Raw genomic sequence first — 57,671 nt, 5'->3', positions numbered from 1 at the left:
GCCCCGGTGACCAACTCTTGGTGGAGCTCCATGAGTTGGGGCCCGGGATTGAGGCCCAGCTCCTCGGCCAGCAGCTCACGCACTCGTTCGAACGAAGCGAGCGCTTCGGCCGTCCGCCCGCCTCGGTGGTGAGCGAGCGTCAGCAAGTAGTGGAAGCGCTCCCGCAGCGGATGCTCCGCGATCAGCGCTTCGGCCTCCGCCGCGACCTGTCGCCAGCCGCCGAGCCTGAGGTCGAGTTCCATCCGCAGCTCGATGGCGGCGAGTCGGCGCTCGGCGAGCTCACGGCGGGCCCGCTCGGCGAGCGGCCCCGGGACCCGGTCCAGGGCCGACCCCACCCACAGGCCCAATGCCTCGGTCAGGCACGCCCTGGCAGCCGACGGGTCGTCATGCCGGAGCGCGAAGCCGGCGGCGATCGCGTCGTCGAAGCGGTGGGCGTCGATCCGCTCCCGGGGCAAGTCGAGGCGGTAGCCGCCGGTGACCGATGCGACGGCCTGCGCGGCCGCCCCCGACGCCTGCCCCAGCGCCCGGCGCAGCCTGCTGACGTGCGTGCGCAGCACGCCGGTGGCGTTGCAGGGCCAGCGCTGCTCGTCCTCACCCCAGACCGCCTCGATCAGCCGCCGGTCGGTGACGGCCTGCTGCGGGGTCAGCAGCAGCGCTGCCAGCACGGCCTGCTGCTGCGGCCGCCCGAGATCGAGCGGCAGCCGGTCGTGCCAGCCCCGCAGCGGCCCCAACAAGCTGAAGTCCAGCACAGCGCACCCCCCACCCACATATTCGTCGACAATCTCCTGATTATCGTTGATGGTGAGACTGGCCCCTTCCTGGAGCCTTGAGAGGGAGCCCCCGTCATGCCAGTGGCCAAGCCCGGCCGCACCACCACGACCGCCGCCGCCGGTGCGCAGGACCGGTCCGAGCATGCTGCCCAGCAGCTCACGCCCGACCTGCGGTTCAGCCTGCTCGGACCGTTGCGCGGCTGGGCGGGCACGGCCGAACTCGACCTCGGCAGGCCGCAGCAGCGTGAGCTCCTGGCCGTCCTGCTGACCGCCGCCGGCCGGCCGGTCTCCACCGACCTGCTGATCGACGGCCTCTGGGACCAGGCGGCCCGGCCGGCCGAGCCGCTGCGGGCGGTCCGCACCCACGTCTACCGGCTGCGCACCGAGCTGCGGAAGCACGGTGCGCAGGACGTGCTGGCCACTGTCGGGGACGGGTACGCCCTGCGGATCGAGCCGGACGCCCTGGACACCGACCAGTTCGAGCGCGCCTCGGCGCAGGCCGCGGCCGACCGGGCGGCCGGCCGACCGGCCGCCGCGACACGCGCCCTGCTCGACGCGGCCCTGGAGCTGTGGGCCGGCGAGCCGCTGACCGGCATGACCGGTCCGCACGCCGAAGCGGTACGGGTCCGACTCACCGAAGTCCACGCCCAGTTGCGGGAGGCGAAGCTTGAGCTCGACCTGGAGATCGGCGACCGGGCCGACGTGGCGGCCGAGCTCGGCGCCCTGGTGGTGGAACACCCCGGACGCCAGCGGCTGCGCGAGCTGCAGATGCTCGCGCTGCACCGTGCCGGGCGCACCGGAGAAGCGCTCGCGGTGTACGAGGACACCCGCCGCTACCTCGCCGGGCACGCCGGTGACCTCACGCGGGGCCGGCCACTGCCGGACCGGCGCCTGACCGACCTTCAGGCCCGGATCCTGCGTGCCGACCCGGAGCTCCTGCCGCAGCTGCCCGCCGGCGCTCCACCGGACCACCCGGCACCGGAGCAACTGCCGCGAGCAGCAGGTGACTTCACCGGCCGTGCCGAGCTGCTGGAGCAGCTCACCGGCTTGCTCGCGAGCCCGTCCCGGCCTTGCGTCACGATCACCGCCCTCGACGGGATCGGCGGAGTCGGCAAGACGGCGCTGGCCGTGCACGCCGCCGAGCGGCTGCGCGAGCACTTCCCCGACGGCCGCCTCTACGCCGACCTGCGCGGCGCCGGCCCCGAGAGCGCCGACCCCGCGGCCGTCCTGGTCCGCTTCCTGCAGGCGCTCGGCGCGGACGACAACGCGATCCCGCTGGACCTCGACGAACGCGTTGCGCTCTACCGCTCCCACCTCGCCGACCGCCGGGTGCTGGTGCTGCTGGACAACGCCGCCGACGCGGCACAGGTGACCGCCCTGCTGCCGGGAGCGGTCGGGTGCGCCGTCCTGGTCACCAGCCGGGCCCGGTTGACCGGGCTCGCCGGCGCCCGCCACCTCACGGTGGGCGCGCTGACCGAAGCGGAGGCCGTCGAACTCCTCGGCCGGGTCATCGGTCCGGAGCGGACCGCTGCCGAACCCGAGGAGTGCGCGACCGTGGTGGCCGCCTGCGACCGCCTGCCGCTGGCGATCCGGATCGCCGGCGCCAGGCTCGCCGCCCGGCCGGACTGGACCGTCGCCGAGCTCGCCGGCCGACTGGCCGACGAGCACCGCCGCCTGGCCGAACTGGCGGTCGGGGACACGGCGGTGGCGGCCACCTTCGCGCTCTCCTACGCCGGACTGACGCCGGCCCAGGCCGGCGCCTTCCGGCTCCTCTCCCTGCCGAACGTCCCCGAGATCGGCCTCGACAGTGCGGCGGCGCTGCTCGGCGTCGGTACCACCGAGGCCGATGTGCTGCTCGAGGACCTCACCGACCTCAACCTCCTGGACCCACGAGCCGTCGGCCGGTACGGCAGCCACGATCTGATCAGGCTCTACGCCTCCGAGTGCTGCACCCGCGAGGAGGCGCCGGAGACCAAACGGCAGGCCCTCGCAAGGCTGCTGGACTTCTGCCTCGCCAGCGCCCGCCAGGCCGAGGCCGCCGCCCACTCCGTCCCAGTCGGGCAGCGCGACCTGACCGGGACGCCGACCGCCGCACCGGGCCTGGAGTTCGACTCCGCCGAGCAGGCGGTCGGCTGGATGCGAACAGAGGCGCAACTCCAGCAGGCGATGGTCGCAGCTGCTCTGACGGATCATCATCTTCCACTGGTCCAAGCCGCTGACCTGATCGACAAGTTGGGCTCGGTCCTGTTCACCAGGACCCACTCCTGGTCGGTGGCGGACCTGGCCTCCCGGACCGCGGCCGTCGCCGCCACCCGGGGAGACCGGCGGTGCGAGGCGCTCGCGCGGTACGTACGCGGCAACATGCTCTACCACGTCAACGACTTCCAGCAGGCCGAGCAGGAGCTCACCCGTACGATCGCGCTCTGCGTCGATGACGCGACCCGGCGGGTGCGCGCCTGCGCGCTGCTCGCGCTCGGCTACAACGCACGCGTCTACGGACGGTTCGAGGAGGCCCGCGGCTACTGCGAGGAGTCGATCGCCCTGTTCGAGAGCCTGGGTGACCACCACTCGGCCGGCGGCGCCCTCGGGGAACTCGCCTTCAACTACGCCAAGCTCGACCGGTTCTCCGAGGCACGGGCGGCCGCCGAGCGGGGCGTCCAGCTCACCGGGTCCGCCACCTCGATCACGCAGGCGACCAGCCGCTACTCACTGGCCCGAGTGCTGCGCCTGTGCGGCGCTCCGGCCGCCGCGCTGAGCTGCGCCGAAGAACTGCTCCCGGTGCTGCGCGCCCTCCACCTCTCGGCGTTCGAGGCCGCCACGGGCAACCTGATCGCGCAGATCCACCTGGAAGCGGGCGACGACCGGCAGGTGATCGAGGTCGCCGAGGCGATGCTGCCACTGGCGCACCAGACCAGCGGCATGCTGGAGGCGGGCCTGCTCCGTTCGCTCGGCGTCAGCCTCGCCAGGCTCGGCCACCCGGCCCGGGGTCGTGCCTGCCTGGACGAAGCCGTGGAGATCTACCAGACGCTCGGGGTGCCCTCGGAGGCGGCGGACACCCTGGCTCTCCTCGCGAAGCCGCCGTTCGGCTGACGCACTGTCGGAGCACCGGGTCCGGCGCGCGCCACCGCGCGCCGGCCCGCTCCGGTCCGGGCCCGGGAGGTCTCAGCCAGGGCCTCTCAGCACCGGCCGACTCCCGTTCCGGCTCCCGCTCCCGCCCCGGCCCTGACCCGGGCGTAGGCGACCACCAGTTCGTGACAGGAGTAGCGGGCGGGCCGGGGGGAGGTCAGCAGCGCGGCATCGACCAGCGCCTCCAGGATCCGCTCGGCCTGCGCCTCGGGCAGGCCCATCGTCGCCGCGGCGGCCGTCAGGCTCCAGTCCTGCGACGGCGTCGCCACCAGGGCCAGGAGGGCCCGGGCCTGCGCGCCGGTGAGTCGGCCGAAGGCCAGGTCGCACGCATTCTCGAAGCCCGCGTCGGCGGCCTCCAACTCGCCCAGCAGGCGGCTGTCGTCCGACACCCGGGCAGCCATCGACGCCACCGTCCAGGCCGGTCGTCGAGCCAGCCGAGTGGCCAGCACGCGGACGGCGAGCGGCAGTTCGCCACAGGCGGCGGTGAGCGCGGCCACGGCCTCCGGTTCCGTGCCGGCCCGATCGGCGCCGAGGATCGCGCAGACCAGCCGGGCGGACTCGGCCGGCCGCAGGCAGTCGAGCCGAACGGCCGCGGTCACCCCGATCGCCGGACGCGATCGCGCACTGATCAGCACCGCGCAGCCCGCCGCGCCGGGCAGCAGCGGGGTGAGCTGCGCGGCATCGCGCGCGTCGTCCAGCACCACCAGGACGGACCGGCCGGCCAGCACCGACCGGTACAGGGCCGCGCGTTCGGAGAGGCCGTCGGGGATCCGGTCAGCGGGCACACCGAGCGCGGTCAGGAATCCGGCCAGGACCTCGTCGGCGCCCGCCGGCTCCTCGGTCGAGCCGCGCAGGCAGGCCCACAACTGCCCGTCACGGAAGTCGGCGGCCACCGCTTGCGCGACCGAGACGACCACGGAGGTCTTGCCCGCCCCGCCCATCCCCGTGACCAGGCCCACGGCATGACCGCCGGCGCGGACCGCGGCGGTCAGCAGCGCGATCTCCTCCTCCCGCCCGACCAGGTCCGCGGGCGGGGAGGGCAACTGGCGTGGCGGAGCGGCGGATTCGGTCCCGCCGAACGGCTCGATGCCGGCCGGTGCGCTCCGGGGTCCCGGGTCGCACCCGCGCAGGATGGCCTGCTGGACCGTGGCGAGCTCGGCGCTCGGATCGATCCCGAGCTCGTCCAGCAGGCGCTCGCGCACCTGGTGGTACACGTCCAGCGCCTCGGCCTGCCTGCCGCACCGGAACAGCGCCGTCATCCGCAGCGCCTGCAGGCGCTCGGCGAACGGGGTGAGCTCAGAGGCCACCGCCAGGTCGGCCAGGATCTCCGCGTGGCGGCCGAGCACCAGTTGACACTCGAACCACTGGAGCCGGGCCCGCTCCCGGTGCTGGGCGAGCACCTCGCGCTGGCGCTCGCAGAGCGGTCCGATCGCGCCGACCAGTGCCGTGGCGCCGTTCCAGAGGTTGAGCGCCGCTTGCAGGCGGGCCGCGTCGGCCCGGGCGTCGCCCAGCAGCGGTGCGTTGGCGAGCCGCGCGAACTCCAGGGCGTCCACCGCCGATCGGGGCACCTTCAGGGCGTATCCCCTCCCGACCCGGACGATCAGTTCCGGGCCGAGGGCCTTCCGCAGCCGCAGCACATAGGTGGTGATCGTGGAGCCCGCGCTGCGCGGCGGCCGTTCCCCGTACAGGCCGTCGATGAGTTCGTCCACCCCGACCGGCCGCCCCGCCTGCAGCGCCAGCGCGGCGAGCAGGGAGGTCTGGGTCGGCGACATCGGCCGCAGGCGCTCCTGACCCGCCATCACCTCCGGTACGCCGAGCAGCGCGAAGCGCCACGGGGCCTCGGTCGCGGCCGCGCCCCCCGTGGGCGGGCTCGACCGCCGCTGCGCCGGCAGCAGAAGCCGGAGCGCTCCGTCTTGGCCCGCGCGCTGGACCCCCTCCCCCGCCTGGGGGAACGCGCTGACCTCCGCTGTCCTCCGGGCGAGTCCAGTGCCTGCCGCCAGCGGCATCCCGCTCCACCTTCCCTCTGCGTCCGCGCCCGGTGCGCATCGCACCGGGCGGTCCCTGACGCCGGCGATGCTGCCAGGGGCCGATCGACAGAACATTGACGGCGCAGCTGGAGCCCGGGGGCGGCGTCTACTGGGGTGTCCGGCTGTCCGGAATCCTGGCCAGAGTCGATCCAGAGCCGTTGAAAGCCGTCTGAACGGGCTGTCCCCCGACCGACAGGGCTGCGCCCGGGACGGGCTACCCCCGGCCGGGCGAATCAGTGATCCGGTGATGCCTCCTCACCCACCTGGTGGGAACGCTCGCAGTAGCCCACCGACGAATCGAAGGAGAGAGATCATGCCCAAGGCGGTCAGGTACGACGAGTTCGGCGGAATCGACGTGTTGCGCGTCGAGGAGGTGGCACGCCCGGTGCCCGGGGACGGGCAGGTCCTGGTACGCGTGAAGGCGGCCGGCATCAACCCCGGTGAGGCGCTGATCCGCACGGGGGCGTTGGCGCGGATCTTCCCGTCGACGTTCCCCTCCGGGCAGGGCAGCGACCTCGCCGGGGTCGTCGAGGAGGCCGGCGCCGGGGCCGACGGGTTCTCGCCCGGCGACGAGGTGATCGGGTTCAGCGACAAGCGGGCCTCCCAGGCCGAGCTGGTCCTGGTGGAGTCCGGTGACCTCACGCGCAAGCCGGAGCAGGTCTCATGGGAGGTGGCAGGCAGCCTGTACGTCGTCGGCACGACCGCGTGGGCGGCGGTACGCGCCGTCCACCCCGAGAAGGGCGAGACCGTCGTCGTCTCCGGGGCCGCGGGGGGAGTCGGCTCACTCGCCGTCCAGCTCGCGCGCCGCACCGGGGCCACCGTCATCGGCCTGGCGGGCAAGGGCAACCACGAGTGGCTGACCAGCCGCGGCGTGATCCCGGTCGCGTACGGCGAGGGCGTCGCGGACCGGATCAGGGCCGCCGCGCCCAACGGCGTGGACGCCTTCATCGACACCTTCGGCAGCGGGTACGTCGAGCTGGCCCTGGCCCTCGGCGTCCCGGCGGAGCGCATCGACACCATCGCCGATTTCGCGGCGGCCGAGAAGTACGGGGTGAAGGCCGATGGGAGCATCGCGGCCGGGCCGGGCGCCAAGGTGCTCGCCGAGCTTGCCGGCCTGATCGCCGACGGACACCTCGACGTGCCGATCGCGAAGGTCTACCCGCTGGCGCAAGTCCGCGAGGCCTACACCGAGCTCGAACGCCGCCACACCCGCGGCAAGATCGTCCTCAGGCCCTAGCGGGGGTCCACCGCGCGTCAAACGCTGCGGGCGGGTACAGACTGGAGAGGTCCGTCCAGCCGCGAGTCCGGGCGCGGCCGCCGCCAGGAGTCGGCGTCGCCGCCCAGGGAGGCGTTCGACATGGATGCGAGTCTGCCGGAACTGCGCCTCGCCGACTGGCGCGCGACCAAGGACACGCTGCACCTGTACTGCCAGATCCTGGGAAAGATCCGGCTCGCGACCACACCGCCACGCAACCACTGGTGGAACGCCCCGCTCTACGTCGACGTGCGCGGCCTCACCACCCGGCGGCTGCACCACCAGGGCACGACGTTCGAGATCACGATCGACCTCGTCGACCACGCCCTGGTCGTACGGACCTCCGACGGCCGCACGACCTCGTTCGAACTCGGCGACGGGCTGCCCGTCGCCGAGTTCGACGCCCGTCTCCACCAGGCCCTGAAGGAGCTGGGAGTCGACGTCGTCATCAGGGAGCAGCCGTTCGGCGTCCCGATGACGACACCGTTCCCCAAGGACCGGGAACACGCCGCCTGGGACCGGGACGCCCTCGAACGCCTCTACCGGATCCTGGACTGGTCGGACACGGTGTTCGAGGAGTTCAGCGGCTGGTTCAACGGCAAGACCAGCCCGGTGCACCTCTTCTGGCACAGCTTCGATCTCGCGGTCACCAGGTTCTCCGGCCGCCCGGCGCCACCGCTGGACACCGACCGCGTCACCCGGGAGGCGTACACCCACGAGGTCATCTCGTTCGGTTTCTGGCCCGGCGACGACAACCTCGGCGACGCCGCCTACTACTCCTACACCGCCCCGGCACCTGCCGGACTCCGCGACCAGCCGCTCGCCGCCGGCAGCTGGGTCGAGTCCGGCACGGGCCTGCTGGCGATCCTGCCCTATGAGACCGTCCGCACCTCACCGGAGCCGGCCACGACCCTCCTCGCGTTCATGCAGAGCGCCTACGAAGCCGGTGCCCGCCTCGCCGACTGGGACACCGGCAGCCTGGAGTCGACCTGGTGCCCCAGCCCCGACCAGCTGCGGCAACTGCGTGCCGAAGCGACGGCCGAGCTCGGCCGCCCGGCCACGGGAAGCTCCTGAGCGGGCGGTGCGGCAGCGAGGCGTTTGCCGACCGCAGGTAGCAGGTAGCCTGCGGCGACGTCCGGGCGCTCAGCGGGACCGCACCGGTCACATCGCTCGTTCAACGCTCCACAGCGGCAGCCGCTCGAAGAAGGTGACCGCCTCTTCACGCCATCGCGGCCGCCAGCCGGCGGCCACCAGACAGGCCTGTTCGGCATGGCGCCGCATGTCCGCCCGCATCCTGTCCGCCACACCGCGGCGTTCGCCGATCTCGCGGACGGCGGCGATGGTCTCCGGCGTGCAGGCGGGATCGCCGAGCGCGGCCTCCAGCACGGCGCGCTCGGCGTCACCGAGGGGTGCGGACAGCAGGGCGCTGACGGTGTAACTGTGCTTCCCGTCGCGGATGTCGGTGCCGGTCGGCTTGCCCATGGTGGCCGCGTCCCCGAACAGGTCCAGGTAGTCGTCGCGCAGCTGTCCGCAGATCCCGACCAGCCGCGCGTAGCGGCGCAGGTCGTGCTCGAAGAGTGCCGGCTGCTCACCTGCCGCCAGCAGGCCCAACTGCAGGGGCGCCAGGATCGAGTAGCGGGCGGACTTGTAGTCGGCCACCCGGTGCAGGAGGTCCTCGTCCGGGGCGGTGGGGGTGAAGTCGCGTTCCAGGTCGATGATTTGGCCCATGAACGTGTCGGCTGCCGCCCGGGTCTGCACCTCGGTCATGGCCTGCCGCACCGCGCCGGGGACCTTCGCGTCCAGGAGCACCCGCAGGGACAGGGCCAGGGCGAGATCACCGGCGAGCACGGTGAGGCCGAGCGCCGCGTGCGGGTGGTGGGGGAACTGCTCGCGGTAGGCGTAGTAGGTGGAAGGTGCGCCCCGGCGGGTGGGGCTGTCGTCGATGAGGTCGTCGTGCACCAGGCCGTGCGTCTGCAGCAGTTCGATGCTCAGCGCCGCGTCGTCCAGCCCGTCGACCGGCTCGGCAGTCACCAGCCGAGCCGCCTCATGCAGCAGGACGACCCGCATCCGCTTGCCACCGCGCAACGACAGGTCCCGCAGCAACTCCAGGCAGGCCGGGGTGAAACGGCTGAACGACGGCGCGTCGAGCCTGGTGCCCAGCGTGTCGAAGTACTCCTCGAAGAGCGTGTTGAACCGGCGCGCGTATCCGGCAGCACGGTGCAGCAGCTGCTCGTCGAGGCCGACGGCATCGGTCATGACAAGGTCCTCCTGGTCAGGGCATGGATCGCACGCTCGTAGACGCAGAACGGTAGTGGCTGGTGCCACGGGCAACGTGCGCGCGGTGGTGTCAGGGGGTGTACCGGGCCGCCTGAGGGGGCGGGTGCGACCGAACCGTCTCCTCGACCCGTCCCTTCTGGCTGAGCGACCGTGCTGCGCCGGCTGTGCCCGGTGAGCCGGCCGCCGGTCCGTCCGTCTCCGGGCGGTCCGTTGACTACTGACGGAGTGTGAGACCTTGCCCCAGCAGTCCTCTTTCCCCGCCGCCCGGCGGCTTCGGGCCGGTCGGCTGGCCGCCGTCGCGGCCACCGCCGCCCTGGTCGCCGCAGGTGTGGCGGCACCGGCCGCCGAGGCCGCGAGCCAGGGCCGCACCGAGCTGCCGTCCGGGATTCCCCAGGGGGGCTCGGGCACCCTGGCCGACACCGGTGCGGCCCCGGGCAACTGGGGGATGTCGCTGCGGGTCTACCTGGCCGGAAAGGACCCGGTCGGCATGGTCAAGGCCGCGCAGCGGGTCGCCGATCCGTCCGGGCACGACTACGCCCACTACCTGACGCCCGCCCAGTTCGACCAGCGCTACGGCACCACCGCGGCCCAGACGGCGAAGGTCAGCGACTGGCTCAGCGGCTTCGGCATGCACGTCACCGGCGCCAACGCCCACTACCTGACGGTCACCGCGACCGTGGACCAGGTGCAGCAGGCGTTCGCCACCTCGATGCACGCCTACGCCTGGCGGTCGGGGCAGCCTCCGCAGCTGCTCCGTCCGGCGAGCGCGGTCTCGGTGCCGGCCGCACTCGGCCACGACATCAGCACGGTGCTCGGCCTGGACGACGACAAGCCCGTCATTCCGTACACCCCTGGTACGGCGGCGCCGGCCGGGGCCGCGGCGCCCCAGGCCCCGGCACCCCGCACCACGGCACCCCGAGCCGCAGCACGTCAGAGTGCCGCGGCCACCCCGCCCTGCTCGCAGTGGTGGGGCCAGAGCAGCTCGCCGATCCCGGCGGTCAACGGCCGCACCAGTGCCATCGACGCGGTCTGCGGCTACACCCCGCAGCAGCTGCGCGACGCCTACGGGGTGACCAACAGCCAGTACACCGGCAAGGGCCGCACGGTGGCCGTGGTACTGGACGGGGCGCTGCCCACCATGGAGGCCGACGCCGACAAGTTCTTCGCCGCGCACGGCGTGCCAGGCTTCGCCCCCGGCCAGTACAGCGAGAACTTCGGCCCGAACTTCGCCGCCTCCTGCCGCGGGAACTCCGACGCACCGGAGGAGCCGCTGGACGTGGAGACGCTCCACATCGCCGCGCCGGACGCCAAGGTGGTCTACGTCGGCGCCGACTGCGACATGACCGGCGGCTACGGCGGCGGCAGCCTCGCCTTCCTGGACGCACACACCCGGATCGTGGACCAGCACCTCGCGGACGTGGTGACCGACTCGTTCCCCACCCGGGAGGACGGCGACTCGCCCGCCACCGTGGCGGCCTGGGACCAGGTGTTCCAGCAGGGCGCGCTGGAGGGCATCGGCTTCGACTACTCCTCCGGCGACTACGGTGACGGCGCGTCCGGGGAGGACGCGGGCTCCCCGCGCAACGTGGCCTTCCCGGCTTCCGACCAGTGGGCGACCTCCGTCGGCGGCACCACGCTGGAGATCGGCAAGAACGGCCAGGTGACCGGCGAACTCGGCTGGGGCAACAACGCGGCGCAGATCGACCCGCAGGGCACCGGGTACCTGACCCCGCCGCCCGGGCAGTTCTTCATGGGCTCCGGCGGCGGTCGCAGCAACCTGGTCAACGAGCCCTGGTACCAGAAGAACGTGGTCCCCCCGGCCCTGGCGACCGATGGAGGAACCGGGCCGGCCCGCCGGGTGCAGCCGGACATCGCCGCCGACGGCGACCGCGCCACCGGTTGGCTGATCGGTTTCACCACTCCGGGCGGCGCCTACCACGAGGAGGTGGGGGCCGGCACCAGCGGCTCCTCCCCGCTGATCGCCGCGCTCGAAGCCGATGCGGCCCAGGCCGCCGGCCACGCGCTCGGCTTCGCCAACCCGCTGATCTACAAGCTGCACCACACCCCGGCGATCCGCGACATCGTGCCGGCCCCGGCCGGTCAGGAGCCCTGGGCGGTGACCTTCCTGCCGAAGTGGGACGACCCGACCGCCTTCAACAGCTACCTGACCCAGTTCGACCAGGACGGCTCGCTGAAGACCGCCCCCGGCTACGACGAGGTCACCGGCGTCGGCTCGGCGACCGCGGACTTCGTGCGTTCCTTCGCCCGGCACTGACCGCCGCAGCGCATCGAAGCCGTTCGCTCCACCGTCACGGTGGCGGTGGAACGAACGGCGGCTCGGGTGGTGACTCCGGGGTCGGGCCCGGACAATCGGGTCATGGCAGGCCTTGAAGCGAACCCCGGAACAGTGCATCTCGCCCATGGGGCGGGCTACGTCAGCCCTGGCGTCGCGCTCGGTGAGTCGGTCTCGGGCATCATCCGCATCGACGAGTGCGGTTGGGTGCACGTCACGCAGAAGGACGGAGCCCGGGTGTCGTTCCCGCCGCATGCCGTGGAGCGCATCACCTGGGGCGAGCCCACCGCCTAGACCCGGGCCCGCCGCGTCCTCCCTTGCCGGCACCGCCTCGGATCGGCCCGCAGCGTCCCGCGAGGTTCGCGACCCGATAGCCATGGGTAGGCAAGGGTGCACTGAACGTAGGCGGCAGGAGGGAACCGGAATGAGCGGTCAACCGGCAGGGGCGACGGACGCTGGCGATGGCCAGGCTGCGGCACCGTACGAGGAGGCCGATGTCATCTTCCACGGCGGTGAGATCGTGACCGTCGCCGCCGACGCGGACGAGTCCGCTCCCGGTCCCGAGGCGGTGGCCGTCAAGGACGGTGTCATCGTCCACGTCGGCGACTACCGGGAGGCCGTCGGCCGCTGGCAGGGGCCGCGAACGCAGGTGCGCGACCTCGCCGGTCGCGCACTGCTGCCCGGGTTCATCGACGCCCACGGCCACCTGGGCGGCATCGGGCTGCAGGCCACCCTCGCCAACCTGCTGGCCGCCCCCGACGGGGACGTCACCGACATCGCCTCGCTCCAGGAGAAGCTGCGCGCGTGGGCGAAGACCCCGGTGGGCGCCTTCTCCAAGTGGATCATCGGGTTCGGCTACGACGACGCCATGCTCGCCGAACGCCGCCACCCCACCCGTGAGGAGCTGGACGCGGTGTCCACCACGCGGCCGGTGCTGGCCATCCACCAGTCCTTCCACCTCGGGGCGGTGAACAGCCGCGGTCTGCGGGAGTTGGGCTACACCAAAGCCACTCCTGACCCGGACGGCGGCGTGATTCGCCGTCAGGTCGATCCGCTGGAACGGCCGTTCGGCGAGCCCAACGGCGTGCTGGAGGAGACCGCTTTCAGCCCTGCCTCCGAACTGGCCACCAAGGGCCTGCCGTTGACCGCCCTGGCCGCCCTCTTCAGCAAGGGCGTGGCGTCGGCCGCGAGCTTCGGCTTCACGACCGTCCAGGAGGGCGGCGCCACGCTGGAGAACCTCCAGGCACTGCGGGATGCCGCGGCCGTCGTGCCGTTCAAGATCGACGTCGTCGCCTACGCGCGGGCCGACGAGGCGACGGCATCACTGGAGGAGGACCCGGTCCGTGCGAGCCAGGAGTACCACCGGGGCGTGCGGGCGGCCGGGGTGAAGATGTACCTGGACGGGTCCCCGCAGGGCCGCACCGCCTGGCTCACCGAGCCCTACAAGGAGCGGCCGGAGGGCACGCCCGAGGGCTACTGCGGCTACCCCACCATCGAGGACCCCAAGGTCGTGCTCGACCAGGTGCGCACCGCGTACGCCAAGGGCTGGCAGGTGCTGGCACACGTCAACGGGGACGCCGCGATCGACCAGTTCATCGAGGCGGTCGAGACCGCCGCCGATGGGGTCGACCCCGGCGACCGGCGGACGGTGGCGATCCACGCCCAGACCGCCCGCGAGGACCAGATCGAGGACTTCGCCCGCCTGGGCATCATCCCGTCCTTCTTCTCCATGCACACCTTCTACTGGGGCGACTGGTACCGCAAGACCGTCCTCGGGCGGAAGCGGGCCGCGACCATCTCCCCGGCCCGCTGGGCCGTCGACCGGCAGATGGTCTACACCTCGCACCACGACGCCCCGGTGGCCCTGCCCAACTCGATCGCCATCCTGTCCAGCCAGGTCACCCGCCGCACCCGCACCGACCAGGTCGTCCTCGGGCCCGAGCAGTGCGTGTCGGCCCTGGACGCGGTCAAGTCCATCACCATCAACGCCGCCCACCAGTACTTCGAGCAGGACCGCAAGGGCAGCATCGAGGTCGGCAAGCTCGCCGACCTGGTGATCCTCTCCGCGAACCCGCTGACGATCCCGCCGGACGAGATCAAGGACATCACGGTCGCCGAGACCATCAAGGAGGGGACCACCATCCACTCCGCCGCCGCCGTGAGCAGCGACGACCCCGAGCCCGGGCTCGAAGTCCCGACCGACTACCAGTGGCACGGCTGCTGCTGACGGTCCATCAGTCGGCATCAGTCCCGAAACCCTGATCGGCAGGACGATTCCCGTGCGGTGCAGTGGAGTTGGCGGCCGACGCGGCGATCCGACCGAGAGGCGCGTGACGACGGGCACGGGAACGGCTCGCCAGGTGGAGCAAAAAGGCCGGCCCGGCACACCAAGTGTGCCGGGCCGGCCTTTGCTACTGAGTAGCGGGGACAGGATTTGAACCTGCGACCTCTGGGTTATGAGCCCAGCGAGCTACCGAGCTGCTCCACCCCGCGTCGGTGAACATCACTCTACGGCACTGCGGTCGGTATGCGAAATCCGGTCGCGGCGGGGCTTCGGTCCCGGCGGTGAAGACCCTCCCCCGCAGCCTCGACAAGCTCGGGCCGGCTCAGGCGGGTCAGCCGGCGAACCCCGGCACCACCAGGCCGGACTCGTACGCGATCACCACCGCGTGGGTCCGGTTCTGCGCGCCGAGCTTGGTCAGCACGTTCCCGACGTGCGTCTTCACCGTCTCCAGGCTCACCCTGAGCGCCTCCGCGATCTCCGGGTTGGACAGGCCGGTGGCCATCAGCCGCAGCACCTCCTCCTCCCTGCCGGTCAGCGCCGCCTTCGGCAGCGCCTCGGCGGAGGCCAGCGGGCGGGCGGCGACCATGCGGCGCAGTGCCGCCGGGAAGAGGATCGCCTCCCCCGCCGCCACCACCCGCACCGCCTCCGCGATCTGCCGGACCGGCAGCCGCTTGAGGACGAACCCGCTGGCCCCCGCGCTGAGCGCGGCGGTGACGTAGTCGTCGTTCTCGAAGGTGGTGATCACCACGACCTTCGGCGGTCCGCCAGGTCCGCCAGGTCCGCCAGGTGCGGCCGGTGCGGCCAGCAACTGCCGGGTGGCCTCGATCCCGTTGCGGCGCGGCATCCGCACGTCCATCAGGACCACGTCCGGCCGCAGTCGCCGCGCCTGCTCGACCGCCTCGACACCGTCGGCGGCCTCGCCGACCACCGTGATGCCCGGCTGGGCCGCGAGCAGCATGCGCAGACCGCTGCGGGTCACCTCGTCGTCGTCCGCGATCAGGAGGGTGACGGGGGCGGTGGTAGAAGCGGCGTCGGGGCCGGCCTCGGGGCCCGTCACGCCGAAAGCCGGACCGGCAGCCGGACCGCCAACCGCCAGTGCTGCGGTCCGTCCGGGCCGGCGTCGAGGTCACCGTGCAGCAGCCGCACCCGCTCGGCCAGCCCGGGCAGACCGTGCCCGGAGGTCGGGAAGGCACCCCGGCCTGCCCCCGCGCCCGTGCCCGTCCCGGTCCGGTTGACCACGGTGAGCTCCAGTCCGTCCGGCGCGGCCACCACCCGGACCTCGATCGGACCACCCGCCCCGTGCCGCAACGCGTTCGTCAGCCCCTCCTGCAGGATCCGGTACGCCGCCCGGGAGAGCGTCCCCTGCACCTGGTCCAACTGGCCCGACAGCTCCGGCTCCACCACCGCACCCGCGTGCCGCAGCCGCTCCAGCAGCTCGGGCAGGTCGGCCAGGGTTCGGGTCGGCGCCGTCCCCGCCTCCTCCTCGCGCAGCACGCCCAGCACGTAGTCCAGGTCCTCCAGCGCGGCCCGGGTCGACTCCTCGATGCTGCGCAGGGCGGCCCGCGCCGCCACCGGGTCGGCGGAGAGCACCTCGCCCGCCACCGCCGCCTGGATCGTGGCCGCCGTCAGCGTGTGCCCGATCGAGTCGTGCAACTCGTGGGCCAGCCGGTTGCGTTCGGCCAGCTGCTGCTCCCGCTCGGCCGCCAGCGCGAGCCGCTCGGCCGACGACGGCCCCAGCAGCCTCGGCGCCAACCACCGCAGAGCGCCCGTCAGCACCGCGCACAGCGCCGGCACCAGGAGCAGGCAGGCGAGCGCCAGCACCCAGCTCCAGACGCCCGTCACCCGCACCTGCCAGTTGAACAGGCTCAGCCCCGCGTTGCCGCCGGTCCACCCGTCGGGCAGGGCCATGCCCGCGCCGAGCAGCACCAGGCTCGCCAAGCCTCCCGTCCACCCCAGTGCCACGTGCAGCAGCAGCCAGAGCGGAGTGCGCCAGCGGTCGGCAGCGGACGGCACGGCGCGGGCCGGCGCGGCAAGGCTCGGCCCGGCGCCGGTTGAGCGCGCCGGCTGACGACTCGCCACCAAGTCCGGCAGCGGCACCCTCAGCAGTCGACGGGCGCAGGCGATCAGCACCCGCCGCGTGGTGCGGGCCAGCCCGAGCACGGCAACCAGCGCCGCCCAGACCAGCAGGGCCAGCCCGGCCTGGACTCCGTAGGGAGCCGAGCGCCAGAGCAGCGCCGGCACCATGGCGAAGGGCAGCAGTGGCAGGCTCAGCAACGCGCCGCAGTAGGCGAACAGCGCACCCGCATACGTGGAGCCGCGCAGCAGCGGCCGGATTCCCCTGATCATGATCGCCAGTATGGCCGGGCAGCTCACCTGCGGCCTCCCCCGATCGAGGGAGCGTTTTCTCCCGCCTTCCCGCGATGCGCGCCCCGCGGTCCGGCAACCAGGATCGTGCCCTGCCACGTTGACGGATGGGGACGGCCGATGAACACGCAAGAGCTGGAGACGTCACCGAAGCCCCCGGCGCCGACCTCGACTCAGGCCCAGGGCACTGGAGCGGACCGGCACACCACCCCCTGCTCCCGGGGGCGCGGCCGAAGCGGACAGCCTGCGACCGACGCGAACGGCCTGGCCGCGACGGCCGTCGAACTGGGTGTCAACGCCTTGATCAGCTCGCTCTTCCTCATCGGCGGCCTGCTCGGCCTCGTCGGCCTGGTCCTGGGCACCGCCGCCCTGACGAGAGCCATGAGCACTGGCACCAGCACCGGCCGGCGCCAGTCCGTCACCGCCATGGTGACGTCGTTCATCGCGATCGCGGTCTCCGCCCTGGTTGTGCTCCTCGCCCTCTGGTGCGCCCACCTCGCCCAGGGCTCCTACCAGTTCAACCACGTCCACCAGTACGGCAGAAGGCTGATGCAGCTCATGCTGGGGCGCGCTTGAGCGGTGGGCCGATCGCCCTGCCCCCGTTCCCCGCCGGCCCTGCCGTTCTGCCTGACGCGCTCGCGGCCGACGCCACCCACCACCGCCGGTCTCCCCGGGGCAGGGAAACGGGACGGGCGCGGCCGGTGTCAGCCGAAGTGCCGGACAGTCGCCGGATTGGCGGGTTCGTACGGATGCCACTGGGCCGCGGCGGGCCCGCCGGTGGCGACGAAGGCCGCGGCCGCTCGGGAGAACGTGTCGCCGAGCGAGCGGACGGCGGCGGTGGCCTCGCCGAGCATGGGGCTGTCGGGGTAGGCGTCGAAGTTGTCGAAGAAGAAGGGGAGTTCGACGCAGTGCGCGGCGCCCAGAGCTGCGGGGTCGGGTGCCGGGGCGTAGTCGAAGCGGTAGACGTAGGTCGGGTTGCCGTGCGCGGCGTGGCGGTCGGCGATGGCGAGGGTGTCTTCGTGGAAGACGAGCCCGGTCTCAAGCTCGGTCAGGATGTCGGCCGGGGTCGCGTTCGGCAGCCGGGCGGCGGTGCGGTCGTACCGCTCGTCGCCGCCGTCGATCTGTCCGGCCGCGATCGAGCGGGCCCGGTCGGAGCTGATCGCCCGGATGCGCGGGTCGAACGCGAAGAAGGAGGTCATCTCGTTCCTGGTGGTGCCGGTCAGCAGGTCCTTGCCGTCGAGGCGCCCGTCGACCAGCGCCTGCTGCCACGTCGCGGGGATCCCGGAGGCGCCGAGGACGGGGTACATCGGCGGGGCGACGTTGCCGGGGCGGGCGAGGTCCTGGGAGAGCCGCTGATAGCCGGCCAGGATCCGGTCGACCGGGACGGCGCGCAGCGCGGTGCGCGGGTCCCGGGTGCCGTCCAGGCCGAGGATGCCGAGGAAGCGTCGGGCGTGCTCGCTCGCCTCCTCGGGGTTCTGCGGGGCGAGCCCGAACGGACCGCTCTGGGTGACGACCCGGTTGACGTGCGGGCCGGTGATCGGGGAGACGGCGAGGTAGAGGGCGGAGAACGCCCCGGCGGACTGGCCGCCGACGGTGAGCTTGCCGGGGTCTCCTCCAAAGGCCGCGATGTCGCGCCGCACCCAGGCGAGGACGGCGGCCTGGTCCTGCACGCCGAGGTTCTCGATGCCGAGGTCCGGCAGGTAGAGGTAGCCGAGCGGGCCGAGGCGGTAGTTGGCGGTGACGACAACGATCCCGCCGGCGGCGGCCAGGTGCCGGCCGTCGTACCAGTCCCAGCCGCCGGACCCGCTGGTGAACCCGCCGCCGTGGAACCACACCAGCACCGGCAGGGCGCGCGGGGCGGACCCGTCAGCCGGTGGACGGGGGGTCCACACGTTGAGGGTGAGGCAGCCGTCCTCGTTCCAGTCGGGGGTGCGTGGTCCCATGACCGCTTCGAGCCGGGAGGGGCTCTGCGGGACGGACGGGCCGGGGCGGTCGGCGTCACGCACGTCCGGCCACGCGGGGTGGCGCACGGGGGCGGCGAAGCGCCGGTCCCCCACTGGCGAAGCGGCGTAGGGGATGCCGCGGAACGCCGCGACGCCGCCCTCGGCAGTGCCTCGGACACTGCCGGACTCGGTGTTCACAACGGGACGCTCGATCAGGGTCATCGGTGCCGCCTTCCGTGCAGAAGTGGGATGGCTCTGGTCTATCGCCATGAGACGGGAAGATGCGATGATTCGGCTATCCCTGCGCGATCTACGCCAGGGATCATGGAATCTGGCCGGATATGAGACACCCGAGGCAGGAACTGGACGAGACGGACCGGCGGATCGCCGCCGTCCTGATGGCATCGCCGCGAGCGTCCTGGCGGACGGTCGCCGAAACCCTCCGCCTCTCCGAGCGCACGATCGTGCGCCGTGCAACGCCGCTGCTGCACGACGGCACGCTGCGGCCCACGGCGGTCCGCAATCCCAGCCGCTTTCCCGGGCTGATCCCGATGGCCCTGCGGATCCGGTGCCGCCCCAGCCGCATCACGGCGATCGCCGCCGGACTGGCACGACGGCCCGACACCGTGTGGGTCGACATCCTCGGCGGCGGGGACGAGATCAGCGCCGTACTGTTCCTCGACGGTCCCCAGACCCGCACCGCGCTGCTCCTGCGCGACCTGCCCGCCACGACCGGCGCCCAGGCCTGGGACGCCTATGACCTGATGAAGGTGTTCCCCGCAGGTTTCGCCTGGAGCGCGGGACTGCTGACCACCGGTCAGTTCAGCTCCCTCGCCCCCATCCTGACCGAGCCAGGGGACACGCCGGAGCTCCACCCTCTTGACGATGCACTCATCGACCAGCTCACCGCGAACTCGCGCGCCGGCTACGAGGAACTGGCCACCCGACTGGGCACCTCGGCCTCAACCGTCCGCCGCCGCCTCGACGTGCTGGTGTCCGCGCACATGGTGCGGCTGGCGTGCGAAGTGGACCTGGGGCTGCTCGGCATGGACACCGAGGCGCTGCTGTGGATCGCCACCGGCCCCGGCAGCCTGGAGGCGATCGGACTCGAACTGAGCCGGCACCCGCAGGTACGGTTCACCGCAGCAACGACCGGAGCGGCGAACCTGCTGGTGGCCGTCGCAACCGAGGACCTCGGCGGGCTCTACACCTTCCTCACCAGGACCGTCGGATCGATCGACGACATCCGCAGCCTGGAGGTGACCCGGATCCTCGGCTCGGTCAAACGAACCGGCCGGATCCGCCCCTCCGTGATCTCGTGACCGGGAGTTGGGGTCAGCGCTCCATCATTCGCATCTGAGCCTCGTTGTGGGTGTCTCCGGCGGCCGGGGGCAGGCTGGCGAGCCTGGCGAGCTGCTCGTGGGGCCGACAGCGAAGCAGCCCACCCGACCGGACCGCTGACGCTGGTTGGTGGCGCAACCGAGCAGCGACCGGACGGACGACCTGACGCGATGACCACCCGGACACCCCGAGATCTCGCCCTTCTCGCCAGGTCGCCGGGTCGCCGAAGCAGCCGCCTGCACCGGCCGGAGATGGCAGACTGCCTGCCACAACCCGGCTGATTCACAACCTTGTTGGCGTTGTGGCCGGTACGTTGAAGATCGTTCGCCTCGCTTGGGGAGACCATGTCCGCATCCACCCGCACGCCCGCCGATCCGACGTCGAGCGACCGGGCCATCGAGAACCTGATCGCACGCTACGCCGAGCTCGTGGACGACGGCGATTTCGCTGGACTCGGCGCCCTTCTCGCTGACGCCACCTTCACAGGCAGCGGCGAGCCGGTGAGCGGGCGCGACGCGATCGAGAAGATGTTTCGGGACACCCTGATCGTCTATGCCGACGGCACACCGCGAACCCAGCACGTCACCACCAATGTTGCCGTCGAGGTCGACGAACAGGCGGGCACAGCGGTCGCGCGTTCGTACGTCACCGTGTTGCAGGCTCTACCGGACCTGCCGCTGCAACCCATCGCCGGTGGTCGGTATCACGACCGCTTCGAGCGCCGTGATGGGCAATGGCGCTTCGTGGAACGACGGGTCCGCATCAATCTGGTCGGCGATGTGAGTCGTCATCTGCGCCAGGCTGCCGCGCAGCGGTAGTCCTCCCCCGGGACCGGCCCCCGCGCGTTACGGGCGGGACGGCTGGTTGCGGGCCTCGACCGCCTTGACCGTCTTCTTCAACGCCTTCTCCAGTACGCCCTTGCCGACGCTGCCCAGCAGCAGCCCGGTGACGCGGCCCTTGAGGTTCTTGCCTTCGCGGACCACCACGACGTCCAGCTGCGTCAACCCGTCGGGCAGCCGCGTGAAGGTGTAGGTGTGTCCCGAGGCGCCGCCCCAGATGTTGGAGTCGACCGTGGTCATCACCACGCGGTTCGGGTCGGACCAGTCGTATCGCAGCCGTTCCCATACGCCGCCCGAACCCTCGGTGACGTCGGCGTGGTCGACCCCCTCCGCATGAACCTGCAAGTACTCGTCGGCACTGTTGGGGAACAGTTCCCGACGCCCCGGCCCGAAGTCGGTGAGGCTCGCCACGAATTGCTCCGGGGTGGCCGGCGTCCGCTCGGTGAAGTGGATGGTTGCCATGGGGTTCTCCCTGCGCTCCGTACGTCGGTGTCCTGAACGGCTGTCCTCAGGCTCCCTGGCGCAGGCACCCCGTCGAGCCGGTGCCGGACACTGGTCACCGCCGGCCCGGGTACTGGCCAGGGTTCGGCACTGGCTCGACGGGCCCGCAGTCCCGGCATCGTGATCGGTGGTTGCCGACCGGCATCCATGGCGGCGCAGGAGCTGACGATGGTGGAATTCAAGATCGAGGTCGTGGTCGTCCCGGTTTCGGACGTGGACCGGGCCAAGGACTTCTACATGCGGATCGGGTTCCGCGAGGACGTCGACTTCTCCGGCCCCGGCGGCTTCCGGGTCGTGCACCTGACCCCGCCCGGTTCGGCCGCGTCGCTCATCATCGGCAGTGGCGTGACCGACGCGGCGCCGGGCTCCGAGCGCGGCGTGCACCTGATCGTGGAAGACGTCGTCGCGGCCCGCGCCGAGTTGGCGGCCGCCGGGGTCGAGGTCAGCGAGGTCTTCCACGACGCCGGCGGAGTCTTCCACCATGCCGGCACCGCCGAGCGGGTCACCGGCCCGCACCCGGCGCGGCAGTCGTACGGCTCGTTCGCGTCGTTCGCCGACCCGGACGGCAACACCTTCGTCCTGCAGGAGGTCATCACGCGGCGCCCCGGACGGATCAGCCACGCGGTCTACCGCTCCGCCGCCGAGCTCGAGTCGGCACTGCGAGACGCGGCGCTCGCCCACGGCACGTACGAAGGCGAGCTCGGCCACCCGGATCCGGACTGGCCCGCGTGGTACGCCGCTCACATGGCCCATGCGGCCGGGCTCGGCAGCTGAGCGGCGCTGTCGGAGCTGCCGCGCGGTGAGAGTGATATCAGGAAGGGGCAGGGCGGCATGAAGTCCATCACCATGACGATGGTGGGCCGCGAGGACGAGCAGGCGGAGCTCGTGGCGTTCGTGAAGTCCGCCACGGGTCAGGCCCTCGTCCTGCGCGGGGAGGCGGGGGTCGGCAAGAGTTCGCTGTTGAGCCACGCCGCCGCGTTGGCGGAGCAGGAGGGACACGTCGTCATCCGGGCCGCCGGCGTCGAGGCGGAGTCCGCGCTGCCCTATGCCGGGCTGCATCAGTTCCTTCATCCGCTGCTCGCCGACGTCGCACGGTTGGATGACGGGACCCGGGCGGTGTTCGACGCCGTGTTCGGCGGAGTGCAGGGTGATCCGCCATCGGTCATGACGCTCGGCATCGCCGTTCTCAGTCTGCTGGCGCGCTCCGCCGAACAGCGGTCGCTGCTGCTGCTCCTCGACGACGGGCAGTGGCTGGACGACTCCAGTGCCGACGTCTGCGGCTTCGTGGGCCGACGCCTGGCCGGCAGCCCGGTGAAGCTGCTGGTCTCGGTCCGCACCGACATCACGTCGCGTTTCGACACCGCCGCACTGCCCGAACTGCCGATCGCCGCCCTAGCCGGCGAAGACGCGGCCCGCCTGCTGGACCATCGTTACCCGGATCTGGGCCGGCAGGTCCGCCGACTCGTCCTGAAGCAGGCCCAGGGCAACCCGCTGGCCTTGCTGGAGCTGCCCGCCCACTTCGCCGACCGGTCAAGCGACCTCCCGGCCGAAGACCTCGTCGGTCAGCGTGGTGTGCCGTTGCCCCGGCGGCTGCAACGGCTGTTCGGCACCCGCATCGCAGCCCTCGACGAGCGGGTGCGGGCCGAGCTGCTGATGGGCGCACTCGACGGCGCCGGGAGCCCGACCGGCGCCGACACCGTCCCCGGCACGCGCTACGGCATGCGCGACGCCGACTCGGCGGTGGCTGCCGGGCTGCTGGACGTCGAATCGGCCACCGGCGCTTTCGTCTTCCGCCACCCGCTTGTGCGGTCCGCCGTCGTGCAGATGGCCACTCCCAACCAGCGCCGCGCCGCGCATCTGACGCTGGCGCAGGTTCATCGGGAGAACCTCGAACGCCGGGCGACGCACCTGGCGGCAGCGACAGTCGATCCCGACGAGGACGTCGCCGACATCCTGGAGGCGGCGGCCGCGTCGGCGACCCGGCGCGGCGGCGCGCTGGCGGCCGTGACCTGGCTGACCCGGGCCGCCGAGCTCAGCGAGAACCACACCGACCGGTCCCGGCGGTTGGCCGATGCGGCCTTCGTCGCCGCTCACGCCGCCCGCCTCGGCCAGGCGCAGCGGCTGGTCCAAGCGGGCCTCGTACCCGGTTCGACGGAGTCGCCGGCCTCGGTGCTGGCGGTCGCCTACCAGGCGCTCTACCAGGACGGGGACGTCCGCTCCACCCACCGACAGGTCTCAGCCGCGATCGAGAAGCTCCGGGACGGCGGGCCGGCCGCTGTGTCTATTGTCGGCGAAGCCACAGCGTCAATGGTCGGCAAAGCCGAGCCTGAGGAGGTCCTCACCCGGCTGGTGATCCTGCTCCTGGCGATCAGTCAGTACAGCGGCGACCGCGCGGTCTGGGAGAGCACGCACGAACTCCTCGCCTCCCTGGGGGGCCTGGTCACCGAACGCTCGCGTCTGTTCAGCGGCACCTGGAGCGATGTGACCAGGCATGGAGCCGACTTGGCCGGGCCGGTGCTCCAAGCCGCCGCGAACCTACCGGATCTGGAACCCTGGGAGGTCACGCGGTTCGGCACGGCCGCGTACCACCTCGACATCCTGAGCCACTACCGCCCGCACCTGCAACACGTCGTGGACCGCGAGTTGGAGACCGGGGCCGTGGCGACCGGCATGGTCATGCTGCACCAGATCATGCTCGACCAGATGGCGGTCGGCGAATGGGCCGAGGCTGAGGACACCGGACAGCGCGGCCTGGACCTGGCGACCGAGCACGGCCACCAGTTGTTCGCCGCCCAGAGCCGCGCGTACCTGGCCCAGCTCGCGGCGCTGCGCGGACAGGTCGGACGGGCGCGGGACCTGCAGGCCGAGGTGGACGCCTGGGCCCGCCCGCGCGGACTGGGGTTCCTCACCCAGGTCGCCGACTCCGCCGGCGCGACCGCCGCGCTGAGCTCCGGCGACTACGAGGCCGCGTACCTCTACGCCATCGGCATCACGCAGCCGGGCACGTTCCGGCCCTATGCGTACCAGGCCTCGCGCACCCTGCTCGATCTCGTCGAGGCAGCCCGACACACCGGACGCGTCGAGCAGGCCCGGGCGCACGCCCTCGCTGCCCGGGACGCCGGTCTGCCGCTCCTGTCACCCCGCCTGGGGCTGATCACCTACGGCGCGCTGGCGATGACCGCCGAGGACGAGCGGGAGGCCACCGAGATGTTCGCGCGGGCCGCCTCCCACCCGGACGCCGCCCGCTTCCCGTTCGAGCTGGCCCGGATCCGGCTGGCCCACGGCGTCCGGGTGCGCCACGTCCAGGGCCGGGCGGCGGCGCGGCAGTACCTGGTCCCGGCGGCCGAGGCGTTCGAGCGGCTGGGCGCGGCCGGCTGGACCGAGCGGGCCCGGGCCGAACTGCGCGCCACCGGGACCCCGCCCCGTGCCTCGACGCTGAAGCTGGCCTCGCTGACCTGGCAGGAACGCCGCATCGCCGACCTCGCCGCCGGCGGCCTGACGAACAAGGAGATCGGCGAGCGGATGCACCTGTCGCCGCGTACCGTCAGCTCGCACCTGTACCGCGTCTTCCCCAAGCTGGGCATCACGAGCCGGGCGGCGCTGCGCGACGCGCTGAGCCGGACCGGAGAGGTTGCGCAGGTCTGATGTCCGCGCTCAGTCCGATGCGGCCACGGCCTCGACGCCGTTGCCGGCCAGCCAGGCGAGGACGTGGTCGGCGACCGAGTGCCAGCCGCTGTCGAACACCAGGGAGTGCCCCCGGTCGACGAACTGCTTCAGGTCGGTCAGGGCGGAGGAGTCGCCGTAGAGCTTGTAGACCGAGCGGGTCACGGCGTCCGGGACCATCCGGTCCTCCTGACCGGACACGAGCAGAAGCGGCCCGCGCGCCGCATCGGCAGTGTCCACAACGGTGTCGGCCGGCCCGGCGGCGGTGCGGTCGAGCCCAAGGTCCGCGAGCAGCCGGAGCGGGGCCGGGACGGCGTACCGGTCGAAGAGCTTCGCGGCCTCCTCCTCACCGACCGCATTGGCGACGACATGTCGGAACCGGCTCCGGGGTAGCGGCTCGACGCACGGATGCCGGGTCGAACCGGCCGGCATCAGCGCCCACGGCCGGGGCCGGCCGTCGTCCAGCGGCACACCACCGGCCGGCAGCGGCGCGAGGGCCACGGCGGCGCGGCCGAGGCCGGCGCCGAGGAGGCGTTGAGCGATGAGGCCCCCGGCTGAATGCCCGATCAGAACCGGCGGGTTGTCGAACGAACGCACGATCTCCTCGTAGTGGGCCGTGAGCGCGGCGAGCCCGAGGTCGCGCAGTGGGCCGGGATCGCGGCGGACCTGGTCGGCGGTGGGAGCTTCGCCGGGCCATCCCGGGACGCACACCGCGTAACCGTGCGAGGTGAACCGTTCATCCCAGCGCTCCCAGGAGGACTGGTGGAACCACGCACCGTGGATGAGGACGACGGGGGTTTGCTTCACGGCCAGGCCTTCCGATCGCACACGAGTTCCCGCACATGACTTGTAGGCGACGATCCGCCGGCGTAGCGGCGCTCCTCCGAGGATCGCCGTGGGGTAGCACGGCGAAAAGAGTCGGATGACTGAATGTGACGGCCCGGCAGGTCACCGGTGCATCTCCGGGTGTCTCGACGTCATGTGACTGATGCGTACGGCCGGTGGCCGAAGAAGAGTGGAGGCGCCAGCGAGTCTCCGGGAAGGACCAGACATGATCAACAGACGTACGTTCACCAAGGCGGTCGGTCTCGGCGTGGGCGCCACGGCCGTGTCAGTCGGCGCGGCATCGAACGCGCCTGCCGCCTTCGCGGCCGGTTCCGACCGGCCCGGCCGCCCGGCCCCGGTCATCCCGACCATCACCCCGGGCACGCACACCACGTTCACGGACCTGAAACGAGTCCAGGCCGGCGTGCTCGACATCGGCTACGCCGAGGCCGGGCCGAAGCACGGGCCCGTGGTCATCTGCCTGCACGGCTGGCCCTACGACATCCACAGCTTCGTCGACGTGGCGCCGCTGCTGGCGGACGCCGGCTACCGGGTGATCGTGCCGTACCTGCGGGGCCACGGCACCACCGCGTTCCTGTCACCGACGACCGTCCGCAACGCGCAGCAGTCCGCGATCGCCCTCGACATCATCGCCCTGATGGACGCCCTGAAGATCCACAAGGCGGTGCTGGCCGGCTTCGACTGGGGCTCGCGGACCGCCGACATCATCGCGGCGCTGTGGCCGGAGCGGGTCAAGGCCCTGGTGTCGGTGAGCGGCTACCTCATCACCAACGTCGCTTCGCAGAAGAACCCGCTGCCGCCGAAAGCCGAACACACCTGGTGGTACCAGTACTACTTCGCCACCGATCGCGGCCGCATCGCCATGGAGACCAAGCAGAACCGGCACGACCTGTGCCGGCTGGTGTGGGACGAGGTCTCCCCCACCTGGAACTTCGACGACGCCACCTTCGAGCGCACGGCCGCGGCGTTCGAGAACCCCGACTACGCCGCCATCGTGATCCACAACTACCGCTGGCGCCTGGGCCTGGTCGACGGCGAGCGCCGCTATGACCGATACGAGCAGCTGCTCGCAGTCCGGCCGGTCATCACGGTGCCGACCATCACCCTGGACCCCGCCCTCGACCCGTTCCTGGCCACGACCGACGGCACGGGGTACCGGAACTTCTTCACCGGTGCGTACGAGCACCGCGTGCTCACCAGTGTCGGCCACGATGCGCCGCAGGAGGCGCCGACGGCGTTCGCCCAGGCCGTGGTGGACGCCGACCATCTGTGACCCACAAGGGTGTCGACCACATGGCGGTGTAGAAGTGAGTGATCCCGGCACGGACAAGCAGGCGGCGGACACCCGCAAGGCCCGATTCGGCGCGCTCCCGGAACGTGTCGCCTTCGAAGACATGGTCGAGGAGAAGCCGGTGCTGTCGTCGAACCAGGCGGTCGACGCCTACGACCCCGACGGCCTGGCGGTCAGGTTCTCCTGCCTGGCGGCGGATCTGGGTCTTTGAGCACAGCGGTCAAGCGTTCGGGTCCGCCCCCAACCGGGGGACGGACCCGAACTGCTGCGCGCCGGTCAGTCGCGCTGGGCCTTGACGCAGCGGAAGCTGCTCGCAGCGCTCGGATCGCCGTGGCCGGTGTAGCGGGAAACCATCGGGTAGCGGCACACGTCGCGGGTGACGGTCTGGCCGGCGGCGGTGGGCAGGGTGGCGTGCAGGACGTTCGGGGCCTGGCCGTGCTCGACCCAGGCGGTCAGAGCGGCCAGGTCGTCGACGTTGCCGCCGTTCAGGCCGCAGTGCGCGACGCCGGGGGCCAGGAAGACGCGGTAGAAGTCGTCAACCTTCTTGGTACCGCCCATCAGGGCATCGACGCGCTTGCGGTAGTCGACCGTGCCCGCGGTGGGGATCAGTTGGTCGGCGTCGCCCTGCCAGGTGACCAGCTTGCCGCCGGCGTTGCGGAACGCGGAGAGGTCCGCGTCGCGGGTGCCGATGACCGAGTCGTACTCGGCGCGGGCCTTCTGGAAGATCTCGTCGAACTGCGCGTAGCTGAGGTTCGCGGTGTTGAACGAGGGCTGCTTCTCCACGAAGTCGGCGACCCACTGGGCTGGGACGATGAACGGCAAGCCGGTGGTGACGCCGTTCGCATCGGTCTTGCTGGCCGCCAGGTAGGAGAAGTCGGCGCCGATCGACAGGCCGTACCACAACCGTTTGCCGTTCGTGTCGCGCGGGCCGTCCCAGATCTTGCGGACCACGTCGGCATCGGCGGCGGTGATCGTGTACTGCTTGCCGTCGCACACGACCGTGGTGCCGATCAGGCGGCGCGGGTCGAAGTCGCAGCGGTTCGGGTCGCTGATCAGGCCGTCGACCACGCCGTCGAGCTTGTCGCAGGCCTTCAGCGCGGCCTGGTTGAAGGCGTTGAACTCGCACGTGGTGGGGTAGGTGTGTTCCTGGTTCATCACCACCTGCGGCCAGAGGGTGGCCACTTCGAACTGGTTCCAGTTGATGGCGGGGGCGTCGGCGTTGATGCCGTTGAAGTCGGTGGGGTACTGCTGGGCCTCCAGATAGCCTTGGCGGCCGCCGGTGGAGCAGCCGTTGAAGTAGGAGTAGGACGCGGCGTAGCCGTAGACGTCGTCAACGACCTGCTTGCCGACGATCGCCATCTCGTGGACCGAGCGCGAGGCGAAGTTCTGCAGCAGTGCGGTGTTGATCCGGCCCTGGGAGTTCAGCGCCCAGCTGCTGTCCAGGCCGCTGGTGTCCACGCCGGCGTCGGTGGTGGCGGCCGCGTAGCCCTGCTTGATCGCCGCGGCCACGGAGCCGATGTTCCCGGCGGCGTAGGCGGCGCCGCCGTCCGCCTGGAAACGGCCGTTCCAGCCGGACTGAGGCAGCCAGATCTGCACCTTGGCGTGGTCGTTCGCGCCCGGGTGGGTCAGCGCGACCGTCACCTCGCAGTGCGCCGGGACCTCGGGCACCGGGTAGCCGCCCAACGGGGGAACACCGGGCACCTGGAACGTGCCCGTCGGAACGGCCGTCGCGGTCACCGACTCCACCGTGGTGCCGTCCGGCGCCGACAGCTGGAACGAGGTGCAGGCGAACGAAGCGGGACTGGCGGCGGCCAGGGGCGCGGTCGGCACCGGACCGGCCGACGCGCTCACCGGTGCGTAGATGACACCAGCCGCCGCGAGCGGAACACCGGCCGCCAGGAGCGCCGGAAGCCGTCGTTTCATGATCTCTCCTCGGAGTCGGGGATGGCGCCATCACTGTCACCGGCACACCGACTCGGGCACATCAGTCAGCTGACGCTGAGTCAATAATCCGGCGCGCGGCGCCCGGACAGGCAGAAGGCATGAAGTCACATGACCGATGTGACGGGAAGAGCCGCGGGCGACAGTGAAGGCCACCGAGTCCACTGGTTCTCATCCCAGGAGCGTGACCCATGTTGAGCATTGAGAACGGCCGCAAGCGGCGGTTCATCGCGGGGATGGCCGCTGCGGTCGGCACCACCGTGGCGATCGGCGCCTTCGCCTTCACCGCCACCGCTGACGCGGCGACCAACCCGGCGGCGGCCGACCGCAGCCCGAAGCCGACCGTCGTCCTGGAGCACGGTGCGTTCGCCGACGCCTCCAGCTGGGACGGCGTCATCGCCAAGCTGCGCCACGACGGCTACCCGGTGGTGGCCGCCGCGAACCCGCTTCGCGGTCCGGCCTCCGACGCCGCCGCGCTGCGCAGCCTCGTCGACCACATCAAGGGCCCCGTCGTCCTCGTCGGCCACTCCTACGGCGGCTCGGTCATCAGCGAGGCCGCCGTCGGTGAGCCGCAGGTCAAGGCCCTCGTCTACGTCGCCGCGTTCCTGCCCGCGCCGGGCGAGTCCGCACTGCAACTGACCAACCAGTTCCCCGGATCCACCCTGTCCGGCACGCTGGACCCGGTGCCGTACGCGAACGCCGACGGCAGCACCGGCACCGACCTGTACATCCAACAGGACGAGTTCCGGGCCCAGTTCGCCGCCGACGTCCCGGCCGACCGGGCCGCGCTGGCGGCCGCGGCGCAGCGGCCGATCGCGCAGGCCGCGCTGACGGAGAAGGCCACCTCCGCCGCCTGGGAGACCGTCCCCAGCTGGGACATCGTCACCACCGAGGACCTCAACATCCCGCCTGCGGCCCAGGAGTTCATGGCCGAGCGCGCCCACGCCCACACCACCGAGGTGGCCGCGTCCCACTCCGTCGCGGTGTCCCACCCCGACCTGGTGGCCGGCGTCATCGAGAAGGCCGCCCGAGCCACCCGCTGACCACCCGTCATACTCCACCCGCTGAACAGCGGCCCCCTGACCGCCGGAAGGCGAACCCCGTCCATCCCCCTTCGCCCTCCCGGCTCCACCTGCACTCACCGATCTGAGAAGGCCCCGGCGATCTCGCGACGGGAGGAGATCCCCAGCTTGGCGAAGACCTTGCGCAGATGCCACTCGACCGTGCGAGGGCTGAGGAACAACTGCGCACCGATCTCCGCGTTCGGGTGCCCGGTGGCCGCGAGTCGGGCTATCTGCGCCTCCTGCGGAGTCAGGACCGGCGCCCCGAGGGACCGCTTGCGGACGGTCTCGCCGGTGGCGACCAGCTCCCGACGGGCCCGTTCCGCGAACGCCTCCATGCCCATTGCCGCGGCCGCCTCGTGCGCCGCGCGCAGCTCGGTGCGAGCCTGGGCCCGCCGGTTCTGGCGGCGCAGCCATTCGCCGAACAGCAGCCGGGCTCGGGCCTCGAACACGCCGAGCCCGCCCCGGCCGAAGTGGTCGACGGCCTCGCGGTAGCGGTCTTCGGCCTGCTCGGGTGCTCCGGACAGGGCGTCGGCGACCACCAGCGCGCCGAGGGCCCAGGGCGTCCCGGCCCGGCCCCAGTCGGCCAGTCGTTCGCGCGCCCGGGCCGCCACGGCCGGGTCGCCGGCCCGGGTCGCCGCCTCGACCAGCTCGCTGCACGTCCAGTGATGCACGACGAGGTCCTGGTGCTCTGCGCCCCGGAGCGCCGCTTCCATCGCGAGCTGATAGTTGCCCAGGCCGTTGTGGAGCACCGCCCGCGCACAGGCCGCCATGGCGGTGAGCCGGCCCAGGCCGCGCTGCTCGCCGTCCCGTTCCATCGCCTCGATCAGCTCCAGAGCCGGTCGCTCCCGTCCCCGGTACGCGCTGATCAAGGCTGTTGTGACCGTGCGCGTCGCCACGCCTGCGGCTTCTTCGATGGCCGCGGCCTCGGCCTCGGCCAGCAGATCCCGGGCTTCGGAGAAACGCCCCGCATAGCCCAGCGAGGCCGCCCGGTGGGGCAACGCCGTCGAGAGGATCGACAGCGTGCCCGTCGTCCGGGCGAAGCTGACCGCCCGATCGGTGATGTCCAGCCAGGCCTGGAGATCGCCCAGCTCCGCGGCGGCGTTCGCGGCCGGCCACAGGACGGCCGGATCCTCATCGTCGGTGAGCGAGCGCAATGCCCGCGACAGCAGCGGGAAAGCGGCCGCCGACCCGTCCATGGTCCACGCCACCAGGGCACGGAGGAAGACTCCCGCCGTCTCGTCGCCAGGCGGCAGATCGCGAGCGGCCTCGGCGACTCGTCGCAGTCCGCCTTCGTCGTGCCGACCGGCCCAGATGGCCGCACCGAACGCCGCGAGGTGGGTCTCCCGCGCGGCGGCCGGGTCGAGGTCCCCGAGCCGGCCCGCCGCGTCGAGCAACGGCTGCACCACGCCGAGCCCTTGACTGGTCATGGCTGAAGCCTTGGCCCGCAGCCGGCTGGCATCGGCCTGCTGCAGCCGATCCAGCGGCCCCAACTCGGCGGCGGCGAGCAGGTCGGGCACTCGAGCCGTTGCGCCCGCGGCGAGGTGGGCCCCCGCGGCTGCCAGCGCGCGCCGCGCCCGCTCCTTCGGGTCGGGGGTGAGTGCGGCGGCACGTTCCAGGAAGGAGGCGGCGGCCGCCCGGCCGCCGCGCGCCAAGGCCCGGTCGGCGGAGCGCTCCAGTGCGGCGGCGACCTGCTCGTCCGGCCCGACCGCGGCATGGGCCTGGTGCCAGGCCCGCCGATCGGGGTCGCGCCCGGCATCGGTGGCCTCGGCCAGGGCGTGGTGCACCGCACGAAGTGCGGCAGCATCCGCGCCACGCCAGACGGCCGAACGCACCAGCGGGTGCCGGAACCGCACCGGGGCTCCCAGGGTGATCAGGTCCGCGGCCTCCGCCGGTGCCGCAGCCTCGAGCCCGATGCCCAGCAGGCGCAGCGCACGCCACAACAGCGGCCCGTCGCCGACCGGTTCGACCGCCGCGACCAGCAGCAGGGCGCGGGTGTCGGCCGGCAGCGCGTCGACGCGCCGACGGAAGCCGTCCTCGATCCGGCTCGCCAGCGGGCCGGCACCGGGTCCTCCGAAGCCGAACGCCAACTCCGCCGGTGACATGCCCCGGGGCAACTCCAGCAGGGCGAGCGGGTTCCCGCCGGTCTCGGCGACGATCCGGTCCCGCACCCGGGCGTCGACCGGCCCCGGCAGCACGCCGTCGAGCAGCGCCCGGGCGTCGGCGTCGGCCAGCCCGTGCAGGGGAAGGTCCGGTAGACCGGAGAAGCCTTCTTCCTCCCTCGCGCCGGTGATCCGCTCGGCGAACACCAAGGCCACCGATTCGGCGTCCAGCCGACGCCCGACGAACGCCAGGATCCGATGGGACATCAGGTCCAGCCACTGCGCGTCGTCGACCAGGCACACCAGCGGGGACTGGGCCGCCGCCTCGGCGAAGAGACCGAGGACCGCGATCCCGACCAGCAGCATCTCAGGCGGGTTCCCCGCGCTCAGGCCGAACGCGACGCGCAGCGCATCCTGCTGCACCGCCGGCAGTCGATCGAGGTGCGACAGCAACGGGACGCACAGGCGTTGCAGGGCCGAGTAGGCGAAGTCGGACTCGGCTTCGACGCCGGCCGCGCGTACGGTCTGCAGCTGCGCCGCCTGCCCGGCGAGATGGTCGAGCAGTGCCGATTTGCCGACGCCGGCCTCGCCGCGCAGCACCAGCACCTGGCTGCGCCCGTCGCGCACCTCGCGCAGCAGGCGGTCCAGCGCCTCCAACTCCCGGGTCCGACCCAGAAGCTGGTGTTTCGCGTGTTGCGGCATGGCCCCTCCGGCACGAGTTCCTCCCGGAGGAGCTCCGCCCATCCTACGAACAGCGCCGGCTGAGCTGCATGGATTCGATCACCCCTGGCCGCCGTCGCTGACTCAGCGCCAGATGACTGATGCCCGGTGGATACATCGCAAGTGACAGTGATGACTGATGGATCTCAACACGGAGCGAAAGGCCCTGACATGACTCGATAGTTGTCAGCCTGCCAAAGGTCTGACTGCCAGTGTCTGACAACTGTCGAGCAACACGAACCCCAGTGCCGCCACGCCCGTCGCGGCGGCCGGCAAGGAGCAGACGTGGACAGCAGCCAACTCTTCGACGGTGTCGCACACCCCCGGCAGGACACCTCTCCCGCCCCCAGTCGCTCGGGCGGCGAACACGGCACGCGCCGTCCTGGCTGCCGAGAACGTCGAGGAGATCGTCCCTGATCTGGAACGCCTCCCCCAGTGGCAGGCCCAGCTGGCGATGCCGAGGTCAAACTTCGGCATCGGTGTCGGCGTGATCCGCTTTCGGGGCTTCCAGCAGTTCCCGGTCGTCGTCCACCTCTACGAACGAGCTGGCAGAGGATAGATGCTGGGTCCTCCAGCGAGCGTTGTTATAGAGCGTCCGGGAGGTTTGGGCTACCTCCTTTTCGCCGCCATAATCGGGCCCCTCCTGAAGGTATCGGTTCTTGTGGCTTACGAAGCGGAGTGTGTCACCCGCTCGAAGCACCCGGTTGCCGCCAGCGGTGATGTTGCCGGTAGCGGTGATGTTGCCGGTCGTGCTGATGGAACCCGCGGTGTGGTTGATGCTGTTCTCAATCGCGAACGGACCGTTGACCGTGGACTTGATCTTGGTAACGGCAAGGGTGCCGTAGACACTGAGGTTGGCGGTGTCCTTGATGTCGAGGCGACCCGTCTTGAGCCAGATGTACCCGTTGGCCCCGGGGTCGACGGTGATACTGCCGTTCGCGGTAAGGGTCTTGCCCGCCTCGATGGTGACGTTGCCCTTGGCCGTGATGGTGCTGTTGGCGGTAAGGGGACCGTTGGCGGTGAGCGCGCCCTGGGCCGCCGCCGGGCCGGCCGTCGCGGTGAGCGCGCCGTAGACGGTGATCTGGCCGCCGTTCTGCGGGATGGTCAGGCCGGCCTGGCCCTGGAATGCGAGAGTGTTCTTGACGCTGACACTGCCGGCGGCGGTCGGGGCCGCCACGCTGGTGACGGCGATGTCGGGGTTGTTGACCTTGATGTAGGTGGTGAGGTAGCGGACTTCGTTGCCCATCTTGGCTTCGAGGGTGAAGCTCGAGTCGTCGACCAGGTTTTCCGGGGAGGTCCAGCTGCCGCCGCTGGCCGTGGATGATCCCTGGGTGCCGTCCGGCTTGCGGTAGTACATGGTGTACGTCGCGTGGGGGGTGCCTTCCCAGCGGAGGGTGGCCTTGGTGTTGCGGCCGATGGCCACGGAGGCCGGGCGGAAGCTGTGCAGGTAGAACGAGTCGTCGCGCTTGCTGACTTCGCCTCGGCCCTTGCGTTCCTCGAAGGTGCCGTCCGCTCCGGTGGTCGAGGTGGACTCCTCCCAGGTGATGTCGACCGGGCCGACGCCGCCGTTGACCTCGATGCCCCACAGTTCCAGCTGGACGCTCCAGGTTCCGTCGAACGCGGCGGGCTCGTTCGGTGGCGGTGAGCAGGTGAAGACGACCTGGTTGGGGTCGCGGGTGTCAGGCACGACGGTCCACTGCCGTTTGCCGTCGGGAACGGTCAACTCGTAGCGGATCAGGGTCGGTTCGCTGGTCAGGGCGGAGGCCTGGCGGCCGGTCGGGATGCGGACCTTGAACCACTTGCAGTGCACGGGCCAGTTGCCGCCGGACTTCACCTTGCCGTAGGTGAAGGTCAGTTTGGCGTACTCCGGTTTGGCGAAGGTCGAGACGTTCAGCGTGCCAGGCTCGGGAACCATGGCGGGCGGGAGCAGCATGGGGAGGTCAGCGGTGGTCACGGCTCTGGAACTCCTCGGTGCAGGGCGTCAGTTGGGCAGGGGCGTGGCGGTGAGGGCGGCGGTGCCGGCGCGGCGCTGCGGGCTGCTGTCGCCGGGCGCGGTGTCCTCGGTGATGCGGCTCTGGGTGCCGAGCGGGGTGCTGATGTCGAGGGTGAGGGTGAGGGTCCAGGTGCCGTCGAAGCTGGCGGGTTCGGCGGGGTTGAGGGTGAGGGTGGTGACGGTCGGGTCGGTGGTGATGGTTTCGACCAGCCATTGCCGGCCCCGGCCGGGTCCGCGTTCGAGGTCCAGTCGGGTGCGCAGGATGACGGGCTCCCCGGTCCGCGCGGCTGCGCCGTGGGCAGTGGGGAGGTCGAGGACGATCCGTGCGCACCGCACCGGCCAGGCGGTGCGTCCGTCCGGGTCGTCCCCGATGGTGAGGCGGACGCGGTTGAGGGCCACCCCTCCGGGCTGTGCGGCCGTCGCCGGGGTGTGCTCCAGGCGGTACGGGAGGAGCAGGGCTGGGTTGGGGCTGGTCACGACGCGGTTCCTTCCGGGGCCTGGGTAGGGGCGGGGGCCGGGGTGGAGCGGGTCCGTCCCGGGGCCGGCGGCTGGAGTTGGAGGTAGCCGGAGCGGGCGACGGGCAGGGGTGCGTCGGGGTGGGAGAGCTGGTCGGCGTTGTAGATGAGGTGCTCGTCCCAGTCGGGCAGCGGCAGGCCGGCCGCGGTGCCGTCCACGGGGATCGGTTCGGCCCAGGTCCAGTCGCCGTGCCAGGCCGCGGGGCGGGGCATGACGAGGGACTTGTCCGGCGGTTCGCCCTGCACGCTGAACTCGCGGACGGCGCAGGGGTCGGCGGCGGAGCTGGTGTGTCGCAGCCGCAGGAAGCGCGCGGTGAGCGGCGGTTCGGGCGAGTGGTGGATCTCGGTCACCTGGGTGTAGCCGCGCAGGACGGTCCACTGCTCGCCGTCGGTGGAGGCTTCCAGGTCGGTGGCTGCCGGGGTGCCGCTGCCGTCCGGGCGGCCGAGGAGGATGTCGATGGCTTCCACCCGCCGTTCGGTGTGCAGGTCGAGGCTGACCCAGTCACCGGCCGCCGGCGGTTCGCTGCCCTCGTAGGAGGTGGTCGGGTCGCCGTCCGCCATCGCCGAGACGGGGTGGCCGGGTTGGGCCTTGACGGAGGCTGCCGCCACCGGGGGGCCGAAGCGGTCGGGGGCCAGCAGGGGGTTGAGGCGGAAGGAGGCGCGGATGCCGGCCAGGGCCCGGTGGGTGGTGTCGGCGTCCACGGAGACGTCGGCGACGGGGAGGATGTCGGTGGTGGCGTGGACGGCGGTGTGCGGGCAGGCGAGCAGGGTGAGGTGGTGGGTGGCGGGGCGGTCGGCGGGCCGGGCTGGCAGGGTGAGGTGGGAGCCGGTGTCGATCGCCGTCACGTAGGCGTTGGCCGGGCCGTTCGGGTCGACGGCGTGGAAGCGGTGGTAGCGGGTTCGCTGGTCGTGGTCGTCGGCGGCGAAGTAGCCGATGAGGCCGTCGGAGAGCCGGTCGGGGTCGCCGAGGCGCACGGTCCAGCGGTAGTCGGGGTAGTTCCGGTAATCGGGATGGTCACGCTGGTCGGGGTAGTCCTCGTCCGGCGGGACGAGCGCGCGCTTCCAGCTGGGGTCGGTCAGCGGCTCGCCGAGCAGGTCCAGGTTGAGGCGGGTGCGGATGAGGGCGATGGGGCGGCCGATCAGCCGTGCCGGGGAGCGGTCCTCGTCGGGCGAGGGTTCGAGGATGTGGTCGAGTGCGGTGTCGATCGTCTTGGCCAGCGCCTCGAAGGCTTGCGGCTCGTGGGCGAGCAGGCCGCGGGCGAAGGCTGCGACATGCGGGTAGGCGGCGGCGAAGTCGTCGTCCTCCGGGTGGCGGTAGGGAGCGTGCGGGAGCGCGTTCCAGGCCGTCGTGCGGTTGTTCTGCACGTCGCGTACCACGCGCAGTTCGCCGAGCGGCTCCCCGTCGGGACCGTAGACCAGCAGGGTCTGGTCGAGGTGGTTGGCCAGCAGCCAGCCGGCCACCGGTGCCTCGGCGCCCGGGAGTTGCGCCGCGTCAATGGCTCGGGCCGCCTCCGCGGGCGGCTGGTCGGTCCGCAGCGGCACGGTGTCCAGGCGGACCCGGGCCGGTTGGACGAGCCGGGGCGGTAGCTGCACGAAGCGCTGCGGGCCGGGCGGGTCGGGGAACAGGTCGTGGTCCGGTACGACGCTGTCCGCGCGGACCAGCGGGAACTGGATGGGTTGGGTGTCGACCGGCTGCACCAGCGAGCACACGCGTCCGAAGCGGTCGATGATGACCAGCTCGATGAAGTGGAACTGGCCTGCCCGCACGGGCTGGAAGCGCTGCTCGCCGTGGCCTTCCGCGCCGTCGGGGACGTGGTTGGTCTCGCCGGCCAGGGCCAGGATCGAGTGGTCGGTGACGGCTTGGGCAGCGCCGTCCTGCTGAATGAGCCAGTCGTGGAAGCCGTCCAGGGCCTGGGAAAGGACGTTCGTCGCCTCCAGTTCCTCGCGCATGGCGCGCAGTTGCCGGGCGAGCTGCGGCGGCGCGTGCTCGGCGAGCCGCCGCGCCTGCTCACGCAGCACGTAGCGGGTGGAGGGGGTGACGAAGGCGCGTCCGCCGAAGGCGTTCCAGCGCCGTCCGCCGTCGCCGTCACCAGCTGCTGCGTTCCTGCCCGTCCAGCGGTACCGGTAGCGGTCGGGTTCGGGGTCGCCGTCTTGGCCGAGGCCGAACTCCCAGTTGGGGCTGGCATCCTGGCTCTGGTAGGGGGTGGCGCAGTGCTTGATCTCCCACTGGAGGTAGAGCGGGAGCCAGGGCTGGCGCCACACCCGGGTGTATTCGGGCCACGGGCCCTGGGAGCTGGTGGCCGGACGAGCGACGACCGCGTGCAGCGCAGTTCGATCGGGCTCGCCGCCGGCGGCCGGGGTGCGCACGGCCTGGTCGAGCAGGGCGAACTCGGCGACCACCGCCCTGACGATGCCCGGGACTTCGGGCGTGTTGGCGGGCAGCAGCGGGTTGGCCGGGACGCCCACCCAGTCATTGTTGATCTTCACCCGGGTGAGCAGCGCGGAGGGCAGGCGGCAGGGCAGCGGGTCGTCCTCGTCACGGCCGAGCGGCTGCGAGGTGCCCGAGCCGGTCAGCGCGAGGACGGGGTCGGCGGGGCGGTGGTAGCTCTGCCGGGGTGTGCGCTTCAGCTCCAGCTCTTCGGGCAGCCCCTCGGTCTCGGCGTAGCGGTCGATCGCGGTCTGGACCGCTTCGGGGGTGAGTCCGTGCGGGACTTTGCCGCTCAGCCGCTCGACCTCGGCTTCGAGCTGCGTCACCTGCGTTCCGATGGCCTGGATCTGCCCGTCCCAGGCTGCCTCGTCGAAGTCGAAGTCGAGGGGGCGACGGTCGTCGGGCAGGTGGCGCAGCCACCACAGCGTCCACAGCCGCCACTGTGCGGCGGCGAGTTGGTGCGCGGCCTGGTCGTAGTCGTCCTGGTCGCGGTTGAGGGTGGTGATCCAGTCCGGCTGGTCGGGTGGCGGGGCCTGGGTGTCGACCTGGTCGCTGGGTCGGTTGACGACCTGCCAGGTAGCGCCGCCATCGTGGCCGCTGAACCAGGACCGGCGGGTGATCTCGTCGAGGGAGACCTGCCAGTCGGGGCCGTCGAGCTCGTCGGGGTTGCCGTGGAACAGCGCGCGGACCTGGTCGGCGAGGTCGGTGCCGCCGGTCTGGTGGTCGGCGAGGGCTGCGACGGCGTCGGCGGTGCTGTGCCCGATCGCAACGTTGACGCCCCCGCCGGCGGGGCGGTCGGAGTCGTGGTGTCCGCCCTCGCGGTTCCACGGGATGCCGAGGGCGGTGCCGACGTACCGGGTCCGGGTGATCGTGTTCGGCATGCCGTCGGGGGCGGCCCAGCCCAGGGCCCGCAGCACGTCGGCCGGGTTGTCGGGGTCGGCGTCGGGGGGCAGCAGGCCTTCGATGTCGCGTGCGGTGGTGAGGATGTCGGCGTCGTCCCGGCTGTACCAGCCGATGACGCAGTAGCTGACGGTGCACGGCGGCGGGTAGTTGTCGTTGGCCTTGAGGTCGGCGAGGGTGTCGTGGAAGAGGAAGACGTTCTCGTGGTACGGGGCGAAGGCGGCGAAGGCGGGCAGCCCGCTGCCGATCGCGGTGAGGAACAGCGGCCGGGCGGCCGGCTCCCGCCAGGGGCCGTCGCTCAGCGGGTGGACCCGGCCGATGTAGTCGGCGCGAGGCGCTTCCTTGGAGGAAGCCGGGTCGACGAACGGGGTGAAGGCCGACTCGACGGGCCCGCCGTCGGCCTTCTCCAGGTAGTCGCTGTGGACGAGGAACCCGGCGGCCTTCAGCTCACCGCGCACCTGGGCGTAGCGCACCACGAGCCAGCGGTTGGGCACCAGCGGGAAGGTGCTGATGCCGGTGGCCGAGTCGATCGCCCCGGTGGTCAGGGCTTCGGGCAGCTGCCACTGCACGTGGATGCCCTCGCCGGGATTGCCCTCGGAGTACTGGATGGGCGGTTCGGCGTTGCTGCGGAAGTCCTCGGAGAACGTCCACGGGTAGCGCGGACTCCAGCGTCGGAAGTCGTCGTACGCGGCCACATCGCGGGTGGCCAGCAGCGCGTGGACCTCGACGGGGACGATCAGGTCGGTGTCGGTCATCGGGCGCTCTCCTGGCCGGGCTCGGCGTCGAGGGTCAGGCGTTGTTCGACGGGGGCGTTGACGAGTTGCAGGGCGAACTCGCCGGGTGCGAGGTCACTGAGGGCGGGGTCGAGGGCGGTGGCGAGTGCGGGCACCAGGCCCCGGTCGCCGCGCAGGGCGAGAACATCCGGCGCACCGCCCCCGTTGGGCAGCCGCAGGTGGCGGGTGAGCAGGCCGCCCGCGGCGGGGTAGTCGCGTCGCAACGGGTAGCCGAGGTCGGGCCCGGGCCGGTGCTCGCGCAGGTTGATGACGCTGTTGTCGCCGACGGCGTCGTTGCTGTCGATGCCGAAGTGGATGCCCTGGCCGGGCTCGCGGATGACGATCTCGTCGGGCAGGGCGTCCAGGAGCAGCAGCAGCGTGTCGGGGGCGAGGTGGTCGCGGCGCAGTTCGGTGACACTGGCGCCTGCGGCGGTGGTGAGGATGTCGAACACCGGCCAGGCTTCGACGAGTTCGGAGCGGATCAGCAGCCCGGCCCGGCCGGTTTCCGCGGTGCGGATGCGGGTGCGGCGGCGGTCGACGGCGGCGGTGAGCGCCGTGTCGACGAGTGCGTCCAGCGAGGTGTGGACGCCGACGTCGCGCGCCCCGGCGAGCAGGGCCTCGATCCAGTTCTCGTCGATACGGAAGAGCCGGATCGACTCGGGAGGGAGCATCGCGGGGTGCGGCACCAGGTAGTTGAACGGCACCCGGCGGAGCAGCGTCAGTTCGTCCAGCCAGGCCGGCAGGGTGCGGGTGTGCCGTTCGGCGGTGGTTTGCAGGGCCGCTGCCTTGGGTCCGGCCGCGAGGACGGCGCGGGCGCTCTGCTGGGTGAGGCGGGTACGGCGGCTGCGGCGGGCCGATGCCGGAGCGTTGTCGTGCGGGGCGAGGGGGCGGGCGAGCGCGTCGAGCAGATTCGAGGCGAAGCCTGGAGCGGCCAACTCCCGCAGGGTCCGCCCGTCCAGGTCGGCGGGGTCGGCGGCGGCCAGCGCCGGGCCGGCGGTGGCCAGGGCCATCATCGTCGCTGCGGCGTTGGCCAGTTCGCGCCGCGCGCGGGTCATCTCCTCGCTGTAGTCGGGGTCGCTCAGCGCCAGGGTGCGGCCCAGCGTCCAGGCGGCGGCGTAGGAGACGTCGAACAGGCCGTGCTCCGGCTCGTAGATCAACGCGTGGTCGGCGGTGGTCTTCGGGGTGTCGCGGGCGAAGTCGCGGGTCTCGGCGGCGATCACGGGGACGAACGGGCCGCGGTACCAGCCGTAGGTGGTCTCCCCCGACAGCAGCCGGTAGGGCAGCGGGGTGTAGCCCAGGTGCAGGCGGCGGCGGGCGTACTGCTCGGCGTCCGCGGTGGAGCGGGCCGCCACGCTCCCGCTCGGGCGCAGGCGCAGCGCCAGGTTCTCCCGGTCGGCGCGGGCGGGTGCGACGAGGTTGCTCAGCAGGGCTGCGGCGTCGCGGGTGCCGGCCGAGTCGCTGGTGAACGTCCAGGAGTGCAGCACGCACAGCCGCACGGACCTGATGTTCCTACCCAGTTGGCCGGGGTCGAGCTTGCCGTTGAAGCCCTCCAGTGAGACCAGGTGTGCGGTGTAGGTGCCAGGCTGCCGGGGGAAGCGGTTGGCGGCCAGGACGGCGTACTGGCCCTTGGTCAGGATCTCGCCGTCGTCGCGCAGTTGCGGGCGGGTGGCGACGTCGCGGACGTGGGCGAGGTAGTTCAGTTCCTCTTCTCGCGGCACCAGGGCGGTGAACAGCCCGGCCGGGACGTCGATGCTCTGGCAGCGGCTGGCCTCGATGGCCGGGGTGATGCCTTCATCGCTGAGGTCGGGCCCGAGGATCCCGTCGCCGGGGCGGCGCAGCTCGGCGACGGTGCGGGTGGTGGTCTGGCCCAATCCCTCGGGGTCGTCGGGCAGTTCACCTGCTTGGAACACCATCAGCGCCAGCCACGGGGCCTCTTCGGACACCGCGCGGGCCTTCAGCGTCCGCTCCCAGGGCAGGATGGAGCGGTCCAGGGTGATGTGTGGCAGGGTGCGGCTGAAGTCGCCGCTGGCGCCCTCGGCCGGGTAGTGGGCGTGCACGGACGAGGGATCCAGGACGAACCGGACCGCGCGGATCTCGAACTGCTGCGTGGTGGCGGGGATGGCCGGGTTCACGTCGACCCGGTTGCCGTCCTTGGTCAGGTGGTGCTCCGCCGTGAGCGTGTAGACGCCGGCGGTGGCACGTGGGCGACGGTAGTCGTGGAAGGCGACGCGGAGGTCTTCGGTGCCGCTCAACGTCGGTTCACCTCTCGGCTGTAGTGGTCATGGGCGCGGTGGTGAACACGGTCTTCGCGAGGTCCGCGTAGCGGGTCAGCGGGTCGTCGGTGCCGGGGGCGAGACCGAGGCCGGCCAAGGCGGCGTGCACCGAGGCGCGGCGGGCGGCGGTGGTCTCCGCGGCGATACCGCTGTCCGGGTCGACGATGGTGCCGATGCTGCCCTGGCCCTCGTCGTCCGGGACGGACGGCGGCCCCTCCGGCTGCGAGCCCAGCAGCGGGATCGGCGCATCCGGCAGTCCGTCGGCCTCCAGCGCCTCGGCGTCGACCCAGCCGACCGCAGGGGCCAGTTCGGGCTTGGGGATCTCGAAGGTGATGCCGGCCAGGCAGCCGCTGAGCAGCCCGTCACCGTCCAGCACGTCGCTGGGACTGCCCAGCGGCGCACCCCACATCGCCTTGGGCATGTCCTGCCGGTAGACGGCGACCTTCCACCCGGTGGGGGTGTGCGTGGTGTCGAACTTCTTCAGCGTGACGCGGTGTTCGGAGACCACGCCCTGCCCCTTCGGCCCCATCGGCCGGATGTCGATGGTGTCGTCCTCGGCCTCGGCGAAGGGCCGGCCGTTGAAGAGGATGCGGCTGGCGGGGACGGCGGCCTCGGTGCGGACGGCGAATCCGTCCATGGAGACCAGCAGGGGCTCCCCCGCGTCGGACCGGGCGGCGGTCTCCTCGGGGTCGACGTCGACCAGCAGCCCGGACAGCGGGGCGATCGACAGCGGGGCGGGCAGCTGAACGCTGAACTCCCCCCAGTCGATCGCCGATGCGCCGTCCCGGCCGGTGCCGAACTCGACGGTGAAGCTGATGAACCAGACCTTGATCTTGGCCCGGCCACCGATCGGCGGCCCCCACAGGTCCAGCGACACCCCGACCGACAGGGAGACCCGCACCCGGATGAACAGCACCTTGACGGTGGCCGCGACGCCGATGCTCAGCCCCATCGACAGGTCGAAGTAGAACGGCTTCCACTGCACCAGCGCGTCCAGCCAGGCGGTGAACCAGGCCTGCAGCTGGATGCCGTGCCCCTTGTCGTAGTTCGCGGACAGCTCGCCGCCGGCCATGAACGCGCCGTCGGTGAGCGCCGCGTACACCTGCCCGCGGATCGCCACCGGGCCCACCGCCCACCGCCAGCCCACGCGCGGCGGGTTGGGGTAGTAGTCGGGGCGGTTGAACCTCTTGTGGTAGCCGCCGAGCGTGAACACGAAGCCCTTGCCACCGCCGACCGCGGTACGGTCCTGACCCCAGATGTAGAAGGACAGGCCACCGGTGAGCTCGGCCGCCGGGTCGATGACGTACGAGCCGGGCGCGATGACCGCGTCCATCGAGAACAGGCCCTGGTCGTGGTGGTATCCGATGGCCAAGTCGATGACGAGCCGGGCGATCGGCCTCTTGGCGGCCTTGCTGCGCGGCAGGTCGATCGTGGTGCGCCCGATCAGCAGCACCTTCCAGGACTCGCCGCCCTCCACCAGCAGCAGCGCGCGGGAGCGCAGGAACTCGAAGGAGCTGAACTCGATCCCGCCCGCGCCCCAGTACTGGCCCTCCCTCGGGGTGATCCAGCCGCCGGGGCCGGCGAGCTTCTCCAGCACCTGCTCCGGGGTGTCACCGCTGCCGCCGCCGTCCAGCCGGTTCACCAGCGGGAACCCGCCGACCTCGTCGATGGTCGGTGTGCGGACCGTGCTGTTGACGCCGAAGCCGAGCGAGATGGCGATCACCCGGAACGGGGGCGGGCCGAACAGCCCGCGCTCGCCACCGGAGATCTCGCCGAACAGGAACATCGACGACCAGCCGTCCAACGCCTTGGCATACGACCCGGCGGCATACAGGGCGAAGAACCCGGTCTCGATCGAGGCGAGCCCGATGAACTGCTCCTTGAGTCCCGGGGCGACCTCCGAGCCGGTGCGGCGCTCCACCATGCCAGTGATCTTCAGTGGCGGCTTGTCCAGCTGCACGCCCGCCCCGCGCAACCGGGGCGAGACGCTCAACTCCCCGTCGATTCCCAGCCCGAGACCCATCAGGACCAGCCGGACCGGACCCACCGACAGGACGGCGTCCAGTGCGACGAAGAGCTCACCCGCCGCTGTCAGCCCGACGCCGATCCGCGAGATCCGCAGCGCCCCGAACGTCAGGTCGAGGTCGCGTGACCACGTGTCGTCCGAAGCAGCATGCACGGTGATCGGGCCCCGGGAGACGGCCACGAGCGTGCCGCCCGCGCCGGTGGTGATCGGCAGGACCAGCGGGTCCTGCGGCACCCCGCCGATGCTCAACTCGACCTGGACGGCGATGCCGGGCCCGGCCGTAGCGTCGGTGGCAAAGCGCGGCAGCCGGCGCTCCGCAGCGGCATCGACCTGGTTCAACGCGTCGTTGAGCTCGGCCGCCTGCGCCGCCGTCCAGCCGGCCGGCGCCGACGTGAAGGCGATTGCCTCCAGGACCAGGTCCTCACCCGGCGGGATCGCTTCGCCGACCAATGGCAGATCGGATGCCCGCGCCCCCAGGCGGACCCGCGCCGCCGCAGCGGTCAGGCGAGGACCGCCGGGAGCTGCGCCGGGACGGGTGGAGAACACCCACCCCGTGCGCTCGGTAGCCCCCGTCAGCAGCACCTGACCGGTCGTCTTGTCGTAACGCACGGACAGCGCCTGCAGCTCCGGGCGCAGGATCTCGGGAAGTCCCGGCAGATCGAGGCCCAGCGCCCCGGCCAGCTCGTCGGCCGAGATGCCCGGCGTGCCACTCCAAGTGCCGGTGAACACCCGGCCGCCTGCGCCCGAGGCGTACTGCACGGTGAAGTCCAGGACCCGGATGTCGCCGCCGGCCAGCGGGACGGCGAGCCGCAGCAGCCCGGTGACTCCCGTCTCCCCGGTGCTCCGGTCGGCGGTCACGGTGAGCTGGAGGGCCGCGTCCAGGTCACCGAGCTGCACGGTGGACTCGCAGTCGAAGGAGAAGCGACCGCTGCTGTCGAAGGCCACGGCGAGCTGCTCGATGACGAGATCGTCGAGCACATCCGGCGGGGTGATGCCGAGCGCGGCCATCACCCGGGCGGGCTGCAGGTTCTCCGCGCGGGCGAGGAAGCTCCAACCCGCCCCCTGCTCCCAGGTGCCGGTGACGTCGAGCGTGCCGTCCACCAGCTGCCAGGCCGCAGTCAGGGACGCCGCGGTACCGCCGTAGTCCGAGACGGTGAGCACGATTCCGGTCAGCTCGATGCCCTCGGCGAATTGCCAGACGTTCGCCAGCGTGAGGTCGATCCCGTAGCCGCGCCTGTCGCCCGCGGCCAGCTCTCCCCAGAGCGCGAGTTCGGTGATCTCCAGGTCCCGCGGCACCGGAACGCCTGGGAAGCGCTGCTGGAGCAGCGCGCCGACCGGGGCCGGGCGGGCGAGGATCCCACTGAGCGAGCGGTCCGGGAGCGCGACGCCCACGTCCACGGCGACGTCGTCGGCGAGTGTGACCCGCCCGCCCAGCACGATCGCCGGGTGTGGGCTGCCGAGCGGGTCGGCGATGGTGAACTCCGCATGCAACCCGTCGAGTTCGATTCCTGGCAGCGGCGTCCAGGGCTCGTCGAGGTCCACTCGCATCCACAGCGCCAGCCAGTCGGCGCTCACCCCGCGGCCCGGTCGGGCCGGGGCGAAGGTGACACCGAGAGCCGTCAGCGCCAGCCGGGCGAGCCCGACGATGTCGGGAGGCAGATTCAAACAGCCGGTCGGCAGGCCCGCGAAGACCAGCAGGCTGTCCAGGTCGGGGATCGGCACCTCGGCGAAGTTCGAGCCGACCTGCCATGCCTGCCCGGGCCACAGCGGAGGATAGCCCCACACATACGGCCTGGGGGTGGCCTCGGCCGTGGGGAACAGCACCTCGGCGCCGAGGCCGACGCGCGGGCGCGAGCCGGTGTCCCCACCGGGCTCGATCCCGAAGACCAGATGCAGCGGGCCCAGGCGCAGGCGCTCCAGCGCGCCGGGAATCTCGCGCAACCCCTCAGGCAGGCCAGGGCCGTCCTGGAGCAGGACGACATCGACGCAGAGGCCGACCACGTACCGCTGGTCATCGTCCGTCAGGAACAGCACGCTGCCCGGTGCGGCCGCCTGCCCGACGAGGGTCACGGTGCCCGCGACGTGCAGGGCGTCGACATCGACGGTCACCTCGCGCACATCCAGCAGGGCGTTCGCCAGGTACTGCTTGAACAACTCCAGGGTGGGCTCCAGCTCCAGGAAGTCGGGGGCGATCTGGAGCTGGGAGAGGTTCTGCGCCTCACGCAGAACCGTGCGCAGGGTCGAGACCAGCAAGGGCATGACCGGCTCCTACTCGTACCAGATGTCGTAGCTTCCCGGGGCGGCGTGGTCGAGCCGCAGGTGCCAGTCGACGCCCCGCCAGCCGGCGGTGTCCGGCTCCAGCGCGAGCGAGCTGAAGACGCCCTCAGTCGTCGGCGCGTACACGAAGGGCCAGGGCGGAGCATCCGTGTTGTCCTGGAAGCCGAAGCCCCAGGACAACCCCGCACGCACCGTGGGAACGGGGATGCCGTGCGCGGTGCGGATTCGTTCCCACTGGACCAGGACCCGGCCCGCCAGGTTCTCGGCGTCGCACGTCGCCACCCCGCCGCCGAACGCGTTCAGCCCGGTACTGATGAAGAGCCCGTCCGGGGTCGTGTGCGCGAGCCACTCGTCGCTGGTGGAGTGCTTGCTCCCGTGATGCCCGAGCTTCAGCCACAGGTGGCTCTCACGGCTGCACATGGGCCCCGCGAGGCCCATCAGATACTGCTCGTTGATCGACTCGGCGTCCGCCATCAGCAGCACCTTCTGGCGCTTGCCGAACGCATCCGGCTCGCCCGTCAGCACCGTCACCAGGCTGCACATGTTGGCGATCCGTTCCTTCTCGCCCGCCGCGAACTTCTTGACATCGCCGGGTCGTTGCTGCGCGCCGCGCGAGTGGATGGTCGGCCCGACGACGCCGCCGACCAGGTGGAGGTCCGCGCCTGGCCCCGTCCCCAACAGCGGCACGGGGTCGGGCGGCATCGTCACCAACTGCGGCTCGTTGACCACCCGTTGCCCGGACACACCGGTGAAGGTCGTCCATTCGGTGAACAGCCGCGCCATGAAGTCGCCGCCGCCCTCGCGGTAGTCAGCGGGCCTGAGTGAGTAGGCGACATTGCGGATCGTGTACTTCAGCCGGGCCGGGTCCCGACCGTCGACCAGGACATCCTGCAGGAGGTTGAAATGGTCCTGGTCCGGGTGCGTCACCACCAGCCAGTCCAGCGTGTACGGATCGCGCAGGCGGCTCAGATAGTGGTCAAGCCTCCCGCGCAGGTGCGCGATCACGCGCTGCTTGGCGTCACCGGTCACCACCGCCGCCGGGCGCCAGGGCGGGACGGCGCCGGCCGTGCCGCAGTCCACCAGGATCGCGTGCGTGCCAATGCCTGGAGCCGCCCGGTCATAGAACCACAAGAGCGTGCAGTCACCTTGCCCGACGTTGAAGAAGACCACTTCGACTGGCATGCCACCTCCGTCGACCAGGCCCAAGTCAGCAATTCTGCGACTCAGCGTGACCTGATCCTGACACATCGCACCCGAGGGGCTGGAGGAGTTCCGGACTCATGGCCAGTTCCGTGACCGCTTGGCCCAATGTCGCCGTCACACATGAGAAGCCTGGGGCGGGGGCGCCCCCAAACCATTCGCACTTGTCGCCGCGAAAACACATCGTTGCTGGTCAGGGCCCTCTTTCAAGGCTCCGTGAACGCGCTAGAGATGAGCCCTTGCCCAAGCCGGACAATCCGGTGCGGCTGCCGCGACCAGAACGACAAGCAGCTCGGAGCCCGCTGCCCCCAGCTGGCTGGCGCCCCCGATCACGGCACCTGGACCGGGTGACGAACGACTCCCGCCGGAAGCGTTGGCACAGGACCACTGCGCCACATCAAGGGACACGACCTGACCCTGCGTCACCAACCACAGGAGTTGAGCCAGAACCCGAGTTCTGACGTCACCGGGGTACTTGCCAGGCCGGCATCGGGAGTGCTCCTGGTGAAAGGCCCTGGTCATGCCGCAGATAAGTGCCGTGAGTCTGGCGATGCCTTGGCCGGCTTTGTCCAGGCCCGCGAGCTGCCGCCGATCAGGTTCTGCGCGAGATGACCATGATGTATTCGCAGGGAGCGTTCGTCGGGTTGGCGAAGCCGTGGTCCGCGTCGGCCTGGAAGAACAGGGAGTCGCCCGTGTTCAGGGTCTCGCTGATTCCGCCGATCGCGACGGTGAGGGTGCCTTCGAGCACCACGAGTTGTTTCTCGGTACCCGGCGGATACCCGGGCAGCAGTCCGGTGGAGACCTGCGCGGGGAGGTAGTGGACGACCATCTCGCCTCCTCCCGCGCCGGGGGCCGCTGACACCATGTGCCGCTCGAAGCCGGTTTCCGGGTCACGGTAAACGGGGCGATCGTTCTTGCGCATGACAATGGCCACGCCGGGCGCGGCAGCAGCCGGCGCACCGATCAGGTCCGAGAGCGACGCGTCGAGCGCGTGGGCGATCCTGGACGCGACGCCGATCGTCGGGCTCTTCTCGCCGCGTTCGACCTTGGACAGCATCGCCCGGCTGACCGACGACTGTGTGGACAACTGGTCCAGCGTCAGGCCGGCCTCCTCGCGGCGTCGCCGCACGTTGCCGCCGAACGCACCGGCCAGGTCATCACCGTGCTGTGGTTCGGTCGCGTTCCCGTCTTGCTCGACCACCGTGCTCCTCGATCGATGGGTACCTCGCTGTCCCACAGTGTAGTGTTTCTTCTAAAGAAGATCTGATCTTCTATCGGAGACACGCGATGCTCGCCCGACACGACGGAGGGGTTCCATGCGTTTGATCTCGAGTGGCCGGCACCATGCCACGTTCGAATTCGGCGACCTGCAGGTGATCTCGTTACGAGACGGGTACATCGACATGCCGCCGACACGGCTCCGCGACAAGGATGGGCGCACGCTCGATGTGCTGCCGGCCGCCGTCCCGCTGACCGGCGACAACTTGCGGCTGTCGGTCAACGCCTTCTTCGTCACCGACGGCACGCGGTCGGTGCTCATCGACACCGGCGCGTCCAACGCCTGGCACGACCCCACCATGGGATTGATCTACGACGCGCTCGACGAAGCGGGAATCGACCGCGCGCGTGTCACGGATGTGGCCATCACCCACAAGCACGAAGACCACGTGAGCGGCCTGATCGCGCCGGACGGTTCAGCGGCGTTCACCAGACTCGAGCGCGTGTGGATCGGAGCGGGCGACGCCTCGGTGTTCACGGGGCGGCTCGAGCCGATCCGCGACCGGGTCGTACCCGTGTCGGAGAAGGTCGCGATCAACGACTGGACCACCGCGATCCCGACACCGGGCCACACACCTGGTCACACCGTGTACGACATCAGGAGCGGCATCGGCCACCTTCTCGTCTGGGGCGACACCGTTCACGTTCCCACGCTCCAATTCGATCAGCCGAACGTGTCCTGGGAGCTCGACGGCAACCAGTCCCAGGCCCGCAGCGCGCGAGCAGCCCTCCTCGAACAACTGACTCAACCACACCACTTCGTAGCCGGCGCCCACCTCGACTCACCCGGCATCGCCCGCGTAACCCCCTCCGGCGACGGTTATGCGCTGGAATACCTCGCACCACCGATCGGCTGATCGAGCCTGCCGGCTCCGGGCCGTGCTCGTGATGGCGGCCAAGGGCAAGCTCAACGGCGACCCCCACAAGCACGACGAGCGACGCACCGCGCGTCGCTCGCGCTGTGGCCGCAGGGACGGTGTCGGCGGTGCGCACGGACTGCGAAGCGATCAACACCGCGCTCGGCCCGGCACCGCGGCCCTCAGCCTCGCGGACCTGACCGCGCAGCGCGTCGTGGATCCGTTCCACCGTCCCGTCGTCGTGCCACCGCGTGAAGTACCAGTACACCGTGGGCCTTGGCGCGAAGTCTTTTGGAAGCTGTCGGCAAGCGCACCCGGTCCGCACGACGTAGAAGATCGCGTCCACGATCCGCCGCCGCGGATGCTTCTCCCGTCGCCCGCCCTCGGGCCCAACCGTCGCAGTCAGACGCCGCCGAGTACTCGGCGGACTGCTCAACGAGTACCACGCCGCCCCGATCAAACCACCCCGTGATCCACGGGAACTCCCAGTTCAGCGGCCTGATCGGAGTTTTGACACCCTTCATGACGGTCAGGGGTGGTGTAGGGCTTCGGTGAGGCGGTTGGCGGCCTCGACGACGGCCTGGGCGAGGCGTGCACCGGGGTGGCGGGTGAGGCGTTCGATCGGGCCGGAGACGGAGACGGCGGCCACAACCCGGTTGGACGGGCCGCGGACGGGAGCGGCGACGGAGGTGACGCCGGGCTCGCGTTCGCCGATGGACTGGGCCCAGCCGCGCCGCCGCACGCCGCTGAGGGCGGTTGCGGTGAAGCGGGCGCCCTGCAGCCCGCGGTGGAGGCGCTCGGCCTCCTCCCAGGCGAGCAGGATCTGTGCGGCAGCACCGGCTTTCATGGACAGGGTCGTGCCGACGGGGACGGCGTCGCGAAGGCCGGAGAGGCGCTCGGCGGCGGCCACGCAGATCCGCATGTCGCCCTGCCGGCGGTAGAGCTGGGCACTCTCACCGGTGATGTCGTGCAGGCGGGTCAGGGCCGGGCCGGCGGCAGCCAGCAGACGGTCCTCGCCCGCCGCGGCGGACAGTTCGGTGAGTCGGGGGCCGAGAATGAACCGACCCTGCAGGTCCCTGGTGACCAGTCGGTGGTACTCGAGTGCGACGGCGAGTCGGTGGGCAGTGGGCCGGGCCAGACCGGTGGCGGCGACCAGCCCGGCCAGGTTGGCGGGGCCGGCCTCCAGGGCGCCGAGGATCGAGGTGGCCTTGTCGAGCACGCCAACGCCGCTCGTGTTCTCCATGAATGGGTACTCCAGTCTCAAATCCCGCGAGCGGCAGGTGGGTTGTGCTCGCGGGAGGCTCCGGGCGGGGAGCGGGGAAGGTCAGCGCGAACAGGCCGGTGGAGTCGGCCGATTGCCTGCGCCGGACATGAGACGGGTACGCGGAAGGGCCGGGGCGGCAAGCACCCGGACAAGGGACAGCACAGAGAGCACCGAGTCTCCTCATCTTTCCCGCGCCACGTTGGCGACAGGCCGGAGTTGGCACTGATCCCGGGCGGCGCGGCATGTACGTCGAACGCCGAGTCGACCGGGGAGTTGCCGGGGCTTCGTAGGGCCGGTCCCTCCACCCCTCTGGATGATTCGCGAGGAACCATACAGGAATCCGCGGACGGGACGGCCCGCCCAACCCCGAAGGCCGGCTCAGAGCAGCGGGGGCGCGTGGAAGGCGCCGAGGGCGCCGGAGGCGAGGTCCCGGTCCAGCCAGTAGCGCCGCGACTCGGCGAGCATCACGTAGACACTGACGGCGTGAATGCCGGGGATCTCGGCGAGTTCGTCGTCGATGAAGAGCGCCAGGGCGGAGCGATCGGTGACCAGGCCCATGCAGAGGACGGACAGGTCACTGGCGACGTGAACGGCGAGGCGGGTCTGGGGCAACTGGTCGAGGCGCCGCATGACCTCGGGGGTCTCGCCTGGGGCCACCCGCAGGCGGAGCATGAACGGGGTCTGGAAGCCGAGCCATTCCGACACGATCTCCAAGCGCGGCTTGACCCAGCGCTCGTCCAGGACCCGCCGCACGACGCGGTGCGCGGTGGAGGTGGGCAGGGCGGCGGCGCGGGCGATGCTCGCGGCGGAGGCCCGGCCGTCCTGGATCAGCTGGGTGACGACGGTGCGCTCGGCCTCGCTGAGGGGCTTGGCGGGCGGGTTGGCGGTCGCGGTGCCCTCCGGGCTGACCCCGGCGAGTTCCAGCAGGCCGGCGCGCTCGGCTTCGGTGAGGAACTGCGGATCCCAGGTGGCACCCCGGCGCAGGGTGCTGAGCGCGGGCAGGGCGTTGACGCGGCGGACACCGGGGACCGAGAACAGCCGGTCGATCGCCTCGCTGGTGGCCGCCTCGGACGGGGCGTGGATCACGGCGTAGAGGGGGTAGTCGCCGGAGATCTGCGCCAGGCGCTGGACGTGGGGAAGGTCACGGAGCCGCTCCAGGACCGCCAGCGGGGTTTCGCCGGTGATGTCCAGGAAGACGTGGACCGGCATCGCCGTGGAGTGCAGGCCCCAGTCGGCCTGACCGACCACGCGCACCATGCGGGCCTTGTGCAGCCGGTCGTAGCGGCGTTTGAGGGTGCCCGCGTCGGCGAGCAGGATCGCGCCGATGTCGTCCCAGGTGGCCCGGGGGGCTACGTGCAGCGCCCCGATCAGGCGCCGGTCGAGCTCGTCGAGGAGAGGCCCAGTCATGTTTCCGTACCTTAGACTGCCGGTTGATCCCATCGTGACATAGAGGATCTAGAAAATCTCTCACTTGAGTGCCATTGTTTGCGGAAACATCCCTCAGTAGTGCCGAAAGGGTCGCCATGAGTGCCACCGTGACCGAGTCCCGGGAGACCGAGCCCGGCTCGAGATCCATGCGCGCCATGAACCGCGCGATGGCGGCGATCGAGCGGGCCGGCAACCGGCTGCCCGACCCGTTCTGGCTGTTCTGGGCCCTCGCGGCGGTGGTCGCCGTGCTCAGCGCCGTACTGGCCGCCGAGCACGTCAGCGCCGTGCTCCCGGGGACGCACAAGACCATCAAGGTGCAGAACCTGCTCAGCAAGGACGGGTTCACCCTCGTCATCGGGCACGCCGTCGACAACTTCGCGCAGTTCCCGCCGCTGTCGACGGTCCTCATCGTGATGTTCGGCATCGTCGTCGCCGAGAAGAGCGGGCTGTTCGAGACGCTGCTGCGCCGCCTGGTCGCGCGGGTGCCGGGCCGCTACCTGACCTTCGCGCTGGCGCTGACGGCGATGGTCAGCCACGTCGCCGGCGACGCCGCGTACGTGACGCTGATCCCGCTGGGCGCGGCGCTCTACCGGGCCGCCGGCCGCAGCCCGATCCTCGGCTGCGTCGTCGCCTACGTGTCGGTCTCCGCGGGCTTCAACGCCTCCCCCGTCCTCACCACGACCGATGTGCTGCTGTCCTCGATGTCCACGGCCGCGGCCCACGTCGTCGACCCGCACGGTGCCGTCACCCCGGTGGCGAACTACTACTTCGGGCTCGCGTCCTCTGTCCTGATGGCAGTGGTGATCACGATCGTCGTCGAGACGGTACTCGTGCGGCGCTCGGACCTGGAGCCCGACGAGCCGGTGGCCCCCGCGCCGATCGCCGAGAAGGCGGAGGCGCAGGCGATCGAGGCGACCGCGCGGCAGCGCAGCGCGCTGCGCGGGGCCGCACTGGTCGCGCTGGGTCTCGCCGCGCTCCTGGTCGCGGCGATGATCCCGACGCACTCGCCGCTGCGCGGCGACCACGGCAGCATCGTCAACTCGCCGGTGTTCAGCGGCATGGCGCTGATCCTCGGGGTGTTCTTCGCCGTGATCGGCTGGGTCTACGGCCGACTCGCAGGCACCTTCCGCGGCACCCCCGACGTGATGGCCGCGATGGCCGACGGCACCAGGTCGATGGCACCGACCATCGTCCTGTTCTTCGCGATGTCCCAGTTCCTCGCCTACTTCAAGTGGACCAACCTCGGCGACATCCTCGCTGTCAAGGGCGCCGAGCTGCTGCGCGACCTGCACCTCGACGGCTGGCTGGTGCTGCTCGGCGTGGCCGTGCTGATCGCGGTGATGAACCTGCTGGTCACCAGCGGCTCCGCGCTGTGGGCGCTGGTCGCCCCGGTCCTGGTGCCCATGCTGATGCTCACCGGCATCCATCCGGAGGCGACCCAGGCCATGTACCGGGTCGCCGACTCGGTCACCAAGTGCATCACGCCGATGAGCCCGTTCTTCATGATGGCCGTGGCCTACCTGCGCCAGTACCGCAAGAACGCCGGCATCGGCACCCTCGCCTCCTTCACCCTGCCGGTCGCCGCCGTCGCCTGGGTCGCCTGGGTCGCCTTCTTCCTCGTCTGGTACCTGCTCGGCATCCCCCTCGGCATCGGCTGAGCCGCCCCTCCAGCCGCAACCTCCACCACTCCACCCGCTCGCAAGAGAAAGCCGATCATGAACCCCGCCACAGTTGCCCTCACCGACCGTGCCCACGAGGTCTCCTCGGAGATCGTCACCGACATCATGACCCTCGTCGGCCAGGAGACCAGCAGCTATGACCTGGCCGGCCTGGCGGCCGGCCGGGACCTCCTGCACGACCTGGCCGTCCACCGGCTCGGGCAACCCGGCGAGGAGCACCGCCACCGCGGTGGCGAGCGCGGCGACACCCTCACCCTCACCTACCCCGGCACTGCCCCCGGGCACGTCGCACTCGTCGGCCACTACGACACCGTGTGGCCCACCGGCACCCTCGCCGGCTGGGCACCATCCGAGTCGGGCGGCCGCGAGAAGCTCAGCGGGCCGGGCATCTTCGACATGAAGACCGGCCTGGCCCAGGGCATCTGGGCCCTCAAGCTGGCCCGGGAGTACGGCCTCCCGGTGCCCACGGTCACCTTCCTCTTCAACGGCGACGAGGAGGTCGGCTCCCGCTCCTCACGTCCGGTGATCGAGGACATCGCGCACCACGCCGACGTGACACTGGTACTGGAACCGAGCGCGCACGGCGCGGTCAAGACCGCCCGCAAGGGCAACGGGACCTTCCGCGTCACCGCCAGCGGCGTCGAGGCGCACGCCGGACTCGCACCCGAGGACGGGGCCAGCGCCATCACCGCACTGTCCGAATTCGTGGTCGCCGCCGCGGCCGTCGCCGCCCCCGCACTGGGCACCACGATCAACCCCGGGCTGATCACCGGCGGCTCCGCCGCCAACGTCGTCGCCGGGCTGGCCACCGCGAGCGTCGACATCCGGGTCAGCAGCGAGGCCGAACGGGAGCGCGTGGACGCGGAGTTGGAGGCCATCAAGGTCAGCGACCCGCGGGTCCGGATCGACATCGACCACGCCTGGAACCGGCCACCGATGACCCTCAACGCGGCCTCCGCACCACTCCTCGGCCTCGCCCGCGAAGTCGCCCGCGAACAGGGCCGCGACGGACTGCCCGCCGCCGCCGTCGGCGGCGCCAGCGACGCCAACTTCGTCGCCGCCCTCGGCCTGCCCGTCCTGTGCGGCATGGGCGCGGTCGGCGACGGCGCCCACGCCCAGGGCGAGTTCATCTACCCCGACACCGTACCCACCCAGACCGCACTGGTCGCGGGCCTGCTCGGACGGCTGGCCGAACCGCTGCACAGCTGAGCGGCCGACTTCCCCCGGCGGCAGGACCCGTCTCCGTGACATCGGCCCTGCCGCCAAAGGAGCGGCTGCCGAGAAGGTGCGGCTGCGTCGGCAAGGCCTCATCCACGAACGGCAGTTCAACGCGAGGAGTTTCAACGACTCCCCCGCACGGACGGCGTTTCCCGCCACTCGAGGAGCCGTCAGGTCAGCTCGCCCCCGGCCCCGGCCCCGGCCCCGGCAGCCGGGCCATCGGTCGGCACAGAGAGCCCGCACCCGCGCCTGGTCCGCGATCCGAACCGGCCCGAGCCCGCCGACCTGGTTCAGACCCACGATGAGGCGTTCGCCCGGGTCCGGGCGGCGGGCGCGGGCCGGCGCGTCGACCTGACCGGAGTCGACGCCGTCCGGCCGGTGATGTTCAACTTCCTGCCACTCCTGACGCCACCGACCGGCCCCGCCGAGCTGACCCGCATGGCCGACGCCTTCCGGACCGCCGCCTGGACCGATCAGATCGCCCATCACCTGCACCGCACCTGGGACCTCTTCCGCGCACGGCTGCTCAGCGAGCGATAACCGGAACGACGCCGGCGATACCCTCGTAGAGCTGATCTGGCCGCCCTGCACTCCACCGCAACATGCCCAACCTCGATGGGACGCCCCCATGCCACCTGACGCGCCGGAGTCCACCGGTGCCCCCGCCTGGCGCTCGCCCCGACGGGCCGTCAGGCCGGGAGGTTCCAGGTCTGGTTGGCGCTGCCCTTGCAGTCCCAGATGATCAGCTGGGGGCTGCTGAGACTGTACCCGGGGTCGTCGAGGCACTTGCCGGACTGCGGGTTCTGCAGGCTGCCGTCGGCCTGCGCGACCCACTGCTGGGCGCCGCCGCCGTTGCAGTGGTAGAGCTGGACGACCGTGCCGTTGGCGGTGCCGCTGTGCAGCACGTCCAGGCACTTGCCGAAGGCCTGGACGGTCCCGTTGCCGGGCAGGGTCCAGCTCTGGTCGGCGGCGCCGGTGCAGGGGGCCAGGTCGACCGGGTTGAAGTCGGCGGTGCTGCCGTTCTGGTCATCGAGGCAGTATCCGGCGTAGCCGGTGACCGGACCGGGGCCGCTGCCGGTGCCGAGGGTGGTCGATCCCCAGGTGTCGGTGATCGGCGCGGCGGTGGCGTCGTTGCCCAGGTAGGGCAGGCCGTACATGTCCTCGACGGTGCGCAGCACGTTGTAGTGGTTGATCGTCTCGCCATAGCTGCCGGGCTTGACGTTCGCGCCGTAGAAGACGGTCGGCAGGTGGTTGGCGGGGGTGAAGTCGTCCTCGTCGAAGGTGACGACGAGCAGGCTGTTGTGGGTCCTGGCCCAGTCGGCGTATCCGCCGAACGTGTTCCTGACCCAGGTGTCGCCCTCGGGGATGTTGCCGTCGTGCATGCTCTGGTACTGGTCGCCGTGGACGAAGGTGACCGTCGGCAGCTTCGCGTAGCCGGACCCGCTGGTCGGGAAGCCGCAGGCCTGGCCGGGCACCGAACCCGGGCAGGTCAGCCACTTGTCGACCGGGTTCGGGCTGGTGGCGGTGCCCGGCAGGTCGGCGAAGCGCAGCCAGGCGGCGGGGGTGGCCTCATCCGAGTAGTCGTCGAAGGAGTACCCGTGGCTCATCAGCTCGTGGGGCAGGTTGTCGGCCTGGATGGAGCCCACCGGCGGGGGGTTGCTGTTCGTCAGCCCCTGGGTGGAGCCGGACAGCAGGGCGTAGTAGTTCGGCAGGCTCGGGTGCCACACGCCGTACGACTGGCTGAACGAAGCGCCCTGCTGGGCCAGGGAGTTGATGTACGGGGCCTGGGCCGTGTCGCCGATGATGCTGCTGTAGTCCTCGTTCTCCATCATCACGACGACCACGTGGTCCGGCTTGGGCAGAGTAGAGGCCGCGGAGGCGGGTGCTGCCGGGGTGGCAGGGGCGGCCGCGGCAGCCGGAGCGGCCGCTGTCACGGTGAGGCCGCAGAACAGCGCTAACGCGCCGGCGAGGCCGACGATCGGACGTGGAATGCGCACGGATGTCTCCTGAGTGGGCGGTTGGCGGCGGCCGTCCCGTGGGTGATGTCGGCGCAGTCGTCCGAGAAGGCCGCGGGACCGCTCCGGTGAATACTGGAGAAATCCCGAAGGCGGACTGCGTCAGGCCCGGCCGAACGGCAGCCTACTTTCGCCCAAGCCTTTCCTGGAATCCTCGGCGGATGAACTCGAAGCGAACTGATCCGGAATTGACAGGCCAGTGACCTTCGGCAGCTTCGGGACTTCTGTGAGGCCCCTGACCGTACTGTTCACAGGCATGTGAAAAGCCGTGCCGCCCTGCGGAGCCGCATGGATGGAAATACCCACTCGGGACCTGGAAACGTACTCCCGTCAGACGGAGACCGAATATCGGGTCGGCTCGGAGGGCGCGTCCCGGAGATCCCGGAGAACCGGCGCTCCGCTGACTGTCCGATTCGGCTTTCTCGGCCGAACAGCAGGCCGGTCCCGGTGCCGGGTGAAAGTGTCTTCCACCCGGCACCGGGACCGCTGTAACCGCCCGTCGAGCGCCGGACCCGACCCGCCTTCAGCGCCGGCTCGGCGTGGTCAGGTCCGGCCGCCCATCTCCGGGGTCGTCGCTGTAGCGCCGGGTAGCCGTGGTCGGATCACTGCGTGGTCCACTGCTGGTTGGTCTTGCCGCTGCCACAGGTCCACTGCACGGCCAGGGCGCCGTCATCGATCGAGGCACCGGTCACATCAAGGCACTTGCCGCTGTTGACGGACACCACCTGCACCGCACTCGACCCGGCCACCGGCTGCAGCAGCCACTGCTGGTTCGCCTTGCCGCTGCCACAGGTCCACTGCACGACCTGGGCGCCGTCATCGATCGAGGCACCGGTCACATCAAGGCACTTGCCGCTGTTGACGGACACCACCTGCACCGCACTCGACCCGGCCACCGGCTGC

The 57,671-nt window shown here is 71.5% G+C and carries 39 protein-coding genes, 1 tRNA gene and 1 riboswitch (1 of these 41 running past the window's edge); of the genes, 18 read left to right on the top strand and 22 right to left on the bottom strand.

All coding sequences use genetic code 11. The features are described 5' to 3' along the window. Positions 1-749, bottom strand: partial view of a BTAD domain-containing putative transcriptional regulator gene (locus P3T35_RS32435; protein WP_180356692.1) — the 5' portion only. Its footprint begins 748 nt before the window's first position; 749 of the gene's 1,497 nt are visible here — the first part of the coding sequence; its start codon is at positions 747-749; its stop codon lies off the left edge, out of view. 96 nt (positions 750-845) lie between these two features. On the opposite strand from P3T35_RS32435, the gene P3T35_RS32430 reads away from it, so the two are divergent. Then, the gene (locus P3T35_RS32430) at positions 846-3,860 is read left to right on the top strand and encodes an AfsR/SARP family transcriptional regulator (RefSeq protein WP_101383199.1); all 3,015 of its coding nucleotides are present in this window, start codon (positions 846-848) and stop codon (positions 3,858-3,860) included. Between the two features lie 86 nt (positions 3,861-3,946). On the opposite strand, the gene P3T35_RS32425 is transcribed toward P3T35_RS32430, so the two are convergent. Beyond that, the gene (locus tag P3T35_RS32425) at positions 3,947-5,668 is read right to left on the bottom strand and encodes an AfsR/SARP family transcriptional regulator (RefSeq protein ID WP_280708826.1); all 1,722 of its coding nucleotides are present in this window, start codon (positions 5,666-5,668) and stop codon (positions 3,947-3,949) included. Positions 5,669-6,236: 568 nt separating this feature from the next. Here P3T35_RS32425 and P3T35_RS32420 point away from each other — a divergent pair. Next, on the top strand, positions 6,237-7,160 hold the full coding sequence (locus P3T35_RS32420; RefSeq protein ID WP_101383197.1) for an NADP-dependent oxidoreductase: 924 nt from the start codon (positions 6,237-6,239) through the stop codon (positions 7,158-7,160). Positions 7,161-7,280: 120 nt separating this feature from the next. Beyond that, complete coding sequence (locus tag P3T35_RS32415; RefSeq protein WP_101383196.1) at positions 7,281-8,252, top strand: DUF5996 family protein; 972 nt, start codon at positions 7,281-7,283, stop codon at positions 8,250-8,252. Positions 8,253-8,339: 87 nt separating this feature from the next. Here P3T35_RS32415 and P3T35_RS32410 read toward each other — a convergent pair whose 3' ends face one another. Further along, positions 8,340-9,434 (bottom strand): polyprenyl synthetase family protein, encoded by a 1,095-nt coding sequence (locus P3T35_RS32410; protein ID WP_101383195.1) that lies wholly within the window; start codon positions 9,432-9,434, stop codon positions 8,340-8,342. A gap of 256 nt (positions 9,435-9,690) precedes the next feature. Between P3T35_RS32410 and P3T35_RS32405 the strand changes: the two genes are divergently transcribed. The 3 genes from P3T35_RS32405 (at position 9,691) to P3T35_RS32395 (ending at position 13,975) form a co-directional block, all read left to right on the top strand. Continuing rightward, positions 9,691-11,730, top strand: coding sequence for a S53 family peptidase (locus tag P3T35_RS32405; RefSeq protein WP_101383194.1), 2,040 nt, complete (start codon positions 9,691-9,693; stop codon positions 11,728-11,730). Positions 11,731-11,832: 102 nt separating this feature from the next. Then, the gene (locus tag P3T35_RS32400) at positions 11,833-12,042 is read left to right on the top strand and encodes a hypothetical protein (protein WP_143676966.1); all 210 of its coding nucleotides are present in this window, start codon (positions 11,833-11,835) and stop codon (positions 12,040-12,042) included. 130 nt (positions 12,043-12,172) lie between these two features. Continuing rightward, a complete protein-coding gene (locus P3T35_RS32395) occupies positions 12,173-13,975 on the top strand; it encodes an amidohydrolase (protein WP_101383192.1) in 1,803 nt (600 codons plus the stop codon). Positions 13,976-14,167: 192 nt separating this feature from the next. Here the strand turns inward: P3T35_RS32395 and P3T35_RS32390 are convergent. The 3 genes from P3T35_RS32390 to P3T35_RS32380 form a co-directional block, all read right to left on the bottom strand. Then, positions 14,168-14,241: transfer RNA gene (locus P3T35_RS32390), tRNA-Met, on the bottom strand. Positions 14,242-14,363: 122 nt separating this feature from the next. Further along, positions 14,364-15,089, bottom strand: a complete 726-nt coding sequence (locus tag P3T35_RS32385; RefSeq protein ID WP_101383191.1) for a response regulator transcription factor — start codon at positions 15,087-15,089, stop codon at positions 14,364-14,366. Further along, positions 15,086-16,378, bottom strand: a complete 1,293-nt coding sequence (locus P3T35_RS32380; protein ID WP_101385405.1) for a histidine kinase — start codon at positions 16,376-16,378, stop codon at positions 15,086-15,088. Before P3T35_RS32380 ends, P3T35_RS32385 begins: the two co-directional genes overlap by 4 nt. A 138-nt stretch (positions 16,379-16,516) precedes the next feature. Between P3T35_RS32380 and P3T35_RS32375 the strand changes: the two genes are divergently transcribed. After that, on the top strand, positions 16,517-16,972 hold the full coding sequence (locus P3T35_RS32375) for a DUF6223 family protein (protein ID WP_101383190.1): 456 nt from the start codon (positions 16,517-16,519) through the stop codon (positions 16,970-16,972). A gap of 128 nt (positions 16,973-17,100) precedes the next feature. Here P3T35_RS32375 and P3T35_RS32370 read toward each other — a convergent pair whose 3' ends face one another. Then, the gene (locus P3T35_RS32370) at positions 17,101-18,561 is read right to left on the bottom strand and encodes a carboxylesterase family protein (protein WP_101383189.1); all 1,461 of its coding nucleotides are present in this window, start codon (positions 18,559-18,561) and stop codon (positions 17,101-17,103) included. Between the two features lie 119 nt (positions 18,562-18,680). Here P3T35_RS32370 and P3T35_RS32365 point away from each other — a divergent pair, with 119 nt between their 5' ends. Further along, positions 18,681-19,661 carry an Lrp/AsnC family transcriptional regulator gene (locus P3T35_RS32365; protein WP_101383188.1) on the top strand — a complete coding sequence of 327 codons (981 nt, stop codon included), beginning with the start codon at positions 18,681-18,683 and terminating at the stop codon, positions 19,659-19,661. Positions 19,662-20,024: 363 nt separating this feature from the next. Beyond that, positions 20,025-20,498 carry a nuclear transport factor 2 family protein gene (locus P3T35_RS32360; RefSeq protein WP_101383186.1) on the top strand — a complete coding sequence of 158 codons (474 nt, stop codon included), beginning with the start codon at positions 20,025-20,027 and terminating at the stop codon, positions 20,496-20,498. 27 nt (positions 20,499-20,525) lie between these two features. Here P3T35_RS32360 and P3T35_RS32355 read toward each other — a convergent pair whose 3' ends face one another. Beyond that, a complete protein-coding gene (locus tag P3T35_RS32355) occupies positions 20,526-20,981 on the bottom strand; it encodes a hypothetical protein (RefSeq protein ID WP_101383185.1) in 456 nt (151 codons plus the stop codon). Between the two features lie 207 nt (positions 20,982-21,188). Between P3T35_RS32355 and P3T35_RS32350 the strand changes: the two genes are divergently transcribed. Continuing rightward, the gene (locus tag P3T35_RS32350) at positions 21,189-21,794 is read left to right on the top strand and encodes a VOC family protein (RefSeq protein WP_180356690.1); all 606 of its coding nucleotides are present in this window, start codon (positions 21,189-21,191) and stop codon (positions 21,792-21,794) included. A gap of 57 nt (positions 21,795-21,851) precedes the next feature. Next, positions 21,852-24,665, top strand: a complete 2,814-nt coding sequence (locus P3T35_RS32345) for a helix-turn-helix transcriptional regulator (protein ID WP_101383184.1) — start codon at positions 21,852-21,854, stop codon at positions 24,663-24,665. Between the two features lie 9 nt (positions 24,666-24,674). On the opposite strand, the gene P3T35_RS32340 is transcribed toward P3T35_RS32345, so the two are convergent. Beyond that, positions 24,675-25,490: an alpha/beta hydrolase gene (locus P3T35_RS32340; protein WP_101385403.1), complete on the bottom strand. Its 816-nt coding sequence runs from the start codon at positions 25,488-25,490 to the stop codon at positions 24,675-24,677. Positions 25,491-25,734: 244 nt separating this feature from the next. Between P3T35_RS32340 and P3T35_RS32335 the strand changes: the two genes are divergently transcribed. Both P3T35_RS32335 and P3T35_RS32330 read left to right on the top strand, forming a co-directional pair. Further along, positions 25,735-26,802: an alpha/beta hydrolase gene (locus P3T35_RS32335; protein ID WP_101383183.1), complete on the top strand. Its 1,068-nt coding sequence runs from the start codon at positions 25,735-25,737 to the stop codon at positions 26,800-26,802. Between the two features lie 34 nt (positions 26,803-26,836). After that, complete coding sequence (locus tag P3T35_RS32330) at positions 26,837-27,031, top strand: hypothetical protein (protein WP_101383182.1); 195 nt, start codon at positions 26,837-26,839, stop codon at positions 27,029-27,031. A 65-nt stretch (positions 27,032-27,096) separates the two neighbouring features. Here P3T35_RS32330 and P3T35_RS32325 read toward each other — a convergent pair whose 3' ends face one another. Next, positions 27,097-28,743 (bottom strand): tannase/feruloyl esterase family alpha/beta hydrolase, encoded by a 1,647-nt coding sequence (locus P3T35_RS32325; RefSeq protein WP_101383181.1) that lies wholly within the window; start codon positions 28,741-28,743, stop codon positions 27,097-27,099. Positions 28,744-28,952: 209 nt separating this feature from the next. On the opposite strand from P3T35_RS32325, the gene P3T35_RS32320 reads away from it, so the two are divergent. Further along, on the top strand, positions 28,953-29,804 hold the full coding sequence (locus tag P3T35_RS32320; protein ID WP_180356689.1) for an alpha/beta hydrolase: 852 nt from the start codon (positions 28,953-28,955) through the stop codon (positions 29,802-29,804). 95 nt (positions 29,805-29,899) lie between these two features. Here P3T35_RS32320 and P3T35_RS32315 read toward each other — a convergent pair whose 3' ends face one another. The 8 genes from P3T35_RS32315 to P3T35_RS32280 all read right to left on the bottom strand — a co-directional run bounded on the left by P3T35_RS32315 (position 29,900) and on the right by P3T35_RS32280 (position 48,230). After that, entirely contained in the window at positions 29,900-32,626 is a 2,727-nt protein-coding gene (locus P3T35_RS32315; protein WP_101383180.1) for a LuxR family transcriptional regulator, read from the bottom strand. 481 nt (positions 32,627-33,107) lie between these two features. Continuing rightward, entirely contained in the window at positions 33,108-34,598 is a 1,491-nt protein-coding gene (locus P3T35_RS32310; protein WP_101383179.1) for a hypothetical protein, read from the bottom strand. 27 nt (positions 34,599-34,625) lie between these two features. Then, positions 34,626-35,114 carry a hypothetical protein gene (locus P3T35_RS32305; RefSeq protein ID WP_101383178.1) on the bottom strand — a complete coding sequence of 163 codons (489 nt, stop codon included), beginning with the start codon at positions 35,112-35,114 and terminating at the stop codon, positions 34,626-34,628. Beyond that, positions 35,111-39,235 carry a discoidin domain-containing protein gene (locus tag P3T35_RS32300; protein ID WP_101383177.1) on the bottom strand — a complete coding sequence of 1,375 codons (4,125 nt, stop codon included), beginning with the start codon at positions 39,233-39,235 and terminating at the stop codon, positions 35,111-35,113. Before P3T35_RS32300 ends, P3T35_RS32305 begins: the two co-directional genes overlap by 4 nt. Continuing rightward, the gene (locus tag P3T35_RS32295) at positions 39,232-41,505 is read right to left on the bottom strand and encodes a hypothetical protein (RefSeq protein ID WP_101383176.1); all 2,274 of its coding nucleotides are present in this window, start codon (positions 41,503-41,505) and stop codon (positions 39,232-39,234) included. Before P3T35_RS32295 ends, P3T35_RS32300 begins: the two co-directional genes overlap by 4 nt. A gap of 7 nt (positions 41,506-41,512) precedes the next feature. Then, positions 41,513-45,811 (bottom strand): DUF6603 domain-containing protein, encoded by a 4,299-nt coding sequence (locus P3T35_RS32290; RefSeq protein WP_101383175.1) that lies wholly within the window; start codon positions 45,809-45,811, stop codon positions 41,513-41,515. Between the two features lie 9 nt (positions 45,812-45,820). Then, positions 45,821-47,077: a hypothetical protein gene (locus tag P3T35_RS32285; protein ID WP_143676965.1), complete on the bottom strand. Its 1,257-nt coding sequence runs from the start codon at positions 47,075-47,077 to the stop codon at positions 45,821-45,823. A 544-nt stretch (positions 47,078-47,621) separates the two neighbouring features. Then, positions 47,622-48,230 carry an XRE family transcriptional regulator gene (locus P3T35_RS32280; RefSeq protein WP_101383173.1) on the bottom strand — a complete coding sequence of 203 codons (609 nt, stop codon included), beginning with the start codon at positions 48,228-48,230 and terminating at the stop codon, positions 47,622-47,624. A 115-nt stretch (positions 48,231-48,345) separates the two neighbouring features. On the opposite strand from P3T35_RS32280, the gene P3T35_RS32275 reads away from it, so the two are divergent. After that, complete coding sequence (locus tag P3T35_RS32275) at positions 48,346-49,164, top strand: MBL fold metallo-hydrolase (RefSeq protein ID WP_101383172.1); 819 nt, start codon at positions 48,346-48,348, stop codon at positions 49,162-49,164. A 529-nt stretch (positions 49,165-49,693) separates the two neighbouring features. Here P3T35_RS32275 and P3T35_RS32270 read toward each other — a convergent pair. Both P3T35_RS32270 and P3T35_RS32265 read right to left on the bottom strand, forming a co-directional pair. Then, positions 49,694-50,407: an IclR family transcriptional regulator gene (locus tag P3T35_RS32270; protein ID WP_101383171.1), complete on the bottom strand. Its 714-nt coding sequence runs from the start codon at positions 50,405-50,407 to the stop codon at positions 49,694-49,696. A 198-nt stretch (positions 50,408-50,605) separates the two neighbouring features. Beyond that, positions 50,606-50,748: riboswitch (SAM riboswitch) on the bottom strand. 58 nt (positions 50,749-50,806) lie between these two features. Then, the gene (locus P3T35_RS32265) at positions 50,807-51,835 is read right to left on the bottom strand and encodes an Lrp/AsnC family transcriptional regulator (protein ID WP_101383170.1); all 1,029 of its coding nucleotides are present in this window, start codon (positions 51,833-51,835) and stop codon (positions 50,807-50,809) included. 116 nt (positions 51,836-51,951) lie between these two features. Here P3T35_RS32265 and P3T35_RS32260 point away from each other — a divergent pair, with 116 nt between their 5' ends. From P3T35_RS32260 to P3T35_RS32250, 3 genes are all read left to right on the top strand, one after another. Then, on the top strand, positions 51,952-53,514 hold the full coding sequence (locus P3T35_RS32260) for an AbgT family transporter (RefSeq protein ID WP_101383169.1): 1,563 nt from the start codon (positions 51,952-51,954) through the stop codon (positions 53,512-53,514). Between the two features lie 57 nt (positions 53,515-53,571). Further along, on the top strand, positions 53,572-54,744 hold the full coding sequence (locus tag P3T35_RS32255; protein WP_101383168.1) for a M20 family metallopeptidase: 1,173 nt from the start codon (positions 53,572-53,574) through the stop codon (positions 54,742-54,744). A gap of 387 nt (positions 54,745-55,131) precedes the next feature. Then, complete coding sequence (locus P3T35_RS32250) at positions 55,132-55,293, top strand: hypothetical protein (protein WP_180356687.1); 162 nt, start codon at positions 55,132-55,134, stop codon at positions 55,291-55,293. 149 nt (positions 55,294-55,442) lie between these two features. Here the strand turns inward: P3T35_RS32250 and P3T35_RS32245 are convergent, their stop codons facing one another. After that, positions 55,443-56,750: an alkaline phosphatase family protein gene (locus P3T35_RS32245; protein ID WP_180356686.1), complete on the bottom strand. Its 1,308-nt coding sequence runs from the start codon at positions 56,748-56,750 to the stop codon at positions 55,443-55,445. Positions 56,751-57,370: 620 nt separating this feature from the next. Then, the coding region (locus tag P3T35_RS32240; protein WP_280708818.1) for an RICIN domain-containing protein at positions 57,371-57,671 on the bottom strand (301 nt) is incomplete at its 5' end.

Source organism: Kitasatospora sp. GP30 (assembly GCF_029892145.1).
Taxonomy (GTDB): Bacteria; Actinomycetota; Actinomycetes; order Streptomycetales; family Streptomycetaceae; genus Kitasatospora; species Kitasatospora acidiphila.
This window is presented reverse-complemented; position numbering and strand designations above follow the sequence as displayed.

Coding starts and splice junctions, on each gene's coding strand:
- P3T35_RS32430 (WP_101383199.1), top strand. CDS start 846: ATGCCAGTGGCCAAGCCCGGCCGCACCACCACGACCGCCGCCGCCGGT.
- P3T35_RS32425 (WP_280708826.1), bottom strand. CDS start 5,668: ATGTCGCCGACCCAGACCTCCCTGCTCGCCGCGCTGGCGCTGCAGGCG.
- P3T35_RS32420 (WP_101383197.1), top strand. CDS start 6,237: ATGCCCAAGGCGGTCAGGTACGACGAGTTCGGCGGAATCGACGTGTTG.
- P3T35_RS32415 (WP_101383196.1), top strand. CDS start 7,281: ATGGATGCGAGTCTGCCGGAACTGCGCCTCGCCGACTGGCGCGCGACC.
- P3T35_RS32410 (WP_101383195.1), bottom strand. CDS start 9,434: ATGACCGATGCCGTCGGCCTCGACGAGCAGCTGCTGCACCGTGCTGCC.
- P3T35_RS32400 (WP_143676966.1), top strand. CDS start 11,833: ATGGCAGGCCTTGAAGCGAACCCCGGAACAGTGCATCTCGCCCATGGG.
- P3T35_RS32395 (WP_101383192.1), top strand. CDS start 12,173: ATGAGCGGTCAACCGGCAGGGGCGACGGACGCTGGCGATGGCCAGGCT.
- P3T35_RS32380 (WP_101385405.1), bottom strand. CDS start 16,378: ATGATCAGGGGAATCCGGCCGCTGCTGCGCGGCTCCACGTATGCGGGT.
- P3T35_RS32375 (WP_101383190.1), top strand. CDS start 16,517: ATGAACACGCAAGAGCTGGAGACGTCACCGAAGCCCCCGGCGCCGACC.
- P3T35_RS32370 (WP_101383189.1), bottom strand. CDS start 18,561: ATGACCCTGATCGAGCGTCCCGTTGTGAACACCGAGTCCGGCAGTGTC.
- P3T35_RS32365 (WP_101383188.1), top strand. CDS start 18,681: ATGAGACACCCGAGGCAGGAACTGGACGAGACGGACCGGCGGATCGCC.
- P3T35_RS32360 (WP_101383186.1), top strand. CDS start 20,025: ATGTCCGCATCCACCCGCACGCCCGCCGATCCGACGTCGAGCGACCGG.
- P3T35_RS32355 (WP_101383185.1), bottom strand. CDS start 20,981: ATGGCAACCATCCACTTCACCGAGCGGACGCCGGCCACCCCGGAGCAA.
- P3T35_RS32350 (WP_180356690.1), top strand. CDS start 21,189: ATGGTGGAATTCAAGATCGAGGTCGTGGTCGTCCCGGTTTCGGACGTG.
- P3T35_RS32345 (WP_101383184.1), top strand. CDS start 21,852: ATGAAGTCCATCACCATGACGATGGTGGGCCGCGAGGACGAGCAGGCG.
- P3T35_RS32335 (WP_101383183.1), top strand. CDS start 25,735: ATGATCAACAGACGTACGTTCACCAAGGCGGTCGGTCTCGGCGTGGGC.
- P3T35_RS32325 (WP_101383181.1), bottom strand. CDS start 28,743: ATGAAACGACGGCTTCCGGCGCTCCTGGCGGCCGGTGTTCCGCTCGCG.
- P3T35_RS32320 (WP_180356689.1), top strand. CDS start 28,953: ATGTTGAGCATTGAGAACGGCCGCAAGCGGCGGTTCATCGCGGGGATG.
- P3T35_RS32315 (WP_101383180.1), bottom strand. CDS start 32,626: ATGCCGCAACACGCGAAACACCAGCTTCTGGGTCGGACCCGGGAGTTG.
- P3T35_RS32300 (WP_101383177.1), bottom strand. CDS start 39,235: ATGACCGACACCGACCTGATCGTCCCCGTCGAGGTCCACGCGCTGCTG.
- P3T35_RS32290 (WP_101383175.1), bottom strand. CDS start 45,811: ATGCCCTTGCTGGTCTCGACCCTGCGCACGGTTCTGCGTGAGGCGCAG.
- P3T35_RS32285 (WP_143676965.1), bottom strand. CDS start 47,077: ATGTGTCAGGATCAGGTCACGCTGAGTCGCAGAATTGCTGACTTGGGC.
- P3T35_RS32275 (WP_101383172.1), top strand. CDS start 48,346: ATGCGTTTGATCTCGAGTGGCCGGCACCATGCCACGTTCGAATTCGGC.
- P3T35_RS32270 (WP_101383171.1), bottom strand. CDS start 50,407: ATGGAGAACACGAGCGGCGTTGGCGTGCTCGACAAGGCCACCTCGATC.
- P3T35_RS32265 (WP_101383170.1), bottom strand. CDS start 51,835: ATGACTGGGCCTCTCCTCGACGAGCTCGACCGGCGCCTGATCGGGGCG.
- P3T35_RS32260 (WP_101383169.1), top strand. CDS start 51,952: ATGAGTGCCACCGTGACCGAGTCCCGGGAGACCGAGCCCGGCTCGAGA.
- P3T35_RS32255 (WP_101383168.1), top strand. CDS start 53,572: ATGAACCCCGCCACAGTTGCCCTCACCGACCGTGCCCACGAGGTCTCC.